At 66.7% G+C, this 55,173-nt stretch carries 58 protein-coding genes and 1 pseudogene (1 of these 59 only partly in view); 5 read left to right on the top strand and 54 right to left on the bottom strand.

Going from position 1 to position 55,173, the window contains the following annotated elements:
- The 17 genes and pseudogenes from VRZ77_RS16580 to VRZ77_RS16500 all read right to left on the bottom strand — a co-directional run.
- Nucleotides 1–175 carry the 5' portion of a hypothetical protein gene (locus VRZ77_RS16580; protein WP_414593711.1) on the bottom strand. Its footprint begins 62 nt before the window's first position, so only the first 175 of its 237 coding nucleotides appear in the window; its start codon is at nt 173–175; its stop codon lies off the left edge, out of view.
- Entirely contained in the window at nt 172–813 is a 642-nt protein-coding gene (locus tag VRZ77_RS16575; RefSeq protein WP_414593710.1) for a regulatory protein GemA, read from the bottom strand. Before VRZ77_RS16575 ends, VRZ77_RS16580 begins: the two co-directional genes overlap by 4 nt.
- A complete protein-coding gene (locus tag VRZ77_RS16570) occupies nt 810–1,034 on the bottom strand; it encodes a hypothetical protein (RefSeq protein ID WP_414593709.1) in 225 nt (74 codons plus the stop codon). Before VRZ77_RS16570 ends, VRZ77_RS16575 begins: the two co-directional genes overlap by 4 nt.
- A 163-nt stretch (nt 1,035–1,197) precedes the next feature.
- Nucleotides 1,198–1,878 (bottom strand): hypothetical protein, encoded by a 681-nt coding sequence (locus tag VRZ77_RS16565; protein ID WP_414593708.1) that lies wholly within the window; start codon nt 1,876–1,878, stop codon nt 1,198–1,200.
- Nucleotides 1,875–2,075: a hypothetical protein gene (locus tag VRZ77_RS16560; RefSeq protein WP_414593707.1), complete on the bottom strand. Its 201-nt coding sequence runs from the start codon at nt 2,073–2,075 to the stop codon at nt 1,875–1,877. The genes VRZ77_RS16565 and VRZ77_RS16560 overlap by 4 nt, the downstream gene beginning before the upstream one ends.
- Nucleotides 2,072–2,821 carry a hypothetical protein gene (locus tag VRZ77_RS16555; RefSeq protein ID WP_414593706.1) on the bottom strand — a complete coding sequence of 250 codons (750 nt, stop codon included), beginning with the start codon at nt 2,819–2,821 and terminating at the stop codon, nt 2,072–2,074. Before VRZ77_RS16555 ends, VRZ77_RS16560 begins: the two co-directional genes overlap by 4 nt.
- Nucleotides 2,818–3,303 (bottom strand): thermonuclease family protein, encoded by a 486-nt coding sequence (locus VRZ77_RS16550; protein ID WP_414593705.1) that lies wholly within the window; start codon nt 3,301–3,303, stop codon nt 2,818–2,820. Before VRZ77_RS16550 ends, VRZ77_RS16555 begins: the two co-directional genes overlap by 4 nt.
- Before the next feature lie 265 nt (nt 3,304–3,568).
- Entirely contained in the window at nt 3,569–3,883 is a 315-nt protein-coding gene (locus VRZ77_RS16545) for a hypothetical protein (RefSeq protein WP_414593704.1), read from the bottom strand.
- A 208-nt stretch (nt 3,884–4,091) separates the two neighbouring features.
- On the bottom strand, nt 4,092–4,499 hold the full coding sequence (locus VRZ77_RS16540) for a hypothetical protein (protein ID WP_414593703.1): 408 nt from the start codon (nt 4,497–4,499) through the stop codon (nt 4,092–4,094).
- 12 nt (nt 4,500–4,511) lie between these two features.
- Nucleotides 4,512–5,156, bottom strand: a complete 645-nt coding sequence (locus VRZ77_RS16535) for a DUF3164 family protein (protein ID WP_414593702.1) — start codon at nt 5,154–5,156, stop codon at nt 4,512–4,514.
- Nucleotides 5,146–5,487 (bottom strand): hypothetical protein, encoded by a 342-nt coding sequence (locus VRZ77_RS16530; RefSeq protein WP_414593701.1) that lies wholly within the window; start codon nt 5,485–5,487, stop codon nt 5,146–5,148. Before VRZ77_RS16530 ends, VRZ77_RS16535 begins: the two co-directional genes overlap by 11 nt.
- Nucleotides 5,484–5,867, bottom strand: a complete 384-nt coding sequence (locus VRZ77_RS16525) for a transcriptional regulator (protein ID WP_414593700.1) — start codon at nt 5,865–5,867, stop codon at nt 5,484–5,486. Before VRZ77_RS16525 ends, VRZ77_RS16530 begins: the two co-directional genes overlap by 4 nt.
- Nucleotides 5,864–6,493 (bottom strand): hypothetical protein, encoded by a 630-nt coding sequence (locus VRZ77_RS16520; RefSeq protein ID WP_414593699.1) that lies wholly within the window; start codon nt 6,491–6,493, stop codon nt 5,864–5,866. The genes VRZ77_RS16525 and VRZ77_RS16520 overlap by 4 nt, the downstream gene beginning before the upstream one ends.
- Nucleotides 6,493–7,251 (bottom strand): AAA family ATPase, encoded by a 759-nt coding sequence (locus VRZ77_RS16515; protein WP_414593698.1) that lies wholly within the window; start codon nt 7,249–7,251, stop codon nt 6,493–6,495. The genes VRZ77_RS16520 and VRZ77_RS16515 overlap by 1 nt, the downstream gene beginning before the upstream one ends.
- 24 nt (nt 7,252–7,275) lie before the next feature.
- Complete coding sequence (locus VRZ77_RS16510) at nt 7,276–9,402, bottom strand: DDE-type integrase/transposase/recombinase (protein ID WP_414593697.1); 2,127 nt, start codon at nt 9,400–9,402, stop codon at nt 7,276–7,278.
- Nucleotides 9,402–9,866 (bottom strand): hypothetical protein, encoded by a 465-nt coding sequence (locus tag VRZ77_RS16505; protein ID WP_414593696.1) that lies wholly within the window; start codon nt 9,864–9,866, stop codon nt 9,402–9,404. The genes VRZ77_RS16510 and VRZ77_RS16505 overlap by 1 nt, the downstream gene beginning before the upstream one ends.
- Nucleotides 9,867–9,895: 29 nt before the next feature.
- A pseudogene (locus tag VRZ77_RS16500) lies at nt 9,896–10,018 on the bottom strand.
- A 162-nt stretch (nt 10,019–10,180) separates the two neighbouring features.
- Between VRZ77_RS16500 and VRZ77_RS16495 the strand changes: the two are divergent.
- Nucleotides 10,181–10,453 (top strand): hypothetical protein, encoded by a 273-nt coding sequence (locus tag VRZ77_RS16495; RefSeq protein ID WP_414593695.1) that lies wholly within the window; start codon nt 10,181–10,183, stop codon nt 10,451–10,453.
- On the opposite strand, the gene VRZ77_RS16490 is transcribed toward VRZ77_RS16495, so the two are convergent.
- From VRZ77_RS16490 to VRZ77_RS16465, 6 genes are read right to left on the bottom strand one after another with little or no spacing between them, the layout of a single operon-like run.
- Complete coding sequence (locus VRZ77_RS16490) at nt 10,450–10,647, bottom strand: GNAT family N-acetyltransferase (protein WP_414593694.1); 198 nt, start codon at nt 10,645–10,647, stop codon at nt 10,450–10,452. The genes VRZ77_RS16495 and VRZ77_RS16490 overlap by 4 nt on opposite strands.
- Nucleotides 10,644–10,874 carry a hypothetical protein gene (locus tag VRZ77_RS16485; RefSeq protein ID WP_414593693.1) on the bottom strand — a complete coding sequence of 77 codons (231 nt, stop codon included), beginning with the start codon at nt 10,872–10,874 and terminating at the stop codon, nt 10,644–10,646. Before VRZ77_RS16485 ends, VRZ77_RS16490 begins: the two co-directional genes overlap by 4 nt.
- Complete coding sequence (locus tag VRZ77_RS16480) at nt 10,871–11,140, bottom strand: hypothetical protein (protein ID WP_414593692.1); 270 nt, start codon at nt 11,138–11,140, stop codon at nt 10,871–10,873. The genes VRZ77_RS16485 and VRZ77_RS16480 overlap by 4 nt, the downstream gene beginning before the upstream one ends.
- Nucleotides 11,140–11,511 (bottom strand): hypothetical protein, encoded by a 372-nt coding sequence (locus VRZ77_RS16475; protein WP_414593691.1) that lies wholly within the window; start codon nt 11,509–11,511, stop codon nt 11,140–11,142. The genes VRZ77_RS16480 and VRZ77_RS16475 overlap by 1 nt, the downstream gene beginning before the upstream one ends.
- Before the next feature lie 2 nt (nt 11,512–11,513).
- Nucleotides 11,514–11,648 (bottom strand): hypothetical protein, encoded by a 135-nt coding sequence (locus VRZ77_RS16470; RefSeq protein WP_414593690.1) that lies wholly within the window; start codon nt 11,646–11,648, stop codon nt 11,514–11,516.
- Between the two features lies 1 nt (nt 11,649).
- Entirely contained in the window at nt 11,650–11,922 is a 273-nt protein-coding gene (locus VRZ77_RS16465; protein WP_414593689.1) for a helix-turn-helix domain-containing protein, read from the bottom strand.
- 259 nt (nt 11,923–12,181) lie between these two features.
- Here VRZ77_RS16465 and VRZ77_RS16460 point away from each other — a divergent pair, with 259 nt between their 5' ends.
- Complete coding sequence (locus VRZ77_RS16460; RefSeq protein ID WP_414593688.1) at nt 12,182–12,844, top strand: XRE family transcriptional regulator; 663 nt, start codon at nt 12,182–12,184, stop codon at nt 12,842–12,844.
- Nucleotides 12,841–13,269 (top strand): hypothetical protein, encoded by a 429-nt coding sequence (locus tag VRZ77_RS16455; protein ID WP_414593687.1) that lies wholly within the window; start codon nt 12,841–12,843, stop codon nt 13,267–13,269. The genes VRZ77_RS16460 and VRZ77_RS16455 overlap by 4 nt, the downstream gene beginning before the upstream one ends.
- A gap of 480 nt (nt 13,270–13,749) precedes the next feature.
- Here VRZ77_RS16455 and VRZ77_RS16450 read toward each other — a convergent pair whose 3' ends face one another.
- Nucleotides 13,750–16,077, bottom strand: a complete 2,328-nt coding sequence (locus VRZ77_RS16450; protein ID WP_414593686.1) for a ComEC/Rec2 family competence protein — start codon at nt 16,075–16,077, stop codon at nt 13,750–13,752.
- Between the two features lie 145 nt (nt 16,078–16,222).
- Here VRZ77_RS16450 and gltX point away from each other — a divergent pair, with 145 nt between their 5' ends.
- Both gltX and gltA read left to right on the top strand, forming a co-directional pair.
- Nucleotides 16,223–17,656: a glutamate--tRNA ligase gene (gene gltX / locus VRZ77_RS16445; RefSeq protein ID WP_414593685.1), complete on the top strand. Its 1,434-nt coding sequence runs from the start codon at nt 16,223–16,225 to the stop codon at nt 17,654–17,656.
- 274 nt (nt 17,657–17,930) lie between these two features.
- Nucleotides 17,931–19,241, top strand: a complete 1,311-nt coding sequence (gene gltA, locus VRZ77_RS16440) for a citrate synthase (RefSeq protein ID WP_414593684.1) — start codon at nt 17,931–17,933, stop codon at nt 19,239–19,241.
- Between the two features lie 103 nt (nt 19,242–19,344).
- Here gltA and lpxB read toward each other — a convergent pair whose 3' ends face one another.
- The 30 genes from lpxB to nuoF form a co-directional block, all read right to left on the bottom strand.
- Nucleotides 19,345–20,511 carry a lipid-A-disaccharide synthase gene (gene lpxB / locus VRZ77_RS16435; RefSeq protein WP_414593683.1) on the bottom strand — a complete coding sequence of 389 codons (1,167 nt, stop codon included), beginning with the start codon at nt 20,509–20,511 and terminating at the stop codon, nt 19,345–19,347.
- The gene (locus tag VRZ77_RS16430; protein WP_414593682.1) at nt 20,508–21,413 is read right to left on the bottom strand and encodes an LpxI family protein; all 906 of its coding nucleotides are present in this window, start codon (nt 21,411–21,413) and stop codon (nt 20,508–20,510) included. Before VRZ77_RS16430 ends, lpxB begins: the two co-directional genes overlap by 4 nt.
- Nucleotides 21,388–22,218: an acyl-ACP--UDP-N-acetylglucosamine O-acyltransferase gene (gene lpxA, locus VRZ77_RS16425; RefSeq protein ID WP_414593681.1), complete on the bottom strand. Its 831-nt coding sequence runs from the start codon at nt 22,216–22,218 to the stop codon at nt 21,388–21,390. The genes VRZ77_RS16430 and lpxA overlap by 26 nt, the downstream gene beginning before the upstream one ends.
- Nucleotides 22,215–22,685, bottom strand: coding sequence for a 3-hydroxyacyl-ACP dehydratase FabZ (gene fabZ / locus VRZ77_RS16420; protein ID WP_414593680.1), 471 nt, complete (start codon nt 22,683–22,685; stop codon nt 22,215–22,217). The genes lpxA and fabZ overlap by 4 nt, the downstream gene beginning before the upstream one ends.
- Complete coding sequence (lpxD, locus tag VRZ77_RS16415) at nt 22,682–23,758, bottom strand: UDP-3-O-(3-hydroxymyristoyl)glucosamine N-acyltransferase (RefSeq protein ID WP_414593679.1); 1,077 nt, start codon at nt 23,756–23,758, stop codon at nt 22,682–22,684. The genes fabZ and lpxD overlap by 4 nt, the downstream gene beginning before the upstream one ends.
- A gap of 87 nt (nt 23,759–23,845) precedes the next feature.
- Nucleotides 23,846–26,272, bottom strand: a complete 2,427-nt coding sequence (gene bamA, locus VRZ77_RS16410; RefSeq protein ID WP_414593678.1) for an outer membrane protein assembly factor BamA — start codon at nt 26,270–26,272, stop codon at nt 23,846–23,848.
- Nucleotides 26,273–26,484: 212 nt separating this feature from the next.
- Nucleotides 26,485–27,630: an RIP metalloprotease RseP gene (gene rseP, locus VRZ77_RS16405; RefSeq protein ID WP_414593677.1), complete on the bottom strand. Its 1,146-nt coding sequence runs from the start codon at nt 27,628–27,630 to the stop codon at nt 26,485–26,487.
- A gap of 122 nt (nt 27,631–27,752) precedes the next feature.
- Nucleotides 27,753–28,577 (bottom strand): phosphatidate cytidylyltransferase, encoded by an 825-nt coding sequence (locus VRZ77_RS16400; protein ID WP_414593676.1) that lies wholly within the window; start codon nt 28,575–28,577, stop codon nt 27,753–27,755.
- A 4-nt stretch (nt 28,578–28,581) separates the two neighbouring features.
- Complete coding sequence (locus VRZ77_RS16395; RefSeq protein WP_414593717.1) at nt 28,582–29,265, bottom strand: isoprenyl transferase; 684 nt, start codon at nt 29,263–29,265, stop codon at nt 28,582–28,584.
- Between the two features lie 131 nt (nt 29,266–29,396).
- On the bottom strand, nt 29,397–29,960 hold the full coding sequence (frr, locus tag VRZ77_RS16390; RefSeq protein WP_414593675.1) for a ribosome recycling factor: 564 nt from the start codon (nt 29,958–29,960) through the stop codon (nt 29,397–29,399).
- Between the two features lie 163 nt (nt 29,961–30,123).
- Entirely contained in the window at nt 30,124–30,858 is a 735-nt protein-coding gene (gene pyrH, locus VRZ77_RS16385; RefSeq protein WP_241618853.1) for a UMP kinase, read from the bottom strand.
- Nucleotides 30,859–30,975: 117 nt separating this feature from the next.
- On the bottom strand, nt 30,976–31,899 hold the full coding sequence (gene tsf, locus VRZ77_RS16380) for a translation elongation factor Ts (RefSeq protein WP_414593674.1): 924 nt from the start codon (nt 31,897–31,899) through the stop codon (nt 30,976–30,978).
- Nucleotides 31,900–32,047: 148 nt separating this feature from the next.
- Nucleotides 32,048–33,046, bottom strand: coding sequence for a 30S ribosomal protein S2 (locus tag VRZ77_RS16375; RefSeq protein ID WP_414593673.1), 999 nt, complete (start codon nt 33,044–33,046; stop codon nt 32,048–32,050).
- 283 nt (nt 33,047–33,329) lie between these two features.
- Nucleotides 33,330–36,764, bottom strand: coding sequence for a DNA polymerase III subunit alpha (gene dnaE / locus VRZ77_RS16370; RefSeq protein WP_414593672.1), 3,435 nt, complete (start codon nt 36,762–36,764; stop codon nt 33,330–33,332).
- A 296-nt stretch (nt 36,765–37,060) separates the two neighbouring features.
- On the bottom strand, nt 37,061–37,759 hold the full coding sequence (locus VRZ77_RS16365; protein WP_414593716.1) for an ABC transporter ATP-binding protein: 699 nt from the start codon (nt 37,757–37,759) through the stop codon (nt 37,061–37,063).
- Nucleotides 37,756–38,979 carry a lipoprotein-releasing ABC transporter permease subunit gene (locus VRZ77_RS16360; RefSeq protein WP_414593715.1) on the bottom strand — a complete coding sequence of 408 codons (1,224 nt, stop codon included), beginning with the start codon at nt 38,977–38,979 and terminating at the stop codon, nt 37,756–37,758. Before VRZ77_RS16360 ends, VRZ77_RS16365 begins: the two co-directional genes overlap by 4 nt.
- A 137-nt stretch (nt 38,980–39,116) precedes the next feature.
- A complete protein-coding gene (proS, locus tag VRZ77_RS16355; RefSeq protein ID WP_414593671.1) occupies nt 39,117–40,439 on the bottom strand; it encodes a proline--tRNA ligase in 1,323 nt (440 codons plus the stop codon).
- Nucleotides 40,440–40,851: 412 nt separating this feature from the next.
- Nucleotides 40,852–41,118 (bottom strand): DUF1467 family protein, encoded by a 267-nt coding sequence (locus VRZ77_RS16350; RefSeq protein ID WP_414593670.1) that lies wholly within the window; start codon nt 41,116–41,118, stop codon nt 40,852–40,854.
- Between the two features lie 23 nt (nt 41,119–41,141).
- Nucleotides 41,142–41,546: a methylmalonyl-CoA epimerase gene (gene mce / locus VRZ77_RS16345; RefSeq protein WP_414593669.1), complete on the bottom strand. Its 405-nt coding sequence runs from the start codon at nt 41,544–41,546 to the stop codon at nt 41,142–41,144.
- 27 nt (nt 41,547–41,573) lie between these two features.
- A complete protein-coding gene (locus VRZ77_RS16340) occupies nt 41,574–43,247 on the bottom strand; it encodes a ribonuclease J (protein ID WP_414593714.1) in 1,674 nt (557 codons plus the stop codon).
- A 180-nt stretch (nt 43,248–43,427) separates the two neighbouring features.
- On the bottom strand, nt 43,428–44,171 hold the full coding sequence (locus VRZ77_RS16335) for a biotin--[acetyl-CoA-carboxylase] ligase (protein ID WP_414593668.1): 744 nt from the start codon (nt 44,169–44,171) through the stop codon (nt 43,428–43,430).
- A 2-nt stretch (nt 44,172–44,173) separates the two neighbouring features.
- Nucleotides 44,174–45,604 carry an NADH-quinone oxidoreductase subunit NuoN gene (nuoN, locus tag VRZ77_RS16330; protein WP_414593667.1) on the bottom strand — a complete coding sequence of 477 codons (1,431 nt, stop codon included), beginning with the start codon at nt 45,602–45,604 and terminating at the stop codon, nt 44,174–44,176.
- Between the two features lie 46 nt (nt 45,605–45,650).
- On the bottom strand, nt 45,651–47,165 hold the full coding sequence (locus VRZ77_RS16325) for an NADH-quinone oxidoreductase subunit M (RefSeq protein ID WP_414593666.1): 1,515 nt from the start codon (nt 47,163–47,165) through the stop codon (nt 45,651–45,653).
- Nucleotide 47,166: 1 nt separating this feature from the next.
- On the bottom strand, nt 47,167–49,095 hold the full coding sequence (gene nuoL / locus VRZ77_RS16320) for an NADH-quinone oxidoreductase subunit L (RefSeq protein ID WP_414593665.1): 1,929 nt from the start codon (nt 49,093–49,095) through the stop codon (nt 47,167–47,169).
- Nucleotides 49,096–49,108: 13 nt separating this feature from the next.
- The gene (gene nuoK / locus VRZ77_RS16315; protein WP_241618878.1) at nt 49,109–49,414 is read right to left on the bottom strand and encodes an NADH-quinone oxidoreductase subunit NuoK; all 306 of its coding nucleotides are present in this window, start codon (nt 49,412–49,414) and stop codon (nt 49,109–49,111) included.
- A gap of 2 nt (nt 49,415–49,416) precedes the next feature.
- A complete protein-coding gene (locus VRZ77_RS16310; protein ID WP_414593664.1) occupies nt 49,417–50,022 on the bottom strand; it encodes an NADH-quinone oxidoreductase subunit J in 606 nt (201 codons plus the stop codon).
- 91 nt (nt 50,023–50,113) lie between these two features.
- Nucleotides 50,114–50,602 (bottom strand): NADH-quinone oxidoreductase subunit NuoI, encoded by a 489-nt coding sequence (nuoI, locus tag VRZ77_RS16305; protein ID WP_241618882.1) that lies wholly within the window; start codon nt 50,600–50,602, stop codon nt 50,114–50,116.
- Between the two features lie 12 nt (nt 50,603–50,614).
- Nucleotides 50,615–51,652, bottom strand: a complete 1,038-nt coding sequence (gene nuoH / locus VRZ77_RS16300; protein WP_414593663.1) for an NADH-quinone oxidoreductase subunit NuoH — start codon at nt 51,650–51,652, stop codon at nt 50,615–50,617.
- Between the two features lie 13 nt (nt 51,653–51,665).
- Entirely contained in the window at nt 51,666–53,744 is a 2,079-nt protein-coding gene (gene nuoG / locus VRZ77_RS16295; protein WP_414593662.1) for an NADH-quinone oxidoreductase subunit NuoG, read from the bottom strand.
- 9 nt (nt 53,745–53,753) lie between these two features.
- Nucleotides 53,754–55,055: an NADH-quinone oxidoreductase subunit NuoF gene (gene nuoF, locus VRZ77_RS16290; RefSeq protein WP_414593661.1), complete on the bottom strand. Its 1,302-nt coding sequence runs from the start codon at nt 55,053–55,055 to the stop codon at nt 53,754–53,756.
- Nucleotides 55,056–55,173 lie beyond the last annotated feature (118 nt).

Here is a 55,173-nt window from a genome sequence, read left to right as displayed (position 1 = left end):
TCGGCGCCGACGAATATTCGGCCGCATATCCGGGGCGGGTCAGCTTGATGGTGAGATAGCGACTGCCGCGACCTTCCCAGGCTGGGAGCCAGATCTCCGCGTGAATATCCTTGTCCGCCCGGCCCTGGACCGAACAGCCGACCGGATGGTGGGTCCATGCGAAACGGGCCGTCATGCCGCCGCCCTCGCTTTGAGCGCCTTGCGGAGCTGCGCACCACAAAGCCGCATCCATTCGATGAACTGGACGCTCTGAAAACGGCTAACGTCCTCCGGCATGTGGTTTCGGACACCGAGCGCCACCAGCCGCCGGCGGAGCGCGTGATACGCCGCCCGCTGGTGGTCGAGCGTGGACCGACAATCGCGCCAGTCCACCCCGGCCTCACGTTCGATCCAAGCCTTCAGCGCCTCAATCGCGCGGTTCGCCTGGGCGGCCTCGGTCCACCAGTCGGGATGCGATATGCCGGTCTGCCGCTCGATGAAGTCGAGAAGCGCCCGGTCGGTGCGGTCATCGATGACGCCGAGATTGTAGCCGGTGAGCCAGAGCGCCCGCAGCTTGCCGGCATACGCGCCGGATATCCGCACCGCGCCGCGCACCTTCTTTGAAGGCTCTTTCAAGGGCCGATCAGAACGACCCGGCAGCGCGCGAAGATAGTCCAGCACCCGGCCGGCCTCGGCGCTGTTCAGCTGTTTCGAGCTGGCGCGGCCGGTCTCGCGGCGCAGGATGTCGCGATAGGTCTCGTCATCGAGCGCGGCGCGCGACTTCTCCGCGTGGATGGCGCCGATCTGCTGCTTCGAGATGGGGGCGTAACTCATGAGCGGACCTTTCGGCCGAGCGCCAGCTCGGCTGCGAGGATCTGGCGGGTGAGAGCGGCGAGGTCAGCCTCGGCGCGCAGCCGGCGCAGCGAACGCGGCGCCATCTGGACGAGGCGGCGCCGCAGTTCGTGGTGCTCGCGCGCCAGCACCGACAGCCGGCCGCGAACCTCAAGGGCGAGGAGCGGCGGGAGATCGGGGCGTGGGGCGGGAGCGCGGGGCATCAATTGCGCTCCTGGCTGGCATCCCGGATCGGATTGGAGACGCGGGCTTTCGGACGGCGCGATGCGGCCCAGCAATCCCATGCATCGCCATTGCAGCGGCTGCACGGACGAGGCTGACCCTCGATGTCGAGCACGGTGCGCGTGTCGCGGCAGCAGGTGCATTTCACGGCGAGACCTCCCCGAACAGCGGCAGGTCGGCCGGCTTGCACCAGCGGTGGATGTCTTCGGGGCGGGTGAGCAGCTTGCGCTGGCCGGGTGGTATCCACATGGGCGCGCGCGGATCGGCGCCGTGCACCCAGCAGACCCACAGATAATCGGTGGCGGTCGAGCCTTCCGGCTCCCACCGGCCCCGGTGCATAGGCACGCGCTCGACGTAGTACGCGAAGAGGTGCGGCGGGTGCTCGCGGAACAGCTCATAGCGCTCGATCGTGTGCAGCCACGAGGGGCGCACCAACAGCGCGCAGCCGCGCGAGGTTATGGCGATGGCCTTGCGTGCGAAGGCGGCTGCAACGTTGAAGGGCGGGTTCGTGAAGATCCAGGTGGCGGCGAGATCGTCATCCCAGCTAAGGAAATCCCAAACATGTCCATAGCCATAGGGATGGATGTCACTGGCGATAACGTAGGGATAGCTTTCGCGCAGCACCGAGGCCATGTGCCCTTCGCCACAAGCAGGCTCCCATATGACCTCGCTCGGATCGCCGATCGCGCCGAGTTCCGGCCCGGCGACATACCGAACGAAAGCCCGCGTCGCCCAAGGCGGCGTCGGGAAGAAATCGAGGCTGTCCGGCGGCTCCTGCCGGCTGGACATGATGGCGCGGGCACCGAAGGGGAGCATCGCGGTCATCGCGCGTTGTCCTTCTTGAGGGCGGCTTCAAGCGCCTGGCACCCGGCACCCGAGTGGATCGCGGCGAGCGTGAATTCATGAGCGGCCGCGCGCTGGCCCGCCTCGCGCAGATAAGCGGCAACGATGTTCAGCTCCTGCGCCCGGCGGCGCAGGCGGTCGATCGTGCCTTGCGTGACGATGGCGGGCCCCGAGGTCATGACCGATCTCCCGACGTCAGGAGACCGACAGCCGAGCGGCCACCGGCGAGCGGCGCATCGATGTCGATTGACCGGCCAGCGCCATAGCCATCGCCGCGCGCCGCGTCACGGAAAGGCCGGCCCGGCACCTTCAAGGCCGGCAGGTTCCGAAATGCGACGCCGCGCCGCGCCAGCTCGGCCTCGACCGGCGCCAGCGCGACCGTAACCACGGCTTGCCGCTCGCTGTGCGGGCGATCGACAACGCCCTGCCGACGCCAGAGCCCAAGCATGATCTTGCCGGCGAGACCGATGGCGAAGCCGTCCTGAAAGGCGCGTAGCGCATGCGCCCGCGTCTTCGAAGTCCGGCGGCGGCGATAGACTTCTCCGGCCCGGAACTGCTTCGAGGCTGTATCGGCTGCGCGTCGACAGACCTCGTGCACGTATTCTGCGACGAGGATGTTCGCCGGCGCGCCAAAATACACATAGGTGAGCCGGCGATCCCGGCGCAGCAGCCACCCTTTGCAGCCGGAGAAGGTGGCGATGGCCGAATAGACCTTGGTCATCGGCGTACGCCGACCGCCGATGCCGATTTCCAGCTCGCCCATCAGATGGGCGTCCAGCTCCGCATCCGACATGCCAAGTTCAGCCAGGAGAGCTGCGGCCTTCTCGGCCGCGTTCAGCGCCTCGGCTTCAGTGCAGCCGTTCGCCGTGGTCATGCGGCGCAGAGCGTCGAGGCGCGCTTTCAGTTTGGAGAGATCGCGCGTCATGGCCGATCCCCCGACATGCACCACGGCTTCCGCGCGGCACAGCGGCCTTTCGGGCAGATGTACGGCCGCACCAGCCCCTCGCCGATGAGACGTTCTCCAAGGTCCCGGCCGTCGACCAGGATGCGCGCCAGCGTGCGGCCGTAGCGGTCGAGCTTCGGCTGGCGCTGCATGGTGATGCACGAGGCCGACGCCGCCGGCAGCGGCCCGCAGGCGGCCGTCAGCAGCTCGATGACGCGCGCCTTGGCCTCAAGGCCCCGGCGCAGTTCGTCGTCGCATCGCGAGCCGCGCGTCTCCGGCGCGTCGATGCCAACGACGCGGATGTGCTCGCGGTCGACGATGATCGTGTCGCCGTCCGTCACATAGATCCCGGCACCGGCGGGGCCGGAAACCAGCAGGGCTGCGATGAGCAGTGTGGCGTAAGGGAGCCGGCTCATGACGCGCCTCCCGAGACACGCTTTCAGCTTGGAGAGGTCGCGCGTCATGCTTCCACTCCTGTTCCGATGGCAGCGCGTCCCTTGTCAGTAACGGCGTAGACGAAGCGCGCATCTCCATGCGGCGCGAGTAGACCTCGCAGCTTCATGGCGTACTCAGGCGTGCAATATGCAGAGACGATCGGGATCCTGAGTTCATCGTGCCCGACGACGCGCGTTCCCGCGCGATCGCCTGCCGTAAAGCGAACAAGGCCGCCTGGTGCTGCAACCGCAGTGCGAAGGATGAAGCGTTGAGTGGGTGTAAGACGTTCGCGCCTCATCCCACACCCCCGATTTTCTGAACGACGGCCGTGCGCCAGTTCTGGAGCGCGGCTGCGGCGCCGCGCGTCGAGCTGGCGCGGATGCCGCCGAGCGTGACAGACAGTTCCGAGCCCTTGTCGCGCCAGCGTGCGCCCTCGGTTCGGGCGAGGTCATCGAGCGCGGCCACCGCCGCTTTCCGATGCTCGGCATGGCTGTCGCGGCGGCTGTGGTCGACCGCCGGCAGGCTGGCGAGGATGACGTCGACCACGCCGACCAGGCGGCGCAGCTCGGCAGGAATGGCGGCGCCGGCGCCGAAGGGGTGCGCGGTCATGACCGCACCTCGCCAGTTGCCGCGAGAGCCGAGGCGCGGTCGAGGTGAACCCGGTCGGGGCTCACGACGATCGACCGCGTCGACCCTTGAAGATGCACGCGAAGGCGCGAACGGCCGGATCGCGTTTTGAACGCACCGAGCAGCGCGCCCTGGTGAGCGCGACCGGATGATGTTGCGACGTAGACTTTCGGGAGCGCGGGGCGTTTGCTCATGACCGCCCCCCACGCCTGCGGAACACGCCCTCAACGGTCCGCTCGTGCTGGACGCCGTCCTTGCCGATGTGCACCACCCCGATACTGTGACGGCCGTCCATCATCGCGATGGCGTATTTCTGGGCGGCGATCACCAGATCGCGATAGGCGCGGTGCTCGTCAGTCGACATCAGCGCAACAGCGACAAACTGATAGGCGATGCCTTGAGCGACCGCATCGACGAGTTGCTTGATCGTGACGCCTCGCCGCGCCTCGGCCTGAATGAAGGCCGCCAGCTTGTTGGCGTCGAACTGCTCCATGAAGCGGTAGAAGCAGCCGACCTCGTCGTTCAGCTCGCGATGCTCCGCGAGCGTGCGCGCGTTGTCGGCTTCGAGTTCGTCGAGAGGGGTTCCGATCTTTTCCATGGTCGCCCCCCCTCACGCCGCCGCCAGATCGATGGGGATCGCGCGCCATTGACCGTCGGGCGCGTCCCGGCGATGGAAGCGGATGTATGTCTTGGAGCCGATGATGCGGATCGAGTCCCGGACCGCGTCCATGGCGCGGACCCAACGAGGCTCCTCGATCGCCACGCGCATGAGCATGAACAGCTCGGCCCGATTGATCTGGCCTTCCTTATCGACGCTGAAGGCGCGATTGACGACGGCCCGGAGCTCATCGCCGGCCCCTTCGCTCCATTCGCCCAGGCACTCGTCGACGAGCTTCTTCGCTTCCTGGAGCTCCGGCCCGAATTCGATCTGATCGGCAACCTGCACGGTCACCTTCATGGTGCCATCAAAGGTCGTAAGCGAGATATTGCCCTTGGGGCCACCCAACACGGCGCCATACTCCTGAGCCAGAAGCGCCTGGAGCGAGCCGACATCGTCAAAGCAGTGGCCCTTGAAGCGGGCGATCTGCGCGCTGAGCTCTGCGGCATAACCGGCCATCTTGCGCACGGTCTCGTCCATGAGCAGGTCGGTGGGTTTAACCAGCGAGAGGGGAACGAGATTGCCCTTGGCATCCTGCATGTAGGGCTTGCCTGCCACCTCGACGGCGCCGGGCGGAAGCGTGGTTTCACTGGCCATCGGTGGCCTCCTGGTTTTCGGCGGTGGGGATCTGGACGTAGCCGAGCGCCAGCAGGGCGCTGGCAAGTGCGGTTTCCGCCTCGGCAACGGCGGCATCAGCTTCGGCATAGGCGGGGAACGTCGGATCAGGATCGGCCGCGAGCAGCTTGTCGCGGGCGGCGAACAAGTCGGCGGCGGCGTGCGCCACCATGTTCAGCGCCAGCAGGACGCGGGCGATGTTGTCGATCTTGTCCACACTGAGATTGGTCCGCGCATGGCGTGAATAGGCCATCAGCTGCGCGGTCTGTAGCGCGCGCTGTACGGCGGCGGCATCGACGGGTGCATCGCTCATGCGGCCTCTCCCTTTTGGCAATGTCTGGAATGGGGGCACCCGCCGCGGCAGGCCCGGAACAGCGCGGCGCGGGTGCTAGAGGTGGCGGCGAACGGGCGGGCTTGCTCTTCGAGACACCGATGGCGGGCGATCTCACCCAGTACCGGGCACTCAACCGTGGCGCCCATGAACACGCCCCGTACCAGCTCCTCGATGCGGTCGTATCGGCCGGCGTAAGTGCGGCCGATGACGTGGGAAACCTGGCTGCCGGACACGCCGAGCCGCTTCGCCGCGGCCGTCTGCGTCTCGCGCTGGCAGGCGTCTGCCAGCGCGACGATCCAGTCCGGCGGATCGCCCCAGCCCGCGCGCGCCTTCTCCTGAAAATCGACGGTCTGTTTCATCGCGCCCCGCCCTCCGAGGCCGTGGGCGTGCCCATGACCGCGCTGCGGTTCGGGTCCCACACGAGGCGCGTGTGCATGACCTTGGGCGCCGCCGGCCCGGTGTTCATGGCGGGCTTCAGCCGCCAGAGCGCCAGCGTGCGGCCCTTGCTCGGCCGAACCTCGATCAGGTAGCCGGCCGCATTGAGCCGGGCGACATAGCTCTTCGCGGCGTCGAGGTTAACCCGCACCACGTCGGTGCTCGCGGCGTAAGCGAGCTCGCGCGCGTCGAACTGCGCGAGGTTGCGCATCGCCACCCACATCTGTTCCTGTTGGGTCGGTGGGCACTGCGAGCCATCCTCGCGCAGGCGCGGGGCGGCCGAGGGGCGCGACGTCAGGCGGTACTGTGGGACAGCGGGCAGTCCGCCGCGGTCGATATGACCGACGACCTCGGCAAAGCCCCCCCGTCGCAGCCGCCGAACATAGCGGCCGACGACCTCGTGATGCGTGCGGGTCTGCTGGACGATCATCGCGATCGTCCACGGGCCGGACGTGTCGAGGTCGCGGATGATCGACCAGTAATCCTCGAAGCCGAGCGGAATCGAGAGGCGGATTTGATGAAGCTCCGGCATGGAGCGGCGCCCGGTCATCACGCCACCGCCAGGTCTTTGGCCTCGCGCACCCGAGGCGCCTTGGCCGTGTAATAATCCCGTCGCCCCCAGGCGGCTCGATCGACATGAGTGATGCCGCGATTGCGCGCGATCTCCGTCACCGCGTCCAGGTTGACCACGATACGCCGGGCGCGCCCGGCGCTTTGCCGGCGGATTTCGTCGAGCAGTGCGGGCTCGATCGTGAGCCCGGCACAGAAGGCAGCGGCCAGCGCGGCCGTATCCTCGATGTCGCATGCCTGCGCCGGCATCCAGTCGAGCACGCGGTTCGCCACGCGTTCAACGCGCTCGATCTTGGAGGCAAGCTTCTCCTCGCCGATCAGGATGACGGGCGCGCCGGAATGCTCCTGGATCTCGCGAACCAGCTCGATAAAACCCTTGTCGACCAGCTTGTCGGCTTCGTCGATGATCAAAGGCCGGTGCGGGTCGCTGCCGAGTTCGCCCTTCACCTTCTCCGCCATCGTGGCGACGGTTCCACGCGGCTCGATGCCGAGCTCAAACATGATCGCGCGCAGCAGCGTCGAGCGCGTCCAGCTCTCGCCAACCTCGACCCGCACCGCGCGCGTCCGGTTCTGGGCGAAGATGGAGGCATAGGTTTTTCCGAAGCCCGATGGCCCGTGGCAAACGCCGATGCCCGGAAGGTGCGGCTTCCGATCGATCAGCTTCGAGGTCAAAGCCATAAAGCTGGCGACATTCTTGAGTGCAATCGGCCCCTTGACCTGCCCCATGCTCGTCGTCATTCTGCCTTCTCCTTAATTTGACTTTCAAATCCCGGCTTCGGCCGGGTTTTCTTTTTCCAGAGGGTCGCCATAAGTCAGGGCGAACCCCTTGAATTCCGATCCCTCGCGATAACCGCCGAGCCACAGCACATCCGCCGGAGCCACAGGCTGGCCGGCGCCCATGCGCTCGGCGATGGCGCAAGCGCGCTTCCAGCGGTCATGCGGGTTTTCTTCGCGGCGGATCGGGGTGACGTTTTCCTCGGCCAGCAGGCGCTGCTGGAGCTCGCGGATCTCAATCGGCATCTGCGCGGGCGGCGCCGGCGGAGCCGTTGCCTCGGCGGCGGCATCAAGTGCCGGCGTGGTGTAGGCTTCCTCGCGCTTCGGGAAGGTCAGCAGCGTCGCCGCATGGCCGGACGCCTCGCGGCGGATCGCGTCGGCCACGTCGCGCGGCTTGACCTTGATCCTGCGCAGTTCCTTGGTGCGCTCGGCGAGGAGCGACTTCTGCTCGGCCTGTGCGCGGCGGACCGCCTCGGCCGGGTCAATGCCGGCGAGCTCGGGCGCGATCGCCTCGCCGAGATAGCTTTCGCCGGCGGGATCGAACAGGAAGGCGCGGCCCATATCCGCCGGGTCCATGCGAACCAGCACCTCGGTTCCAACAGGAACCGCCGCGACGACATACTTGGTGTAGTCGATCTGGACGCCTTCCTTGCCGACCACGCGAATTCCGTTGGAACCCGCGATCGGCGCCAGCAGCATGTCGAGCGCGCGGATATCCGGCCGGCGGATCGTAGTGCGGTCGGCGCTGGCGACGACAAAGGGGGTTTGACCGCCGAGGCCGCTATGCGGTCGATGCGCATAGCGATCCTCGGCCCATCGGTCGCAATAGTCCTGGAGCTCGTCCGGCGTCAGGTCGACCACGAAAGCCTTGTCGGGATCGCAGCCGAGCCGCTGGGCGAAGGCGCGGCGACCCTCGATCGCCTTGCGGTCGGATACCGAGTGGCCGATGAAGCCCGGCAGCGTGCGCATCAGGTCACGCTGCACCGTGCCGATCGCGCGCTCGATCGTACCCTTTTGCCAGGGTGAGAACGGAGCGGAGAGCTCGACCTCGATGCCGAGGCCCGCCATGACGCGCTGGGTGGCCTTCGCCACGAAGTCCGAGCCGTTGTCGGTTTTCACCCGCTCGGGGACGCCCCAAGCGATGATGGCGCGGCGCATCAGGAGGCAGACCGCCGCAGAGCGCGGCGTCTTGGTCACATGAACCATCAGGCGGCGCGAGAAAACGTCGATCGCGACATAGATGCTGTAGCGGCCATCCTTGGTGAGCACGTCGGCCGGCGACGCGTCGATGGCCCAAAGCTCGTTGCAGCGACTCACGAGGTGCGCCGACCGGCCCGACACTCGCAGCCGATCCTTGAACGCGTCGGGATTGGTCAGCGCCATCAGCTCGGCGGCATAGGTCTGCCGCCATGTTTTCAAAGCCATTTGAAAGGTGCGGACGGTAGGCAGCGGCACCACGTCGCCGCCGATATCGAGCACCTCGCCGAACCGGTCCTTCACCACTGTGCGGACATGGTCGGCGGAGAGGAACGGGTTCTGCGCCATGTGCGCGAGGATCACCGCGCGGACCTCGCCATCATTGGCGATATCGAGGGCACCACGGCCGCGCCGGGCGGCGCCCTTGTCGACGCCGAGCCGATGCGTCTCGCCGGCCTTACGGGCGGCACGCCAGCGAAACAGGGTCCGCGGGGTGATGGTGCGGACAGAGGCCCGGACCCATTCCGCGACCTCGATCGAGCCCACCTCGAAGGCTTTGCAGAACAGCGCGTCGGCGCGGGCGCGCGACAGGCCACCCTCACGGGTGAAACGGTCGAGCGCCACCATGATGGCCAGCCGTGCGTCCCGCGCCTCGGCGGCCGCGCTGGAGAGCCGTTCGGCTTCCGGCTCGGCCTCGGCGGCTTGAGCCACCGGCAGCGGGACGTCGATCGCCGCAAGCTGCGCTGACGCACAGGCGAAACGAACATCCGGGGGCAGATCAGCGAGGTCGTAGAAGCGAGGCCGGCCGGTGCCGGTGCCAACGCGATAGCGCCAGCTTTCTCGGGTTGCGCGCATTTCGGTCGCACGCTTGGTCAAACTGAGGATGTCGGCGATCTCGCCGATCGACAGCTCCCGCATCAGCGCGCTCCCCGCCACTGGCGCCGTCCGGCGCGGGCAAGACGCTCCAGGCGCTCCATCTGCTCGCGCGCCATGGCCTCCTGGATGGCGCCGACATAGCGCGTCTCGATGCTCACGCGGTCGAGCGGATCAAGCGCGAGCTGGAGCGGGCGATGGTCGCCCGTCACCGCGCACAGCGCCACGAGACGAGCGAACGAGATCGTGTGTTCGTCCTTGGCCTGAGAGGCGTAATTGTCGAGCATGGCCTTGGAGACCGCCTCGCCGCCGAGGTACTCGGTCATTTCCGCCGCGATCTGCTCGCGGGTCCTGTCTTTGCAGCCGTCGAGGACCTCGGCGACCGCCAGCGCGATCCGTTCGCGCAGGGTGCGGGCGCGGAGCACGCGCTCGTCCGGCCGGTCGGTGACCGCCGGCGGCGTCCAGTCGGCGAACAGGTCGAGGGTGCGGGTGTCGCGGCGGCGATTCATGATCAGCGCCTCCGCGCCGGAAATGAAGCGAGCACCTGCCGGATTTGAACCGGCGCGAGGTCGGCCGACCTCCCGAGATGCGGCAGGTTGCGACCCTGCAACAGTGCTCGGCTCCGCTCGTGCGGCGCGCTACCAGACTGCGCCAAGGTGCTCATATGCCCTGGTGGAAAAGGAGCCGGACGGGCGGCGTGCGGCGCGCCCGCCCGGCAGTTTTCGCTAGGGAGGTTGCGGGTAGCCCCGCCGCCCCACCACTGGCGCAGGTGGCGCGCTTCCCCGACACTGAGGTCGCCAAACAACGAGTCGGGAGAAGAGGAATGGACGTTAAAGTTATCGCCAAGAACATCGAGTTCGATGGACTGGTCGGCCCCTACATGCGAGACGCCGGCCCTATGTATCCCGCCTTCAACGTGAAGTTTTCCATTTTGAGCCAAGGCAATAACGTTGACCTGACCTTCGCTGTCGGCGAGGAGGGGCTCGGCATCAACGACGCACTTCCGAGCGCTCGCAAGCTTTTGGCCGAGTTCGCTGAGGCGCTGCGGATTGAGGCCGAGAGTGGCGATATGGGACATGCAGAACCCCAGTCCTAGTCGGCTTGCAGGCGGCTGAGATGCAGCACGGTCTCGGCGTCGAGCCCTTCGGCGCCGAGCTTCCGCAGGATCTTGCGGATCATCTTCCGGCCGATCCTTTTGGACCGATGCCGCTGCGAGAGCGCATAATTGATCAGCGCCCAAGTGAGCTCGGTTTCCGGCGAGCGAACGGCGGTTTCCTGACCGGAACTCATGACCGACCCTCCACCTTGGCCGCTTCCTTGCCGGCGGCGGTGAGCGCCACCGTTGCGAGGCCGGCGAATTTCTTGGCGACGAGGCCGCGCGCTTCCAGCGCATCGACTGTCGCCGGAGCGATGATCTGGCCGTCGCCGAGCGCCCATCCGCGACGCACTCGATGCGCGGGCGGGCTGCCCGCAAGATGCTGAAGGGCGCCGCGCATGGCGTCGCTGAGCGACTTCATGCCGCCCTCCCGAATTCGGTGGGCAGCGGCATGGCGCGCCAGAGTGATGCGCCCGGATGGCGCTTGAGGGCAGGCGAGGTGTTGAGCCAGAGCGCGAGCCCGGCCGCGACATCGGCATCGCCGAGCACGAGCACGCTGTGCTTGTTGACGGCCTCCCCGATCAGCATGGTCGCGGTATCCGCAGGACCGGGATCGACGGTGACCGAGCCCGACCAGTAGATGCAGCCGGAGCGGTGATCGGGTTCGAGGCGACCGATGACGTACATTATGCTGCCCCCCCGATGCCAAGGGTGACGCGCAGCGAGTTGAAGTACCGCTCGATCGGGCCCATGCGGCAAGCTGCCTGGAGCGCCCCCATCACCTCGACGCGGATGCCGAGATCGGCGAGCGCCTTAGCCGGCAGCGGACATCCGCTGTCGACATAGATCAGCTCCGGCGCACCGGAGCCGCGCACGGCGGTCCGCAGCGCCGTCATTACCGCAAGCTCGCGGTCGCTACCGACCTGCGAGGTGATGATGCGCCGTGTCGCGACATCCATCACGACGGCGACATGAGGCCGTCGACCGTCACGCATGGCCGCATCGAGCGTTGCGACGTCGATCAGCCAGCGGGAGCCATGGGCGGGAGACGGGCGCATGATCACCTCACCGCCTGGAGCAGGCCGACGAGCGTGCTCAACGAACCCACCATAAGGGTGAGGAACACAAGGAAGGTGGTGAGCGCATCGCCAGGGCGGCGGTAGCGGCGTGTGCGAAGGCGCGGATTGAGTGTCATGTCAGGCGACCTCGCGCGATTGGACATGGCGGACTGAGGCGGAATCGCTATGCTTCGCTCGTTGCAGCAACGGCTGACTGATCGGGATGCGGACCCCTGCGGAGGTCCAGTGTTCCGGGAACAAGTCTTCCGGGCGGACCCCGATCTTGGCGGCCAGAACGCGTTCGATAAATTGGGAGGGCTGACCTCCCGCCGCGTACTGAACCGCTTGTCGGGTGACGCCTATTTCTCGTGCGAGAGCCGTCCAGGACGACCCCGCCAGCTTGAGCTGCATCAGGATCCACACCCGCCTTTCGGCGGGTTTTTTCGGGATGTCAGAGCTTGCGTTCGCTATTGCCATGGCAAGGAGCTTTAGACGTCCAATTGGACGTGTCAACTCCATTTGGCCGCTTCGCAAAGCGCCGATTGGCCCTTAGAGCGTCTATTTGGACTAATACATTGATTGGTAATGGTATTTTCCTTCGCGAAACTGGGGCGCCAATCGGCCCTAGTTTCTTCGCGAAGAACAAGTTTTTCTGCGAAAGGCCCACACTGTGAGCATTGGCGAGCGAATCAGGACGTTTCGTGAGGCCAACGGCTGGACGCTCGCGGAAATGGCGGACCGTTTGGATGTCCAGATCTCGGCGCAGTCGCTAGGACGCTACGAACTCAGCAAGCGAGTGCCTGACGCAGACCTTCTTGCGGCGATCGTCCGTTTGGGCTGCGACCCCGTCGCGCTTCTTATGGGTCCGGGCGCTTCGCAACCACAAGCCCAGTCTCAATCTCAAAGCATGGCGCCAAAGACTGCCTCCATGATCGAGCGGCTTGCCTTCCGCGCCTCTGCCGGCAACGGTTTCGTGGCTCTCGACGAGACGGGAGAGACGGTGCCGATCCACGACGAGGTTTTGCGCCGCCTCAATCTGCGGGCCGAGCATGCGCGCTATATCGAGGCCGATGGCGACAGTATGGTGCCGACCCTTCATCATGGGGATCCTATGATCATCGACGTCTCGCCCGACGCGCGCGCGCGCATCCGGGACGGCGCGATCTATGTGTTCAGGATCGGGGATGAGGCCTACGTCAAGCGGTTGCGGCGTGAGCCAGGCACCATCATCATGATGTCGGACAATCGAGACGCCTTCCCCGAACGGGCTGTCCCTGCTGGGGAAGCCTTTAAGATCATCGGCCGCGTGCGCTGGGGGGAGAGAGAACTTTGAGAGCAGCCGCTATCGCAGTGTTGTTTTTTTGGATGTCTTCTCAGGCATTGGCCTTTGAGGAGCTTCCGATCAACTTTATGTACTGTTCCGATACATCCGAAAAGGCGGATTGTAAAAAAAACGTCCAGAGGATGGAAGATGATAATAAACGCGCATGGAAGGGCGACTATGCTGGCCAGCGCAATGTTGCGTATTGCCTCAGCTCAGGTTGTGGTGGCCTGGTGATTCAGAATAAAGCGCTCGGATGCGCGTGGCGGATCGTAATTATTGGCTCGGGAAGCCCAAAGGTCGATGCGGGCGACATATCGAACATAAAATACGAGTGCGGTCGCTTGGATGCCGCCGAAGCGTCGGCAGCAAAGGCCCAGGCTGCGACCATTTATCGAACCGTTTTCAAGAGGGAGTTGCCCGCGGTTGCGTGGTGATATCCGTATGAGCGATCACGACTTTCAGCAGCGCCGACAGCGGATGGACGATTATCGCGCCCGCTCGCTGCCAAGTTTCGGTCGTATCTTCGTTGCCGCTCTAGTCGTAAAGGGGCCCCTGCCGTGCTGCTCAGGATGCGACGCCATGGACGGGACGACTCTTGAAGCCCCTCCGACGTTCCCGTTTGCGTGGTGCTCCGAGCATCGTTCATGTACTTGTTCCTGGCGAGGGCTTACAGAATCCCAGATGGACCGTCGCTCCCGCTAGGCGATGACATCTGATCCTTCGCGCCGGCCTGGTTGCGCAGAAACGCTGACATCTGATCCTTCGCGCCCCGTTCCGTGGAAAAGCTTCCCGCCGCCGCCCGCAAATGCCGGCCAGATATAGCTTTTGACCGTTCGATCCCGGCTATTCCCGCCTGATCCCGTCAGAGCCACTACTGACATCTGATCCTTCGGGTAACATCTCCGACGAAGAATCTAGGGCTCCGACGCGTCATCGCCGGCCGTCGGCGCCTCGCGTGGCGTGGCGGTCTCGCCGGACGGCGTTGCCCCTTCCGCCTTCGCCAGAGCGCGCGCGTCAGCCTGGCCGAAGCCGGGATGCCAGAGCCGCCTCGGCTGTTCCGGTCGCGCGGTCTCGACCCGCCAGCCCCCTTCTTCGTCGGCATACAGCGCCACTCCGCCGATCTGCCGGCGCGGATCGATCCGCAGCACCTGCGCGGCGCAGTCCTTAGGCGGCGTCGCGCTCGTCACCACCAGCGCGGCCAGCCGGCAATCATCGGCCAGCGAATCCGGCCGGCGCGACAGCGCCACGCGCGCGCCGCGCATGGTCTCCAGCGTGCAGCCTTCGGCATCGCAGCGTGGCGCATAAAGATCAGGCGCGGCCCCGGCCGTCGTGGCGCGTTCGCCCTCCATGCCGCGCCATTGCTCCACGGCAAAACGTCGCTCCAGCCTGGCATCGCGGTCGCCCATGACATGGAGCCGGCCGTCCGTGCCGCGCACCGCCACCGTCCGCGCCTGCGTATCCACCAGAACATCGGGCAGCGGCGCGCGCGCGCCGAGCCACAGCGCGCCCGCAAGCATCGCCGGGGCCAGCACGATCAGCCAGCTTCGCGCGAGGCACAGCACGATCAACGCACCGCTCAGCAGAATCATGCTCGCCGCCGGCATGGCGCGGATGCCGCTATCGGCCCCCGGCAGCGCCGCGACCGCATTCGACACCGCCACCATGGCATCGATGCCCCATCCCATCGCCCACCACGCCGCCCCGTCCCAGCCGAACGGCATCAGCAGGCAGCCGATCAGCCCGGCCGGCATGATGATGAACGAGACCAGCGGCGTGGCCGCGAGATTGGCGATGAGGCTCAGCGGCGCCAGCCGGTGGAAGTGGAAGGCGGCATAGGGCGCGGTGGCGAGCCCGGCCGCCAGCGAGGTCAGTGCCAGCGCCGCGACATAGCGCGCCGGCATGCCCGCAATTCCCCCGCCCACGGCCGCCCCCGCCGGCCGGGACAATCGATCGCCAAAACGCTGATAGGCCGCCACCAGCGCCAGCGTCGCGGCGAAGGACATCTGCGCGCCGGGGTCGAGGATCGCCCACGGGGTGAGCACCAGCACGGCGAGCGCGGCCAGCGCCAGAGTGCGCAGCGTCAGCGCCGGGCGGGTCGCGATCACCCCCGCCAGCACCAGCAGCGTCATCACATAGGAGCGCTGCGTCGGCACCTCCGCGCCGGACAGCACCAGGTAATAGGTCGCCGCCAGCGCCGCCGGCACCGCTGCCCATGCCTTGATCGGGTAGCGCAGCGCCAGCGGCGGAAACAAGGCGAGCAGCGCCCGTACCAGGAAGAACACGGTGGTCGCGACCAGCGCCATGTGCAGGCCGGAGATCGACAGCACATGCGACAGGCCGGAAATGCGCATGCTCTCCTCGATCGGCTCGGGCACCGCGTCGCGCAAGCCGGTGACCAGCGCCACCGCGATGCCACCTGCCGCGCCCGGCACGCTCGCCGTGATGCGCGCCGCTATCTCGTTGCGCCGGGCGTCGAGCCAGGCGGCAAGGCGCAGCGAGAGCGGCACCGGGCCGGGCGCGGCGCTCTCCTGCGCCTTGCCCAGCGCGAAGCCCGTGGCGCCGATACCATCGAACCAGGCGGCGCGGCCGAAATCGAAGCCGCCCGGCCACGAGGCGCCCGGCGGCGGGGAGAGGGTGGCGCGCAGCGTCACATGGCTGCCGATTGCCGGGGGATCGCGCGTCGCCAGCGTCACGCGCACGCGCTCCGGCACCGTGCTCAGCCGACGCTCGATGCCCGTCACCTGTAGGGTGATGCGGCTGCCGCGCGGGCGCCGCTCGCGCGCCTCGACGAAACCGGACAGCTTGACCGCGGTCAATGTCTGCGCGAGCACCGGATGGGCGAGGCGCTGCACCTGCAGGCTCGCCACGGCGAAGCCGCAGGAGATCGCCGCCGCCAGCGCGAAGAGATGAAACGCCCCGGCCCGCGCCCGCGCCAGCCAGGCCAGCGCGACGATCAGCCCGGCCGGCAGCAGCGCGACATACGCCATTGGCTCATACTCGGCGCCGAAATACAGCGCCACGCCGAGGCCGAAGCCGATGACGGCGTAGAGAAAGCCGCGCCGGTCCTCGACCTCGTGCGCCAGCGCCGCTCCAAGCGCGGCCGGCAGACGCCCCGCGAGGCCTTCCGGCAGAAAGGGCAGGCCGGCCACGGGACCGCGCGCGACCTCGCCCGCCGCCCGCGCGCCGATGCGCGCCGGGACGACGCTCCCCTGCTCCGGCCGATGTTCGCCCCCGGCTGCCACGCCTCGCTCCGGCGCTCTTGCGCACCCGATGCGGCCGGCGGCCGCTCCGGTGCCTTTTCCCCTGTCCCGGACCTATGGTACACGCACCGTCCGCGCCCGCTATGCTTTGGCCCGCCTGATTTCCGCGGCGCGAGACGGAATTGACATGTCCGAGAAGGTCGTTACCCGCTTCGCCCCCTCGCCCACCGGCTTTTTGCACATTGGCGGCGCCCGTACCGCGCTGTTCAACTGGCTCTACGCTCGCGCCAAGGGCGGCACGATGCTGCTGCGCATCGAGGACACCGACCGCCAGCGCTCGACGCCCGAAGCCATCGAGGCGATCATCGACGGGCTTAAATGGCTCGGCATCGACTGGTCCGGCGACGTCGTCTACCAGTTCGCCCGCGCGGCGCGCCATCGCGAGGCGGTGGAGCAGATGATCGCCGCCGGCCGCGCCTATCCCTGCTACGCCACGGCGCAGGAGCTGGAGGAGATGCGCGAGCTGGCCCGCAAGGAGGGCCGCGCCCCGCGCTATGACGGGCGCTGGCGCGACCGCGACCCCTCCGAGGCTCCCGCCGGCGCCAAGCCCGCGATCCGCCTCAAGGCGCCGACGGAAGGCGAGACGGTGATCGACGATCTGGTGCAGGGCCGCGTGGTGTTCCAGAACAAGGAACTCGACGACCTAGTGTTGCTGCGCTCGGACGGCACGCCGACCTATATGCTCTCGGTGGTGGTCGACGACCACGACATGGACGTCACCCACATCATCCGCGGCGACGACCACCTCACCAATGCCGCGCGCCAGACGCAGATCTACCATGCGCTGGGCTGGCAGGCGCCGAAGATGGCGCATATCCCTCTGATCCACGGGCCGGACGGCGCCAAGCTCTCCAAGCGCCACGGCGCGCTCGGCGTCGATGCCTATCGCGCCATGGGCTATCTGCCCGCCGCGCTGCGCAACTATCTGGTGCGCCTCGGCTGGAGCCATGGCGATCAGGAAATCTTCTCCACCGAGGAAATGAGCACGCTGTTCGACCTCGACCGGGTGGGTCGCTCGGCCGCGCGCTTCGACTTCGCCAAGCTCGAGAACATCAACGGCCACTATATGCGCGCGACCCCGGATGCCGAGCTGGTGGCCGCGATCGATGCGCTCATTCCCTACCTGCCGGACGGCGCCGCGCTTGCGAGCGCCCTCACCCCGGAGAGGAAGGCCCAGCTTTTGGCGGCGATGCCCGGCCTCAAGGAGCGCGCCAAGACGCTGGTCGAGCTGATCGACAGCGCCTCCTATATCTGGCGCGCCCGTCCGCTGGCGATGGAGGACAAGGCGAGCGCCCTGCTCACCCCGGACGCGCGCCGGCTTTTGGCAGCGGCGGGCACGGAACTGAAGGCGGTTTCCGACTGGACGGCGGCCGGCACCGAGGCCGCCGTGCGCAAGGCGGCGGAGACCGCCGGCGTCAAGCTCGGCGCCATCGCGCAGCCGCTGCGGGCGGCGATGACCGGGCGCACCACCTCGCCGGGAATCTTCGACGTGCTGGCGGTTCTGGGCAAGGAAGAGGCGCTGGCGCGGCTGGCCGACCAGACCGCCTCGACTATTGGATGATCCCGCTTCAGCAGGAATATGATGCGACTGCGAAATAACGGAATCCAAGCGCTGGAAACCATCTGGCAGCCCTCGGATACCTCATTCGCTGCGCTTGCGAGCAGCAGGCGAAACCGCTACCACTTGGGAAATCGGGCCAAAGGAGGGCACCCCGCCCTCCGGCGACGCATGCCAATACAGCGCGGCGCGGCACCTTTCCGAACAGACACGCAAGGTCACGCTCCGTAACGTACCACCCCATCGACATATCGGTCCATTTCCTAGGGAGATCCGCATGGACGCCAGTAACGGCAATTCGGCGAAATCCGCCACTCTGACCATTGGCGAGAAGAGCTGGGATCTCCCGATCCTGAAGGGGACCATCGGCCCCGACGTGGTGGATATCGGCAAGCTCTATGGCCAGACCGGAATGTTCACCTACGACCCCGGCTTCACCTCGACCGCGAGCTGCGAAAGCTCGATCACCTATATCGATGGCGACGAGGGCGTCCTACTCTATCGCGGCTACCCGATCGAACAGCTCGCCGAGAACGGCGACTTCCTTGAGACCTGCTACCTGCTGCTCTATGGGGAGCTGCCCACGGCGGCGCAGAAGGCCGATTTCGACTACCGCGTCACGCGCCATACCATGGTGCACGAGCAGATGAGCCGGTTCTTCCACGGCTTCCGTCGCGACGCACATCCCATGGCGGTTCTGGTCGCCTCGGTCGGCGCGCTCTCGGCCTTCTACCACGACAGCACCGACATCGCCGATCCGCAGCAGCGGATGATCGCCTCGATCCGCATGATCGCGAAGATCCCGACCCTGGCCGCGATGGCCTACAAGTACCACATCGGCCAGCCCTTCGTTTATCCGAAGAACGACCTCGACTACCCCTCGAACTTCCTGCGCATGTGCTTCTCGGTTCCCTGCGAGGAGTACAAGGTCAACCCGATCCTCTCGCGCGCCATCGACCGCATCTTCATCCTGCACGCCGACCACGAGCAGAATGCCTCGACCTCGACCGTGCGCCTCGCCGGCTCCTCCGGCGCCAACCCCTTCGCCTGTATCGCCGCCGGCATCGCCTGCCTGTGGGGACCGGCGCATGGCGGCGCCAACGAGGCGGCGCTCAAGATGCTCGGCGAAATCGGCTCGGTGGACCGCATCCCCGAATACATCAAGCGCGCCAAGGATAAGAACGATCCGTTCCGTCTGATGGGCTTCGGCCATCGCGTGTACAAGAACTACGATCCGCGCGCCAAGATCATGCAGAAGACCTGCCATGAAGTGCTCGGCGAGCTCGGCATCAAGGACGATCCGCTGCTCGACATCGCCGTCGAGCTGGAGCGCATCGCGCTGCAGGACGAATATTTCGTCGAGCGCAAGCTTTACCCGAACATCGACTTCTATTCGGGCATCACGCTGCGCGCGCTCGGCTTCCCGACCTCGATGTTCACCGTGCTGTTCGCCCTTGCCCGCACCGTGGGCTGGATCGGCCAGTGGAAGGAAATGATCGAGGATCCCGGCCAGCGCATCGGCCGTCCGCGCCAGCTCTACACCGGCGCCACCTCGCGCGACTACGTTCCGATCGCCCGCCGCAAGTGAGCGGGCGCGCCGCCGGGCCTCAGGGTTCGGCGGTCGTTCCTGAATGAAGAGCCCCGTCTTCCCGTCAGTGGAAGGCGGTTTTTTTTTCTTTTCATATAAGTCGTTAGCGGGAGGTCAGCACGTCCAGCACCGCGCGGGCGGCATGGCGACTCGGGCTCTCACCGTCCTGCCCCATGATGGTGTCCAGCCGGGCGAAGGCCGCGAGCTGCGCCTCGCGCTCTGCCCCGCCCTCGATCAGCCGGCGCAGCTGCGCGGCCATGGCGGGCGGATCGATGTGCCATTGCAGATATTCCGGCATGGCGTTCTCGCCGAGGATCAGGTTCGGCAGGATCGCGGTCTTGACCCGGATGATGTAGGGCGCGATCCGCCCCTCCAGCCAAGGCACGCGATAGGCCGCGACGGTGGGAATGCCGGCAAGCGCCAGTTCCAGCGTCACCGTGCCCGAGGCGGCGAGCGCGGCGCGGGCCTTGCGGAACCAGCGGCGCTTCTCGTCCTCGTCGACCACGATGCGCGGCCTCACCGGCCAGCCCGCCACCATCTCCTCGACCTGCGCGAGCCGTCGCGGCAGGGTCGGCAGCACGATTTCCACCTCAGGGCCCTTCGCCTGAAGGCGTGCCAGCACCTCGCCGAATGTAGTTCCGAGCCGGCTCAGTTCCGCGCGCCGGCTGCCCGGCAGCACCAGCACCACGGGCGGCCCGGCCTCGCGGCGCGCCGCCTCCTGCGCGTTCGGGCGCAGATGATCCAGCTCGCCAAGCAGCGGGTGGCCGACATAAACGGTGGGCGGACCGCCGAGCCGGTGCATCTCCTCTGGCTCGAACGGCAGCAGCGCCAGCACGCGGTCGATATCCGGCGCCATGGCCTTCGCCCGCCCCGGCCGCCACACCCAGACCGTAGGCGCGACATATTTCACGATCCGCAGATCGGGCCGCTTTGCCCGGACGCGCCGGGCCACGCGATGGGTGAAATCGGGCGCGTCGACCAGCACCAGAATGTCCGGCGGCGCGGCGAGGATCGCGTCCACCGTGCGCCGCAGGCGATTAAGGATGCGCGGTAGGCCGCTGATCACCTGCGCGAAGCCCATGGCGGTGATGTCCTCCATGGGAAACAGGCTCGAAAGCCCCTGCGCCTGCATCCGCGCGCCACCGACGCCGCGGAAACGGACGCCGCCGGGCGCGAGAGCGGCAAGTTCCGCCATCAGCCCGGCCGCCAGCGCATCGCCGGATTCCTCGCCGGCGACGATGAAAACGTCGAGCGGCCGCTCCCCGCTCACGGTGTGGTCTCCGGCGCTTCGGCCGGAAAGGCATAGATGAACAGGCCGGCGGCATCGGCCGCGCGCAGCAGCGCCTCGACATCGCTGACGATCACCCCGCCGGCCTCGACCGCGATGCCGGCGAGCCCGGCACGGGCGGCGCCCTCCACCGTGCGCGGGCCGAGCGAGGGCATGTCAATGCGCCGGTCCTGCCCGGCCTTGGGCCGCTTGACCAGCACCCCGCACGGCGCCGGCCTCTTGATGCGGCCATTGGCGCGCAGCTCGGCAACGCGCGCGAGCATCAGGTCGGTGCCTTCCGCTGCCTCCAGCGCCACCACATGGCGGTTCATCACCACCACGCCCTGCCCGATATCCAGCGGGCCGGTGACGCCCAGCACGCGGCGCCCGGTCTCGATGTCGTCCATCTGTTCCTGCGACGGCGCGCGCGCGCCGAGCCGGCCGGCGGGAATCAGGATATCCGGCGCCAACTCATGGGCGCCGAGCAACCGGAAGCCGGATTCCTCGAAGAGGCGCGCGATACTGGTGAGCAGATGGTCGTCGCCGCCGCGCAGCATGGCGAACACGCGCGGGAACAGACGGATCGTGGTCCAGTCCAGCCTTATGTCGCGGATGCGCGGGCGCAGCACATTGCCGATCATCACCACATCGCGACAGCCATGGCGGCGCAGCTCGGCTGTCAGCGTGCCGAAGCGGCCGATGGGAATCCACACATGCGGCCATTGCTCGACGTCAGGGCCCGCGAATCCCCGGATCGGGAACAGCACCACCCGGCGCCCCGCCCGGCGCGCGGCGGCCGCGACCGCGAGCGGAAACGCGCCGCCGCCGCAGATGATGGCGAGCGGCTCTCCGCCGGGCTCGCCATCGCTCAGCGCGGCATCAGGCCGCCGCGGGCTCGGCGGCATGGTCGTCGGCATCGGCGGGAACGGTGAGGCGGCGCTTGCCGGCACTGCGCACGAAGGCGACGATCTTCATGACATTGGCGTCGTCACCGAATTCGCCCGCCACGCGGTCGGTGCGCTCGGCAAGGGTGCCCGCGCCATAGAACAGCTCGCGATAGGCGGCCTGAAGCTGACGGCGCTGCAGCAGCGTGAGGCCCCGGCGCTTCAGCCCGGTATAGTTCAGCGAACGCAGGCCGGCATGGCCTTCCATCATCAGCCCGAACGGGATGATGTCGAAATGCACGCCGCACATGCCGCCGATCATCGCGCCGTCGCCGATGCGGGTGAACTGGTGCACCGCCGACAGTCCGCCGATGAACACATTGTCGCCGACCGTGACATGGCCGGCGAGCGTCGCATTGTTGGCGAAGATCACCTGATTGCCGACGACGCAGTCGTGGGCGACATGGCAGCCGACCATGAACATGCAGTTATCGCCCACCACGGTCTCCATGTGCCCGCCGGCGGTTCCGGGGTTCATGGTGACGTGCTCGCGGATGATGCAGTTGCGGCCGATGACGAGCCGGCTCGGCTCCCCCTTGTAGTGATAGGATTGCGGGGGAAAGCCCAGCGCGGCGAAGGGATAGACCACTCCGCCCTCACCGATGCTGGTGTGGCCGGAAATCGCGACATGGGAAATGAGCTTTACCCCCGCGCCGAGCTCGACATGCGCGCCGACCGTGCAGAACGGGCCGATCTCGACGCCCTCGCCCAGCTTCGCGCCATCCTCGACGCGCGCCGTGGGGTCGATCTTCACCTTGTCGGTCATTTTGCTCCTTCGCGCGAGATCATCGCGCCGACTTCCGCCTCGGCGACGAGTTGGCCGTCCACCTTCGCCTCGCCCCGGAACCACCACATGTTCCGGCGCTTGTTCAACTGCGTCATGTGATATTCGAGCACATCGCCCGGCACTACCGGCTTGCGGAATTTTGCCTTGTCGATGGTCATGAAATAGACCCGCGTCGGGGCCGCCTCGCCGGGCTCGCCGAGCAGGCAGATCGCGCCAGCGGTCTGCGCCATGCCTTCGAGAATCAGCACACCGGGCATCACCGGGTTCTCCGGGAAATGGCCCTGGAAATGCGGCTCGTTGGCGGTGACGTTCTTGATGCCGATCGCGCGCTTGTCGCTCTCGATGCCGACGATCTTGTCGACCAGCAGGAACGGGTAGCGATGCGGCAGCACCGCGAGGATTCTCTGGATATCGGCGCTCCCCAGCGCCTCGGTCGGAGCGTTCATGTGCCCGTCTGTCCTTCCTGTACACCCTTCGGTCCGCCCGGCGCCTCCCCGCGCCCGAGCCGTTGAACCGCCATCACTTCGCGGAACCAGTCCCGCATCGGCTTGGCCGGCGAGCCGCCCCACTCCACGCCGGGGGGCACGTCGTCCTTGACGTTGCTGGTCGCGGCGATGCGCGCGCCGTCGCCGATCCGCACATGCCCGATCACGCCGACCTGCCCGCCGAGCACGACATAGTCGCCCAGCGTGGCGCTGCCGGCGATGCCGGTCTGCGAGACGATGATGCAGTGGCGACCGATCACCACGTTGTGGGCGATCTGCACCAGATTGTCGATCTTGGTGCCCTCGCCGATCACGGTGTCGCGCAGGCCGCCGCGGTCGATCGCGGTGCCCGCGCCGATCTCCACATCGTCCTGGATCACCACGCGGCCGATCTGCGGAATTTTGGCATGGCTCGCGCCGCCGAGATAGCCGAAGCCGTCCTGCCCGATGCGCGCGCCCGGATGCACGATGACCCGGTCGCCGAGCAGCGCATGAAGCAGCGAGACGCCGGGGCCGATCGAGCAGCCGCGCCCGATGCGCACGCCTGGCCCGATCACCGCGCCGGCAGCGATGCTCGTGCCTTCGCCGATTTCTGCACCCGGCCCGATCACCGCGCCCGGATCGATGGTGACGTCACCTTCGAGCCGCGCCTGGGGGTGCACCACGGCACCCGCCGCGACGCCGGACTGGGCGAAGACCGGACCCGGGCGCAGCATGTCGGCATGGAGACGGCGCGCGACAGCGACGAAGGCGGCATGGGGCTTGTCGACCACCACGGCCACGGTACCGGCCGGGACATGGGAGGCGTAGCGCGGAATGACGAGACAGACACCGGCACGGGTCGCGGCCAGTGCGGGCACGTTGCGCGCGCCCTCCATATAGGTGAGTTCACGCGGCCCGGCGCCTTCCAGCGAGGCGACGCCGGTGACGCAAATCGCCGGGTCAGCACCTTCGGCCGCCGTGCCGCCGACAAGCGTGCAGATGTCGCCGAGCGACAGCGGAACCGGGTCGGCATGGAAGACCGGATCGCTCATCCTGAAGCACGCCGCCCTTTGTCGATCAAACAAACCGGCGGCCCGGAGAACCGGACCGCCGATCAACTCTCAAGCCGGATCAGACGATCAGAAGCGGGTGCCGCCGCTGAAGCGGAAAGCCTGCGTCTCGTCGTAGTCTTCCTTGGTCAGCGCCCAGGCATAGTCGAAGCGCAGCGGACCGAAGGGAGACTTCCAGATCAGGCTCACGCCGACCGAGGAGCGGATCATGTCGCTGTCGGCGACGCAGACATTGTTCAGCCCCTGGGTGTTCGACCCGGCGATCGCCGAACAATCGGTCAGGTTGTTTTCCCAGCCGGCAATGTTGGTGAAGGTGGTGTCGCCCTGATAGTCCCAGAGCGAGCCGGCATCGGCGAACACCGCGGCCTTCAGGCCCATTTCCTTGGGCAGGAAGGTGAGCGGGAACTGCAGCTCAGCCGTGGTGCCCCAGTAGAGCGTGCCACCCAGCGCGTCCGGCTGGTCGTCAAGCTGGCCCGAGGCCAGGTCGCGCGGGCCGATGCCGTTAGGCTCGAAGCCGCGCACCAGATCAGGACCCTTGAAGAAGTTGTCCAGGATGCGAAGGTTTTCGCCACCCCACGAAGTGATGTTACCGGCCTGACCGCGCAGCATCAGCACGAAGTCGCCATAGACCGGAATGTACCAGCGCGAGTCGAAAGTCGAGCGCAGGTAGTTCACGTCGCCACCGAGCCCGGCGAAGTCCTGCTTGAGTTCGAGCAGGTAGCCGCCGGTCGGCTCAATGTTGTTGTCCAGCATATTGTAGGACAGCGTGTAGCCGATCGCCGAGGTGATGGCCGGGTCGTTATTGACCTCGCGCAGCGCCCACGACACGTCGCTGTAATTGATCGCGCACTGCAGCGCCGTGTAATAGTCCGGGCACTCGTCAATCGAGATTTCCTTGCGCGACAGCGTGTAGCGCAGGCCCAGCGTCAGCTCGTCGGTAAGCGGCAGACCGAGTCGCAGCGTGCCGGCGGCTGTCGAGGTATCGTAGGGGCTGTAATCCGTCTCGGTGGTTTCCTTCCAGGACAGATCGAAGCCGGCCGCGACGCGGTAATCGAGGAAATAGGGCTCGGTGAAGCTGAACTCGGCGCCCTGCACGTTCTCGCCGAGCGAACCGGCAAGGCGGACATACTGGCCGCGCCCGAGGAAGTTCTTCTCCGAGACCGCGACTTCGCCGATGAAGCCATCCGTCGTCGAATAGCCGCCCGAGATCGAGAACTCGCCAGTGGGCTGGTCCTCGACCTGCACGACCAGGATCACGCGGTCCGGCGCGGTGCCGGGCTCATTGGTGATCTTCACATCCTTGAAGTAGCCAAGGTTGCGCAGACGGCGCTCGGCGCGGTCGATCAGCACGCGGTTATAGGCGTCGCCCTCCGCGAGGTCGAACTCACGGCGGATAACCCAGTCGCGGGTACGGGTGTTGCCGCGGATTTCGATGCGCTCGATATAGACGCGTGGACCTTCCTCGACCGCGAACACCAGCGAGATGGTGCGGTTCTCGACATTGCGGTCGCCACGCGGACGCACCTGAGCGAACGCATAGCCCGCCTTGGAGACTTCGATGGTCGCGTTCTCGACCGACTTCTCGACCAGATCGGCGTTGTAGACCTGACCCTTCTGCACGCGCAGCGCGGAGCGGATGGTGGCCGGCTGCACATCCTTGATGCCGGAGACGACCTCGACGTCACCCACGCGGTACTGCGGGCCCTCGTCCAGCACATAGGTCAGGATGAACCCTTCCTTGGCGCGGTCGAGGTCGGCGGTCACCGACACGATCCGGAAATCGGCATAGCCGTTCTTCAGGTAGAAGCGGCGCAGCAGCTCCTGGTCGTTATTGATGCGATCGACGTCATAGACGTCGGTGTTCTTGAGCCACGAGAGCCAGTTGGTCTCGGTCGTGGTCATTTCGTCCTTGAGCTTGTAGTCCGGGAACGCCTTGTTGCCCACGAACTTGATGCCCGCGATGCCGAGCTTCTCGCCCTCGGTGATCTCGAACACGAGGTCGACACGGCCCTGCCCGCGATCGATGGTCTTGGGCTCGACGCGCACGTCGTAGCGGCCCGAGCGGCGATACAGCTCGATGATGCGCTGGGTGTCGGCCTGCACCGTGGTCTTGGAGAACGGCGCGCGCGACTTGGACTGCACCTCGCTGGCGAGCTGCTCGTCCTTGATCTTCTTGTTGCCTTCGAAGGCGACGCGGTTGATGACCTCGTTCTCGGTCACGCGCACGACCAGGCGGCCGCCGGCATGGCTGATGGTGACATCGGAGAACAGGCCGGTCGCGTAGAGCGACTTCAGCGCTTCGTCGATCTTGGCGGGGGTCAGCGACTGACCCGGCTGAGTCGCGAAATAGGAGCGGATGGTCTCGGCGTCGACGCGGCGATTACCCTCGACGACGATGGAGCTGGCGGTCTGCGCAACGGCGCTGACAGGCACGACGACGGATCCGGCGACCCCAGCCACGGCCATCAGTGCCACCACACCGACCACCGAAGCCATCTTACTCACAAACCGGACACAAACAGTCATTTGGTGCGCAACCTTACCGTTGTTCTGGGCACAGACTCATCCACTCGCGCGGACAGGCACAGCCCTTCACCCTGCGTCCCGCTTTGTACAGGCTTTTGGTATGCCTGCAAACCAAAGCGGCTCCCGACCCACGCCTTTTCCCAAGGGCGTGGCTCACAGGCCACGCCCTTGGGAAAACAGGGTCAAGATTTTGATATATTGAGTATATCGTTCCACGTAGCAAACAGCATCAACATCAGAACAAGTGCCAGACCGATGCGGAATCCGACCTCCTGCGCCCGGTCGCTGAGCGGCCGGCCGCGTAGCGCCTCGATGGCGTAGAAGAGCAGATGCCCACCATCGAGCAAGGGTACCGGGAAGAGGTTAAGAAGTCCGATCGAGACCGAAAGCACGGCGGCGAGCTGCAGTAGCGCGCCGAATCCGAAGGTCGCGACCTGCCCGGAGACCTGCGCAATGCGGATCGGGCCGCCGAGCTGGTCGGCCGATTCCCGCCCGGTCACCACACCGCCGAGATAGCTGAAGGTACGATCGACGATGAACCACACTTCATGAGTCGCCGCCGACACCGCCGCGACCGGGCCGAGCCGCTCGGTCTTCACCTGGCCGTTGCCGGTGGTGCGGGAGATGCCCAGCACGCCGAGCCGGTGGACATTGCCGAAGCTGTCGGTGATCTCGCGCCGGTCGGGCGTCGCCTCGATCACGATGTTGCGCCCATCGCGGGCAACCTCGACATCGAGCTTTACGTCGGCATTCGCGCTGACGATGCGCTGCATGTCGCTGAACGTCTCGATCTTCGTGCCGTCAATGGAGAGAATCACATCGCCCGGCAGGAAGCCCGCGCGCTCGGCGGCGCTGCCGGCCTGCACGGCGTCGACCTGCGGCGTCGTCACCTGCCGGCCGACCGTCATGAACAGGCCGGCGAAGATGACGATGGCAAGGATGAAATTGGCGATCGGCCCGGCGGCGACGATGGCCGCGCGCGCCCCCACCGGCTTGTGGAAGAAGCTGCCGCGCCGGTCCTCCTCGCTCATGGTCTGGAGCGAATCGCGGTCGGGCGTGCTGGCGGCGTTCTCGTCGCCGAGGAATTTCACATAGCCGCCGAGCGGGATCGCCGAAAGCTTCCAGCGCGTACCGTGACGATCATTGAAACCGACGATCTCCGGCCCGAAGCCGACCGAGAACGCCACCACGCGCACCCCGGCCCGGCGGGCGACCCAGAAATGGCCGAGCTCATGGAAGAACACGACGATGGTCAGCACGAAGAGAAACGGCACGACATAGCCGAGCAGCCAGCTCGCATTGCCACCCATCGAGGCGAGAAAATCCATGTGTCAGCACAGTCCCAAATGAGCACGCCGGACGACGCGCCCCTCACTCATGCGTGAGGTTTAAGGCCAAGTTGGGCAAAAGTCCGCCCGAATCCGAAATCTGCCGCGCCGGATCGCCGCATTCACCAGATCAGCAACCCGCGCGCCGGGGCCTCGGGCGCGTGAAGGAGGCCGATCGCCAGCGCCAGCGCCGCACCGACGATGAAACCGTCGAGCCGGTCCATCAGCCCGCCATGGCCGGGAATCAGGTGGCTGGAGTCCTTCACGCCGAAGCGCCGCTTCATCGACGATTCGAACAGGTCGCCGCCCTGGCTCGCCACGCTGACCACGAAGGCGACCGGCGCGGCGTAGAGGAAGGAATCGATCCCCGCGACGCGAAGCACCAGCACGCCGGCGAGCGTCGCCAGTATCGCCCCGCCGAGCGCGCCGGACCAGGTCTTGTTCGGGCTGACGCGAGGCCACAGCTTTGGCCCGCCGATCAGCCTTCCGCAGAAATAGGCGGCGATATCGGTGGTCCACACCACGGCGAGCAGCCAGCCGAGGCTGATGAGCCCAAGCGTGGGATCGGCACGCAGCAGCTGCGCGGGGAACACCACGCCGGCGGCATAGACCATGCCGCCCAGCGCCCAGAGCCGCTCCCGGCTGCCGCCGCGCGCCACCAGCGCAAGCGCCGCCGCGCCAAGCAGCGTGAGGACAAGCGTGAGCGGGAGAGTGCCGTTAAATTGCAGGTTCGCCTGCGCCGCCGCCAGCGCGCCGCCGCCCAGCGCCAGGAGCACGCCACCCGGCCGCGCGGCGATCATGCCCAGCCATTCCCACAGCACGAGAATCGCGGCGATGGCGAGCAGTGCGGCGAAGGGCCAGCCGCCGACAAAGGCGGCGAACAGTACCACCGGCGCCAGCAGCATCGCCGAGGCGACCCGCGGCAGGAGATCGGGACCGACTGCCAAACTCTCAGCGCCTGCGGTTGTCGACGCCGCCGAAGCGCCGCTCGCGCCGGCCATATTCGGTCAGCGCGCTCTCGAACCAGGAACGATCGAAATCCGGCCACAGCACGGGCAGAAACACCAGTTCGGCATAGGCTGCCTGCCACAGCAGGAAATTGGACAGGCGCTGCTCGCCGCTGGTGCGGATCACCAGATCGAGCGAGGGCAGGTCCGCCGTATCAAGCCGCGCGGCCAGCAGATCGGGCGTGATCGCCTCCGGGGAGAGCCGGCCCTCGGCGACGTCGCGCGCCAGCTGCTGCGCGGCGCGGGCGATCTCGTTGCGCGCGCCGTAATTGAAGGCGACGGAGAGCACGAGCCCGGTATTGGCACGGGTCAGGGTTTCCGCCTCGCGGAACAGGGATTCGACCTCGTCATCGGTCGGGTGGCCCTCGCCGATGATGCGTACGCGCACATTGTCGGCGTGAAGCTTCCTGAGATCGGACCGCACGAATCGCTTCAGAAGGCTCATCAATTCGCCGATCTCGGCGGCCGGGCGCGTCCAGTTCTCGCTGGAAAAGCTGTAGAGCGTCAGCGCCTCGATACCGAGTTCGGCCGCGGCACGCACCGTCCGGCGCACCGCCTCGACGCCGCGCCGATGCCCCTCGAAGCGCGGCAGGCCGTGGGCGGTCGCCCAGCGGCCATTACCGTCCATGATGATGGCGACGTGACGCGGGACGGCTCCGCCAGCCGCTCCCGGCGTCTCCGCCCGGGTCGAGGTGCTTGCAGGCAACTCGATATTCGCGATCTTCACGGAGAGCCCCCTCTGCGCGCGTCAGCGCTTGGCTATACTGCCAGAATTTCCTTTTCCTTCGACGCCACGATCTGGTCGACTTCGCCGATCGACTGATCCGTCGCCTTCTGGACCTGATCGGCGAGACGATCGAGATCGTCCTTGCTGACGTCGCCGTCCTTCTCCGCCTTCTTCAGCGTGTCCAGCCCGTCGCGACGCACATGGCGCACCGAGACGCGCGCGGCCTCGGCATATTTGTGCGCGACCTTGACCAGTTCCTGACGACGATCCTGGGTCAGCTCGGGAATGCGCACGCGGAGCACCTGGCCCTCGGTCTGCGGATTGAGCCCGAGATTGGACTCGCGGATCGCCTTCTCGACGGCGGAGACCATGCCACGATCCCACACCTGCACCGAGAGCAGGCGCGGCTCGGGCACGTTGACCGAGGCGACCTGGCTCAGCGGCATGTGGCTGCCATAGGCGTCGACCTGGATCGGCTCCAGCAGGCTCGCCGAGGCGCGCCCGGTGCGCAGGCCGCTCAGCTCCTGCTTGAGGACGCCAATGGCACCCTGCATGCGACGCTTCAGATCGGCGATATCGATGGGACCAGTGCTCATAGCGGACCTCGTTTCATTCCCCTGACCGCGGTGCCGGAAGCATACGCTCCCCGCAACGGCGCTCCAGGCTCCGTCATTCAAACGCGGCTATATCGAATGGATCGGCCGCCGAGGCAAGCAGGACGCAATGACTTAATCAAATACAGACAAAGAACGACAGCTATCACGGGGCGACAGTGGTCGACCGCCCCTCCCCGCAAATGGCGGCGGCGATGGCGCCGGGCTCGCGGATCGAGAACACCACGATCGGCAGCTTGGCCTCACGGGCCAGCGCGAAAGCGGCGGCGTCCATCACCTTCAGGTCCTTGGCGAGCGCGTCGTCATGGGTCAGGCGATCATAGCGGGTGGCGGACGGGTTGGTCTTCGGATCGGCGGTGTACACGCCGTCGACATTGGTCGCCTTCAGCACCGCGTTGCATTCCAGCTCCGCCGCGCGCAGCACCGCGCCGGTGTCGGTGGTGAAGTACGGATTGCCGGTGCCGCCGGCCAGCAGCACGATACGCCCGCGCGACAAATGGCGGGCGGCGGTCTGGCGGGCATAGGGCTCGCAGATGGTCGGCATGGGAATAGCGGACAGCGTACGTGCCGGGCTGCCGGCATGCTCGATCGCCTTTTCCAGCGCGAGGGCGTTCATCACCGTCGCCAGCATGCCCATATGGTCGGCGGTGGCGCGGTCGAGCCCCTGCCCCGCGACGCTGGCGCCGCGCAGGATGTTGCCGCCGCCCACGACGACCGCGACCTCAGCGCCGGTGCGCCGGGCCTCGACCAGATCGGCGGCGATGCCCTCGATGGTCGGCCAGTGGAGGCCGAACGCCTCGCTGCCCATGAGCGCCTCACCGGAAACTTTGACCAGCACGCGCGCATAGGCGCAGGTGCCGGGCTCAGGCAGCGTCGACATGAGGAACCTCAAATGACATCAAAGAATGAATTCGCGACTCGCAGATTGCCGACACAATAAAGCACGCCGGCGGCTTCGCAGCCCCCGGCGTGCTCTTATCAACGCATTGCTTCAGGCTCAGACGCCAGCAGCCGCGGCGACTTCGGCGGCGAAGTCGCTCTCCTGCTTCTCGACGCCCTCGCCAAGGCCGAAGCGCACGAAGCCGGCGATCTTGATCGGCGCGCCGACCTTGCCCTCGCTCTCCTTGACCGCCTGCGCGACGGTCTTGGAGGGATCGTGGATGAAGGCCTGCTCGACCAGCGTCACTTCCTTGAAGAAGGTCTTCAGGCCGCTCTCGACGATCTTCTCGACCACGTTGGCCGGCTTGCCGGAGGCCGCGGCCTTCTCGGCCAGCACGCCGCGCTCGCGGGCGATGACGTCGGCGTCGACGCCGGCGGCGTCCAGCGCCTGCGGGTTGGCGGCGGCGACATGCATGGCGATCTGGCGGCCGAGGGCGGCCAGCTCATCGGCCTTGCCGGTCGATTCCAGCGCGACCAGCACGCCGATCTTGCCGAGCCCCTCGCCCACCGAACCGTGGACATAGGAGCCGATGGCGCCGGCCGACACTTCGAGCTTGGCGGCGCGGCGCAGGTTCATGTTCTCGCCAATGGTGGCGATAGCCGAGGAGATCGCGTCGGCGACGGTGCCGCCGGCGGGATAGGCCGCGGCCTTGATCGCCTCGACATCGGTATCGGCCGTCAGCGCCACCTTGGCGACATTGCGCACCAGATCCTGGAACTGCTCGTTGCGCGCCACGAAGTCGGTCTCGGAGTTCACCTCGACGAGAACGCCCTTGGTGCCGGCGACGGCAATGCCGATCAGGCCTTCGGCGGCGACGCGGCCGGCCTTCTTGGCAGCCTTGGCGAGACCCTTCTTGCGCAGCCAATCGATGGCGGCCTCGACGTCGCCGTCAACCTCGCCGAGCGCGGCCTTGCAGTCCATCATGCCGGCGCCGGTCTTGTCGCGCAGCTCCTTCACCAGGGCAGCGGTGATGTTGGCCATGTTCTTTGTCCTCACACGATTTCATATGTCATCGACGCGTCACCGAACGACCCGTCCTTCGACGACACGGCCGGCCGGAGGGTTCCGGGCCGGCCGTGCATTCACAAATGGCGTGCGCGTCATGCGCCCGCCGGAACCGACGCCGCGATCACTCGACCTCGGCGGTCAGCTCCTTGGCCTGGGCAATCCAGCCATCCACGCGACCCGGCAGGCCGACTTCTTCGCCGATGCGGTGGGCGTCGACGGCGTCGAGCGCGGCGATCTGCGAATAGTGGAAGATGCCGAGATCGGTCAGCTTCTTCTCGATCGCCGGCGACACGCCGGTGAGCTTCTTCAGGTCGTCGGCGATGCCGCGCGGGCCCGACAGCGGCTCGAAGCTCGACCACGCGGCCTCAGCCGGCAGGTCCTCGACCATCGGCACTTCCGAAGCGCCGACATCGATGCCGAGGTCGCCCTGGGCGCGACCGATGCCGTCGATCGCGGCGCGGGCGATCAGGTCGCAATAGAGGTTGATCGCGCGGCCGGCGTCGTCATTGCCCGGAACCGGGAAGGCGATGCCGTCGGGATCGCAGTTGGTGTCGAGGATCGCGGCCACCGGAATGCCAAGGCGGCGCGCTTCGGCGACGGCGAGGTCTTCCTTGTTGGTGTCGATCACGAACAGCAGGTCGGGAATGCCGCCCATGTCGCGGATGCCGCCGAGAGCGCGATCCAGCTTCTCCTTCTCGCGCTGGAGCGTCAGGCGCTCCTTCTTGGTGTAGCCCACGCCCTCGCCGGCGCCGAGCAGCTCTTCGAGCTTCTTCAGGCGGGCGATGGAGTGCGAGATGGTCTTCCAGTTGGTGAGCATGCCGCCGAGCCAGCGGGAGTTCACGTAATACTGGGCGGAGCGCTTGGCGGCATCGGCCACGGCATCGGCCGCCTGGCGCTTGGTGCCGACGAACAGCACGCGGCCGCCACGGGCCACGGTGTCGGACACCGCCTGCAGGGCGCGGTGCAGCGCCGGCACGGTCTGGGCCAGGTCGATAATGTGGATGTTGTTGCGGGTGCCGAAGATGAAGGGGGCCATCTTCGGGTTCCAGCGGTGCGACTGGTGACCGAAGTGGACGCCGGCTTCAAGCAGCTGGCGCATGGTGTAATCGGGAAGTGCCATGTCGTTTCTCTTCCGGTTGGCCTCCGCGGATTAGCCGTGCCGAGGGATTTCGGCTTACGGCACCGGAGCGACCAGACGGCCCGCTGATCCCAAAGAACAACGAGCCCGGGCGCGAATCCGCGTGCGGGATGGCGCGGCATATACGCGAGGAGGCTGTTTGGCGCAAGTCAGGAGGGAGAAGAAGCCGCCGGAGCGCGCCGCTCACGCCACGCGCCCCCCCACGCGGGCGAGTTTGTCCATCGCGTGAGAATAAGACCGGCCGGGCGGGTATCGGCCGCCCTCCTCAATGCGCCTCGACCGCCACCACGCCGGGCACCGCCTTGATGGCGCCGGCGATCTGGGGGGAAAGGCTGAAGCGGCCGGGGAGCTTGACCTCGACCTCGGTCGCCCCGCTCTCGCCCAGGAGCAGCACGAAGGCCACCTCGCCATCACCCCGCCCGCCGGCCAGCGAACCGAGGCGGGAGGCGACGCTCTCCAGCGGATCGGGCGAGCGCAGGAAAATGCGCAGGCCCTTCTGCATCTTGGCGGCGGCCTCGTCGAGCGGCTCGCAGTTCTGAATGCGCGCGCGCACGTCCTCGCCCTGCAATTCGGCGGCGACGTGAAGCAGCAGCGCCCGGCCGGGCTCCAGGAGGTCGCGGAACTGGTTCAGGGTCTCGGAGAACAGCACCGCCTCGAACTGGCCGGACGGGTCGGACAGGCCGACAATGCCCATCTTGTTGCCAGTCTTGGTGCGCCGCTCCTGCTTGCTCACCACGGTGGCGGCAAGGCGGCCAAAGCCGTGGCCGGCGCGCACCGAGCGCTGGAAATCCATCCAGCGCTGCACGCGGAAGCGCTCCAGTGCCTTGCCGTACTCATCCAGCGGGTGGCCGGTGAGAAAGAAGCCGATGGCGTCGTATTCCTTTTGCAGCTTCTCCGCCGGCAGCCACGCCTCGACATTGGGAATCCGCAGGCTCGCCGCCGTGGAAGGGCCACCGAACATGTTGCCCTGCCCGAGCGCGGCTTCCGCGCCCGCCGCCGCGGCATGGCCGAGCACCCCCTCGATCGCCGCGACTGCGCGGGCGCGGTTCGGCTCCAGCGCGTCGAAGGCGCCGGCATTGACCAAGCTTTCCATGGTGCGCTTGTTCAGCGCCTTGGCGTTGATGCGGGAGGCGAAGTCGGCGAGATCCTTGAACGGCTTGTCGCCGCGCGCCTCGACGATGGCGTCGACCGCCTGCACGCCGACGCCCTTGATCGCGGCGAGCGCATAGAGGATGCGACCCTCCTTCACCGCAAATTCGCGGCCGGAATGGTTCACCGAGGGCGGCACCACCTCGATGCCGAGCCGCTGCGCGTCCTGACGGAATTCGGCGAGCTTGTCGGTGTTGCCCATGTCGAGCGTCATCGAGGCGGCGAGGAACTCGGTGGGGTAATTCGCCTTGAGATAGGCGGTCTGGTAGGACACCAGCGCATAGGCGGCGGCGTGGCTCTTGTTGAAGCCGTAATCGGCGAACTTCGCCAGCAGATCGAAGATTTCCGACGCCTTGGCCTTGGGCACGCCGCGCTCGATCGCGCCGTCGACGAAGCGCTCGCGCTGCTTGTCCATCTCGGCGCGGATCTTCTTGCCCATCGCGCGCCGCAGCAAGTCCGCTTCGCCGAGCGAATAGCCCGAGAGCGTCTGCGCGATCTGCATCACCTGTTCCTGATAGATGATGACGCCGTAGGTCTCCTTGAGGCTGCCCTCCAGCGCGGGATGGGCATAGGCGGCCTGCTCCTGCCCGTTCTTCACCGCGCAATAGACCGGGATATTGGCCATCGGGCCCGGCCGGTAGAGCGCGACCAGCGCGATGATGTCCTCCAGCCGATCCGGCTTCATGTCGACCAGCGCCCGGCGCATGCCCGCGCTTTCCACCTGGAACACGCCGACCGTCTCGCCGCGGGTCAGCATGGCGTAGGATTTCGCGTCGTCGAGCGGGATGGTGGAGAGATCAACCTTGATGCCGCGCTGCGCGATGAGGCGCACGGCAGTCTGCAGCACGGTGAGCGTTTTCAGGCCGAGGAAGTCGAACTTCACCAGCCCGGCCTGCTCCACCCACTTCATGTTGTACTGCGTGACCGGCATGTCGGAGCGCGGGTCTCGGTACAGCGGGACTAGCTTCGCGAGCGGCCGGTCGCCGATCACGATGCCGGCGGCATGGGTCGAGGCGTGGCGGTTCAGCCCTTCGAGGCGGGTGGCGATGTCGAAGGCCCGCTTCACCACCGGGTTCGCCTCGCTCTCGGCCTGGAGCTTCGGCTCGTCGCCAATGGCCTGTTTCAGCGAGATCGGGTTGGCCGGGTTCTGCGGCACCAGCTTGCACAGCTTGTCGACCTGGCCATAGGGCATTTCCAGCACGCGGCCGACGTCGCGCAGCACGCCGCGTGCCTGCAGCGTACCGAAAGTAATGATCTGCGCCACCTGATCGCGGCCATAACGCTGCTGCACATAGCGGATCACCTCATCGCGCCGTTCCTGGCAGAAGTCGATGTCGAAGTCGGGCATCGAGACGCGTTCGGGGTTGAGGAAGCGCTCGAACAGCAGGCCGAAGCGCAGCGGGTCGAGGTCGGTGATGGTCAGCGAATAGGCCACCAGCGAACCGGCGCCCGAGCCGCGGCCCGGGCCCACGGGGATGCCCTGAGCCTTCGCCCATTTGATGAAGTCCGACACGATGAGGAAGTAGCCGGGGAACTTCATCTTCTCGATGATCGACAGCTCGAAGGCGAGCCGGTCCTCATAGTCCTTCACGGTGAGGCCCGCCGCCGGGCCGTGGACGGCGAGGCGCGCCGCCAGCCCCTCCTCCGCCTGCACGCGCAATTCCTCGGCCTCGTCGCGGTCGAAGGTGAAGCGCGGTAGGATCGGCTTCACCGTGCGCGGACGATAGGCGCAGCGCCGGGCGATCTCGACCGTGTTTGCCAGCGCCTCCGGCAGATCGGCGAACAGCGCCGCCATCTCGGCGCGGGTGCGGAAGCGGTGCTCGGGGGTGAGCTGACGGCGATTGTCCTCCGCTACCAGCTTGCCCTCGGCGATGCAGATCAGCGCGTCATGCGCCTCATAGTCTTCCTGTGTAGCGAAGAACGGCTCGTTGGCGGCGACGATGGGAAGTTCGAGGCGATAGGCGAGGTCCAGAAGGCCGCCCTCGACGCCGCGCTCCTCGGCGGTGCCGTGGCGCTGGAGCTCGACATAGAGGCGATCGCCGAACAGACCCATCAGCACGGCGAGCCGCTGCTCGGCCACATCGGCGCTGCCGGCGGCGAGCGCGCGGTCGATCGGCCCGCCGGGGCCGCCGGTGAGCGCGATGAGACCGTCGCTGAATCCCTGCAGCCACTCTGCCTTGATGTGTGGGGCGCCGTCGGACGCGGTGTCGAGGAAGGAGCGCGAGACCAGCTCGATGAGGTTGGCCCAGCCCTTCTCGTTGGCGGCGAGGAGTACGAGGCGCGGGCGCTGGACGTTCAGCCCGCCGCGCCCCGACTGGTCGGCGAAATCGATGGCGAGCGAGCAGCCGAGAATCGGCTGGATGCCCGAGCCGGCGAGCTTCTCGGAGAATTCCAGCGCGCCGAACAGATTGCCGGTATCGGTCAGCGCCAGCGCCGGCTGATGGTCCTTCTTCGCCAGCTCCGCGAGCCTGGCGATGGAGAGCGCCCCTTCCAGCAGCGAGAACGAGGAATGGACGTGAAGATGGACATATCCGGGACCAGCTTCGGCCATTTCGTTCTCCCGCGACTCACTTGTCGTCGATGGTGGACACGGGTGCCGGCCGCGTCCATCGCGGACAGCGCTCCGTGCCCGTTATCCTCAGACCCCGGTGAACACGCCGGCCCAGGTGCCGATCATCGCGATGAACAGGCCGATGGACGCGAGCGCGGCAGCTTCTTCGAGAAAGATGCGGATCATCGTGACCTCCATGGAACATATGGAGAACACTATGCCCGCAATCCCCAGCGGTCAACGAATGTTCTTCTTTCGTTCTTGACTATGGTTGCCAACACGCTAACGCCGTCGCGCTACTCCAGCTCGATCACATGGCCGCCCTGAAGCGTCACGCGGCGGTGCATGCGGTAGGCGAGGTCGAGATTGTGGGTGGCGATCACCGCCGCCAGTCCGGTCGCCTCGACCAGTTGCGACAGCGCACCGAACACATGGTCGGCGGTGTGCGGGTCGAGATTGCCGGTCGGCTCGTCCGCCAGCAGCACGCGCGGCGCATTGGCGACGGCGCGGGCGATGGCGACGCGCTGCTGCTCGCCGCCGGAGAGCTCGCCGGGACGATGGTCCAGCCGCTTGGCGAGGCCGAGATAGCTGAGCAGCTCGGTCGCGCGCTTGGCGGCCTCACGCTTGTGCAGGCCGCGGATCATCTGCGGCAGCATCACGTTCTCCAGCGCGGAGAACTCGGGCAGCAGGTGATGGAACTGGTAGACGAAGCCGACATCGGTGCGGCGGATGCGGGTGCGCTCGGCATCGCCCAGGCCCGCCGTCGGCTTGCCGGCGATGAATACCTCGCCGGCGTCCTGATGCTCCAGCAGCCCGGCGATGTGGAGGAGCGTCGACTTGCCGGTGCCGGACGGCGCGACCAGCGCGACCGACTGGCCTTCCAGCACCTCGAAATCCGCGCCGCGCAGGATGTCGAGCGTGGCGTCGCCCTGCGGATAGCGACGCTCGACGCCTTGCAGTCGGAGTGCGGCTGAAGACACGGGCAACGATCCTATTCGTAACGGAGCGCTTCCACCGGATCGAGGCGCGCGGCGCGCCAGGACGGGTAGAGCGGGGCGAGGAAGGAGAGCACCAGCGCCATGATGACCACGGTCGCGGTCTCGCCGGCATTCATCTCGGCCGGCAGGCGCGAGAGGTAGTAGAGCTCGGGCGAGAACAGCTCGGTGGCGGTGAGCCAGGAGATGAACTGGCGGATTTCCTCGACATTCAGGCACACCACCAGCCCGAGCAGGAAGCCGGCGAAGGTGCCGACCACGCCGATGGCGGCGCCGGTGACGAGGAAGATGCGCATGATCGCCCCGCGCGTGGCGCCCATGGTGCGCAGAATGCCGATGTCGCGGCCCTTGTCCTTCACCAGCATGTTGAGGCCGGAAACGATGTTGAACGCCGCCACCAGCACGATCAGCGTGAGGATGAGAAACATCACGTTGCGCTCCACCTGGAGCGCGTTGAAGAAGGTGGCGTTGCGCTGGCGCCAGTCGACGATGTAGATCGGCCGCTCCGCCGCCGCGTGGATCAGCGGGCGGAAGCGGTCCATGGCGTCGGCATCATCGGTGTAGACCTCGATGGCGGTGACGTCGCCGTCCTTGTTGAAATAGGCCTGCGCCTCGGGCAGCGGCATGAACACGAAGGCGCTGTCATATTCCGACATGCCGATCTCGAACACCGCCGCGATCCGGTAGTTCTTGATACGCGGGGTGGTGCCCATCGGCGTCACCGCGCCGCGCGGCGCGACGAGGGTGATGTTGTCGCCGGCCTGGAGCGAAAGCTGGTCGGCGAGGCGCTTGCCGATGGCAACACCCTCCCCGCTGTCGAAATTCTCCAGCGTGCCTGACCGGATATTGCTGCCGATCGAGGGCAGTGCGCGCAGGTCCTTCTCCGAGATGCCGCGCACCAGCACGCCGCCCGCATTGAACGGCGAGGAGGCCAGCGCCTGCCCCTCGATCAGCGGCACCGCCATCTTCACGCCGGGTACGCCCGCGATCCGCTGGGCGACCGCCTCGTAATCGGTGAGCGGGCCGTCGAGCGGCTGGATCAGCATATGGCCGTTGAGGCCGAGAATCTTGGACAGGAGCTCGGTGCGGAAGCCGTTCATCACCGCCATGACGATGATCAGCGTCGCCACGCCGAGCATGATGCCGAGGAAGGAGAAGCCGGCGATGACCGAGATGAAGCCTTCCTTGCGGCGCGCCCTTAGATAGCGCAGCGAGAGCATCCACTCATAAGGGCTGAACGGCCGGGTGCCGCTGGCCTCGCGCGGGGCGGCGGCTTTCGCCGCCTTGGCGCGGGGCTTGTCCGTGCTGGCGCCGGATGCGCTCTTTGCTGCCATGCGTTCTCCGCCGCTCCGGGCGTTCATTCAAGAATCTGGGCGAGCGCCGCCGCGATCGGCAGCGTCTCGCGATGACCGTCGGCGCGGCGCTTCAATTCCACCGTCCCGTTCGCCAGCCCCTTCGGGCCGACGATGATCTGCCAGGGCAGGCCGATCAGGTCGGCGGTGGCGAATTTGGAGCCGGGCCGCTCGTCGGTATCGTCGTAAAGTACGTCGACATTGCGGGCGACCAGCTCGGCATAGATGGTCTCGCAGGCGGCGTCGGTCGCGGCGTCGCCGACCTTGAGGTTCAGCAGCCCGACACGGAACGGCGCGATCGCCTCCGGCCAGATGATGCCGTTCTCGTCATGCGAGGCCTCGATGATCGCGGCAGCGAGGCGCGAGGGGCCGATGCCGTAGGAGCCCATGTGCACGGGGCGCTCCACGCCGTCCGGCCCGGTGACCTTGGCGCCCATCGGCTCGGAGTACTTGGTACCGAAATAGAAGATGTGGCCGACCTCGATGCCACGCGCGGAAAGCTGGCTGCCCTGCGGCACCGCCTCGAACGCCTCGCGGTCGTGCTTCTCCTCGGTCGCGGCATACAGGCTGGTCCAGCCGTCGACGATGGTTTGCAACGCCTTCGGATCGTCGAAATCGACGTCGGCGCCGGGGGTGGCCATGTTGAGATAGTCGGCGTGGCAGAACACCTCGCTCTCGCCGGTGGAGGCAAGGATGATGAATTCGTGGCTGTGATTGCCGCCGATCGGCCCGGTATCCGCCACCATCGGAATCGCCTTCAGCCCGAGCCGGGCGAAGGTGCGCAGATAGGCGACGAACATGCGGTTATAGGCGGTGACCGCGCTCTCGAAATCGAGGTCGATCGAATAGGCGTCCTTCATCAGGAACTCGCGCGAACGCATCACGCCGAAGCGGGGGCGCACCTCGTCACGGAACTTCCACTGGATATGGTAGAGGTTCAGCGGCAGGTCCTTGTAGGACTTCACATAAGCGCGAACGATCTCGGTCAGCATCTCCTCATTGGTCGGCCCGAACAGCATGTCGCGTTCGTGGCGATCCTTGATGCGGAGCATTTCCTTGCCGTAGTCGTCATAGCGCCCGCTCTCGCGCCACAGATCGGCCGACTGGATGGTCGGCATCAGGATCTCGATGGCCCCCGCCCGGTTCTGCTCCTCGCGCACCACGTTGCAGATCTTGTCGAGCACGCGCTTGCCCAGCGGCAGCCAGGCATAGATGCCCGCGCTCTCCTGCCGGATCATCCCGGCGCGCAGCATCAGCCGGTGCGAGACGATTTCCGCTTCCTTCGGAACTTCGCGGAGGATGGGAAGGAAATAGCGGGAGAGGCGCATCAACGGGACTCACGATTCGGCCGGCGGGCGCGCGCGGCAGGGATGATCCGAGTGAAACCGGATCGGTCGGGAAATTACAAGCCCTCGAAGGCCCGGCAGAACGGCTGTTACGTTAAGTCAGCGGGATCGCGACAAAAATCGGGCCCAGTTGAGATATCGCAATGCACAATCGATCTATTGCGGCGCAAGGATGACAAGCGTGCGACTCTTGGCTTATGTTGCCCGCCTCTGAAAGAGGGTCCGCCAGACGCTGCTATAAGCGCGATGACAGGTCCAGGTCTCGGGAGGAATGACGACTAAGAAAGCCCCCCGGCAGATGCCGAAACGGCACGGAATCGGGTTGCGGGCGGAAATTTAAAGAAGAGCAGGCGGGACCACGGTCCCGCCTCTTTTTTTGCCGCTAGACGGTATCTCAATACATCTTGACCGGAATCGGGAACATGTCGAGCGTCAGTCGTCCGGTCTCGACCGACCAGTAGAACAGCCCGACGATCACCGCGGCGATCACGGTCGTCGCCAGAACCTTGCGCAGCAGCAGCGGCCGCTGCGGGGCGCCCGGCTCTGTGCCGTCCTCGACCGCGCCGTCCTCATGCTGGGAGCGCACACCAAACGGCAGCACGGCGAAGATCACCGTCCACCAGACGATGAAATAGATGGCGATATAGGTGGTGATGCCCATGATCCGGCCTCAGATTTCCGGCCTCACGCCTGTTCCAGCTCGACCAGCGTGCCCAGAAGGTCCTTGGGGTGCAGGAACAGCACCGGCTTGCCATGGGCGCCGATGCGCGGCTCGCCAGTGCCCAGCACCCGCGCCCCCCCCGCCGTGAGCTGGTCGCGCGCGGCGAGGATATCGGCGACCTCGTAGCAGATATGATGGATGCCGCCATCGGCGTTGCGCTCAAGGAACTTGACGATGGGAGACCCCTCCCCTAGCGCGCCCAGCAGCTCGATCTTGGTGTTGGGCAGCTCGATGAACACGGTGGTCACGCCATGCTCGGGCTGATCGACCGGCTCTGAGACCGTGGCGCCGAGCGTGTCGCGGTAGAGCGCGGTGGCGCGGGCGAGGTCCGGCACCGCGATGGCGACATGGTTGAGGCGACCGATCATGACAGGCTCCCTACTTCAAGGCGCCCTTCATACCGTGATTACCAGCACATGACAGAGCGGCTTCTTGCCCCACACGCCGTTCACCGAACCGCGCACCGCGCGGCTCAGCGATTCCGCCACCTGATCAGGATCGCGGCGACGGGGCTTCGGCAGGTTGTCCAGGCAATCCAGCACCGCGTCTTCGACCACCTCGTCGATCGGCCGTCCGCCGAGGCCGAGCTGCGGCAGGCCGGACAGGTCGATCATCGGATCACCGACCACCTCGCCCTTGGGCGTCATGGCGACGGCGATGGAGATCAGCCCGGCAAAAGACAGGCGCCGGCGCTCAGCCACGGCCGGATCGGCGGCGGGGGTGAGCACCTGCCCGTCCTTGTAGAGCTTGCCGACGCTGATGCGCTCGGCAACCTCCGCCCCGCGCGCCACATCGCCGCCGGCAAGGCGCACCACGTCGCCATCGACGATGCGGACGACTTCCTTCGCGCCCATGCGGCGGGCAAGCTCGGCATGTTCGGCCAGATGCAGCGGCTCGCCATGGACCGGAACGGCGACCTGCGGGCGCAGCCACTGGTACATCTGCTCCAGCTCGCCGCGACGGGGATGGCCGGAGACATGGACCAGCGCATCGCGGTCGGTGATCACCTTCACGCCGTCCAGCACCAGCGCGTTGATGATGCGGTTCACCGCCCGCTCATTGCCGGGAATCGTGCGCGAGGAGAAGATCACATGATCGCCGGCGGAGAGCGCGATTTCCGGGTGGTCGTCATCGGCGATGCGGGCCAGCGCCGCGCGCGGCTCGCCCTGGCTGCCGGTGAGGATCGCCACCACCTTGTCGCGCGGCAGGAAGCCATAGGCGTCCACCGAGCGGAAGGCGGGCAGCCCGGTGAGCAGCCCCTGCTCGCGGGCGACGCCGATCACCCGCTCCATGGCGCGGCCGACCAGCACCACCTCGCGCCCCGCCTTGATCGCGGCCTCGGCCACCGAGCGGATGCGCGCCACGTTGGAGGCGAACGTCGTCACCGCCACGCGATACGGCGCCTTGACGATCAGTTCGCCCAGCACCGCCTGCACGTCGAGCTCGGAGGGGGAGATGCCGTCACGAATGGCGTTGGTCGAATCGCAGATCACCGCCCGCACGCCCTCGTCGCCGAGCGCGGTGAAGCGGGCCGGATCGGTGACGTTGCCGACCACCGGAGTCGGGTCGATCTTCCAGTCGCCGGTGTGCACGAACAGACCGAGCGGGGTGCGCAGCGCAAGCGCGTGGCTGTCGGGAATCGAATGCGCAACCGGCACGAACTCGACCTCGAACGGGCCGATCTGGACCCGCCCGCCCGAGGGCACGACATGGAACGGGATCTTCGGCGCCCCCGGCTCATTCAGCCGCCGCGCTTCCGCCAGCGCTGCCGTGAAGGGCGTGGTGTAGACCGGGCAGGCAAGCAGCGGCCACAGATCGACCAGCGCGCCGACATGATCCTCATGGCCGTGGGTGAGCACCAGGCCGACCAGATTGCCGCGCTCTCGCTCCAGAAAGGCGACGTCGGGCATCACAATGTCGATGCCCGGCAGGTCCGGCCCGGCGAAGGAGATGCCGAGATCGACCGCGAGCCATTTGCGCCGGTTCTTGGGGCCGAAGCCGTACAGCCCCAGATTCATGCCTATCTCGCCCACGCCGCCCAGCGCGACGAAGACCAGTTCATCCGGCATCTTGCTCACTCAACAGCCTTTCAAACCCGAATCCCGCTCCCCGGACGTGATCGTCCGATGACCGGCGGGACCCTCTTACATTTCCTTGCGCGAGCATGATCGCCCCGTGACGGCCGATCAACTCCGCTCTCACCCTGCCCTGACGCCTTTTGCCGCTGGATGCAATCCAAACGGCACCGATCAGCCGCCCGGCGCCGGAAAAACATCGCCGGCATTGATGATTTCGCGCGCGCCGTCGCTTCGGCGCAGCAGCATGGCCCCTGAGACGTCGAGCGCCTCGAACACGCCGGAGGTCTCGCGTTCACCCAACCGCACCATCACCGGGCGCCCGATCCCCGACGCGCGGCGCAGCCACGCGTCCCGTATCTCGGCGAACCCCACGCCACGCGCCCATTGCGCCAGCCGCTCCAGCATCGCCGCGTCCAGTGCCGTCAGCAGCGCGTCCGGCGCAGTCGGGAAGCCGGCGCTGGCGAGGTTGACGGTCTTGTAGGGCGTATCGGGGGGGTTATGGGCGCAGTTGACGCCGAAGCCGATCACGGTGGCGCCGCGCCCGTCGGGCAGCAGCGTGCCCTCCAGCAGGATGCCGGCGAGCTTGCCGCCGTCGATCAGCACGTCGTTCGGCCATTTCAGCGCGATGCGCAGCGGGTCGATGCCGGTCACCGCGCGCACCGCGTCGTGGAGCGCCAGCGCCGCCACGAAACACAGCTCGGGCTGGCGGGCGAGCGGCGCGGCGTCGACCAGCAGCAGCGTGGCGTAGAGATTGCCGGGCTCCGAGGTCCACGGGCGGCCGCGCCGGCCGCGCCCGCTGGTCTGGCGCCCGGCCACGAACCAGCAAGGCGCCGGACCGCTCGCGCGGGCCAGCGCCTCGACATTGGTGGAACCGACGGCCTCGAAGCGGACGACGGGGCTCGGCGCCGCCGCCATCCTCAGAACAGGGCTTTCGCCGCGACGCCGGCCGCCGCCAGCAGCGGCGCCGGATAGGCGAAGAGCAGCACGATGAACAGGCCGGCAACCGCCAGCACCGCGCGCAGCTCGCCGGGCATCGGCACGAAGGCACCGGCCGGCTCGTCGAAATACATCACCTTGACGATGCGCAGGTAGTAGTACGCACCCACCACGCTCGCCAGCACGCCGACCACGGCCAGCGTGTAAAGTCCCGCCTCGATCGCGGCGAGGAAGACGTAGTACTTGGCGAGGAAGCCCGCGAGCGGCGGGATGCCGGCCAGCGAGAACATCAGCGCCGCCAGCATGAACGCCATCACCGGGTTGGTGCGGGCAAGGCCGGCGAGGTCCTCGTAATTCTCGACCATGCCGTCCTTGCGGCGCATGGAGAGGATCACCGCGAAGGTGCCGAGCGTCATGGCGACATAGACCGCCATATAGATCAGCACGCCGCGCACGCCCTGCTCGGTGCCGGCAGCGAGGCCGACCAGCGCATAGCCCATGTGGCCGATCGAGGAATAGGCCATGAGGCGCTTGAGGTTGCGCTGGCCGATGGCGGCGAAGGCGCCGAGCACCATGGAAGCCAGCGAGACGAAGACGACGATCTGCTGCCACTGGTGGGTGACGTTGGGCAGCGCCTCGATGGCGAAGCGCACGAACACCGCCATGGCCGCCACCTTCGGCGCCGCGCCGAAGAAGGCCGTGACCGGGGTCGGCGATCCTTCATACACGTCGGGCGTCCACATGTGGAACGGCACGGCCGACACCTTGAAGCACATGCCGGCGAACATGAAGACGATGCCGAAGATCAAGCCGAGCGAGGGCTCGCGCGCCGCGTCCGCGATCCTCTCGAAATTGATCGAGCCAGTGAAGCCATAGATCAGCGAGGCGCCGTAGAGCAGCATGCCCGAGGACAGCGCGCCGAGCACGAAATACTTCAGGCCGGCTTCGGTGGAGCGCACGGAATCGCGGTTGTTGGCCGCGATCACGTAGAGCGCCAGGCTCATCAGTTCGAGACCCATATAGAGCGCCAGCAGGTCGCCTGCCGAGATCAGCACCATCATGCCCAGGGTGGACAGCAGCACGAGGATCGCGAACTCGAAGCGGCTCTGCTTCTCCGCCTTCAGCCAGTCCACCGACATGGCCAGCGCGCCGCCGGCGCCGAGCAGCGCCAGGATCTTCATGAAGCGGCTGAACTCGTCGATCTGGAAGCTGCCGCCGAACAGCACCACCTTTTCGGCAGGGCTGAGGAACACCAGCACCAGCGCGGCGAACAGCGCCGCGAGGGCGAGGCCGTTCACCGTGTCCACCGACTTCGGCCCGACGATGGCGCCGAACAGCACGAGGAAGATCGCCGCCGCTGCAAGCAGCAGTTCCGGCAGCGCGGGGCCGAGCGCGGCAAAAGTGAGGGTCATCGGGCGGGCTCCGCGAAATGCATGTGTCGGCGGGTCAGGTATACGATCACGGCAGCACCAGGCTCGCGGCCTTGATGGCGCCGGCCGCGACATCGGCGCGGGCGACGATCGCCTGCACGGCGACGTTGCACGCATCGAGGATGGGCTGCGGCCACACGCCGAACAGGATGGTGAAGAACAGCAGCGGGACGAAGGACGCCATCTCGCGGCGGTTGACGTCGAGAATGCCCTTCAGGCTGTCCTTCTCCAGCGCACCGAACACGACGCGGCGGTACAGCCACAGCGCATAGGCCGCCGAGAGGATGACGCCGGTGGTGGCGAAGAACGCCACCCAGCTATTGCGGCCGAACACCGCGATCAGCGTCAGGAACTCGCCGATGAAGCCCGACGTACCCGGCAGGCCGACATTGGCCATGGTGAACACCATGAACACGGTGGCGTAGATCGGCATGCGGTTGACGAGGCCGCCATAGGCCGCGATCTCGCGGGTATGCATCCGGTCATAGACCACACCCACGCACAAGAACAGCGCACCCGAAACGAAGCCGTGGCTGACCATCTGGAACACCGCGCCCTGGATGCCTTCCTGGGTCAGGGTGAAGATGCCCATGGTCACGTAGCCCATGTGGGCCACCGACGAATAGGCGATCAGCTTCTTCATGTCCTCCTGCACCAGCGCGACCAGGGAGGTGTAGATGATCGCGATGATCGAGAGCGTGAAGACAAAGGGCGCGAAATAGGCGGAGGCTTCCGGGAACATCGGCAGGCTGAAGCGCAGCAGGCCGTAACCGCCCATCTTCAGCATGATGCCCGCCAGGATGACCGAGCCGGCGGTCGGCGCCTCGACATGGGCGTCCGGCAGCCAGGTGTGCACCGGCCACATCGGCATCTTCACCGCGAAGGAGGCGAAGAACGCTATCCATAGCCAGTACTGCATGCCGGACGGGAAGCCGTGCTTGAGCAGCACCTCGATATCGGTCGTGCCCGCCTGCCAGTACATCGCCATGATGGCGAGCATCATCAGCACCGAACCGGCCAGCGTGTAGAGGAAGAACTTGAAGGTCGCGTAGATGCGCCGCTTGCCGCCCCAGATGCCGATGATCAGGAACATCGGGATCAGGCCGCCTTCGAAGAAGATGTAGAACAGCAGCAGGTCCAGCGACGAGAAGGTGCCGATCATCAGCGTTTCGAGCACCAGGAAGCAGATCATGTACTCCTTGACGCGCACATGGATCGCCTCCCAGCTCGCCAAGATGCACATCGGCATCAGCAGCGTAGTGAGCAGCACGAAGGGCAGCGAAATGCCGTCGACGCCCATGCGGTAGGCGGCGAAGTCACCGAGCCAGGGCGTGTGCTCGACGAACTGGAAGCCCGACGCCGAGGGCTCGAAGCCGAACAGCAGCAGCAGCGAGATCAGGAAGGTGACCAGCGTCGCCCAGAGCGCGACCCAGCGCGTGTTGCGCTGAGCCACCTCGTCATCGCCGCGGATCATCACGACGATCAGCAGCGCGCCAACCAGGGGCAGGAAGGTGACGACGGAAAGAATGGGCCAGTCGTACATTTCAGTGCGAGCCCCCGAACATGAACCAGGTGATGAGGGCCGCGACGCCGACCAGCATCACGAACGCGTAGTGGTAGAGATAGCCGGTCTGGATGCGCACCACGCGGTTGGTAGCGTCGATCACCCGGGCCGAGACCCCGTTGGGGCCGTAGCCGTCGATCACCCGGATATCGCCCTGCTTCCAGAGGAACTTGCCCAGCCAAAGCGTCGGCCGCACGAACAGGAAGTCGTAGATTTCGTCGAAATACCACTTGTTCAGCAGGAAGCGGTACAGAACGTCGTTCTGCTTGGCGAGCGCCTTCGGCACCGCCGGATTGACGATGTACATCCAATAGGCGACCAGGAAGCCGCCCGCCATCATCACCGTCGGCGCCCATTTCGCCCAGCCGGGGATGTGGTGGATTTCCTCAAGGATCTTGTTCTCCGGACCCATGAAGATCGCCTCGCGGAAGAAGTGATCCACGTCATGCCCGACGAAATACGGGTAGAGGATCATGCCCGCGAACAGGGCGCCGATGGACAGCACGCCGAGCGGCACCAGCATGGTGAGCGGCGATTCATGCGCGTGCTCGTAGTGATGGTGGTCGTGCGGGTGACCGTGGAAGGTCATGAACATCTGGCGCCAGGTGTAGAACGCAGTCAGCGCCGCCGCCGCAACGGTCATGATCCAGGCATAGGTTGCCACCGGCGAATGGCTCACGAAGGCGGTCTCGATGATCGCGTCCTTCGAGTAGTAGCCGGCGGTGAAGGGGAAGCCGGTCAGCGCGAGGCCGCCGATCATCATGGTGCCGTAGGTGAACGGAATCCTCCGCCACAGCCCGCCCATGTGCCGCATGTCCTGCTCATGGTGCATGGCATGGATCACAGAGCCGGCGGCAAGGAACAGCAGCGCCTTGAAGAAGCCGTGGGTCAGCAGGTGGAACACGCCGACCGAATAGGCGCCGGTGCCGAGCGCGGTGAACATGTAGCCGAGCTGCGAGCAGGTCGAGTAGGCGATGACGCGCTTGATGTCGTTCTGCACGCAGCCGATCGTCGCCGCGAACATCGCGGTCGAGGCGCCGAAGAACATCACCACGTTGAGCGCCGTCTCGGACAGCTCGAACAGCGGCGAGAGGCGCGCCACCATGAACACGCCAGCGGTGACCATGGTCGCGGCGTGAATGAGCGCCGAAACCGGGGTCGGGCCTTCCATCGCGTCCGGGAGCCAGGTGTGCAGGCCGAGCTGGGCCGACTTGCCCATGGCGCCGACGAACAGCAGCAGGCAGATGATGGTCGGGGCGTGCCACTCATGGCCGAGGAAGGACAGCGACTTGTCCGCCAGCGACGGCGCGGCGGCGAAGACCTGCTCGAACGAGACCGAGCCGGTCATCAGGTAGACCGCGAAAATGCCGAGCGCGAAGCCGAAATCGCCGACGCGGTTGACGATGAACGCCTTCATCGCCGCAGCGCAGGCGGACGGCTTCTCATACCAGAAGCCGATCAGCAGGTAGGAGGCGAGGCCCACGCCTTCCCAGCCGAAGAACAGCTGGACGAGGTTGTCGCTCGTCACCAGCATCAACATGGCGAAGGTGAACAGCGACAGATAGGCGAAGAAGCGCGGACGGCTCGGGTCTTCGTGCATGTACCCCATGGAATAGAGGTGCACGAGGGTCGAGACCGTGGTGACGAGGATGAGCATCACCGCGGTCAGCGTGTCGACGCGCAGCGCCCATTTCACGTCGAGTCCGCCGGATGCCATCCAGGTGAACAGCTCAACGGTGCCGCCGCCATGGCCGAACGCCACGCTGAAGAAGGTGATCCAGGCCAGCACGGCCGAGACGCCGAGCAGGCTGGTGGTCACCAGCTCGGAGGCGCGCGCGCCGATCACCCGGCCGAAGAAGCCGGCGACCAGAAAGCCGATAAGGGGAAGGAAGACGATCGCCTGAAACATGGAATGACGTTCCTCAGCCCTTCATCGTGTTGATGTCTTCGACGGCGATCGACCCGCGATTGCGGTAGAACACCACGAGGATCGCGAGGCCGATGGCCGCCTCGGCGGCGGCCACCGTCAGCACGAACAGGGCGAAGATCTGCCCGGTGATGTTGCCGAGGAAGACCGAGAACGCCACGAAGTTGATGTTCACGGCGAGCAGGATCAGTTCGACCGACATGAGGATGACGATCACGTTCTTCCGGTTCAGGAAGATGCCCAGCGTGCCCAGCGTGAACAGGATCGCCGCGACGGTGAGGTAATGGGGAAGCCCGATCATGGTCACAGCCCCTTGCCCGACGGCACCTTGACGATGTCGATCGCCGCGGCCTTGTTGCGCGCGTTCTGCACCGGGATGCTCTGGCGCTTCACGTTCTCGCGGTGGCGCAGCGTCAGCACGATGGCGCCGATCATCGCCACCAGCAGCACCAGGCCCGCCATCTGGAAGAACAGCACATACTCGGTATAGAGCACGCGGCCGATCTGGACGGTGTTCGAGACGTCGGAGGTTGCGGTCATCACCGCGCCGGTCACGCCCTCGCCGAAGGTCCAGGAGCCGAGCACCAGCACCAATTCGGCGAGGAAGACGAGGCCGATCAGCATGCCGACCGGCAGGTACTGCAGGAAGCCCTGCCGCAGCTCCACGAAGTCGACGTCGAGCATCATCACGACGAACAGGAATAGCACCGCGACCGCGCCGACATAGACGACGATCAGGATCATCGCCAGGAACTCGGCGCCGATCAGGATGAACAGGCCCGACGCGTTCACGAAGGTGAGGATCAGGAACAGCACCGAATGCACGGGATTGCGCGAGGCGATGACCATGAAGGCCGACGCGACCGCGATGCCCGCGAACAGGTAGAAGAACAGCGCGGCGAGGGTCATGCCCGGTTCTCCCCGATATGTCCCGTGCCTTCGCCGGGTGCCTTTGCGGCTTTCCGCGTCACGTCGTTCACCTTGAAATTCCCCCCGGCACTCAGCGATAGGGCGCGTCGAGCGCCATATTGCGGGCGATCTCGCGTTCCCAGCGGTCGCCATTCGCGAGCAGCTTGGCCTTGTCGTAATAGAGCTCCTCACGGGTTTCCGTGGCGAACTCGAAGTTCGGACCCTCGACGATGGCGTCCACCGGGCAGGCTTCCTGACAGAAGCCGCAATAGATGCACTTCACCATGTCGATGTCGTAACGCGTGGTGCGGCGGGTGCCGTCGTTGCGGCGCGGGCCAGCCTCGATGGTGATGGCCTGCGCCGGGCAGATCGCCTCGCACAGCTTGCAGGCGATGCAGCGTTCCTCGCCGTTCGGGTAGCGGCGCAGCGCATGCTCGCCGCGGAAGCGCGGGCTGACCGGCCCCTTTTCGAAGGGATAGTTCAGTGTCGCCTTCGGCTTGAAGAAGTAGCGCATCGCCAGGAAGAAGGCGGAGACGAACTCCGTCAGCAGCAGTGAGCGCGCAGCAAGGTCAAGTCTCATGACATCCTCCGCTCAGCTTCCGGCGCCCGGCGCCATGCCGGAAAAATGCAGCACCGCAGCCACCAGCACCACCATGAACAGCGAGATCGGCAGGAACACCTTCCAGCCAAGGCGCATGAGCTGGTCGTAGCGGTAGCGCGGGACCATGGCCTTGACCATGGCGAACATGAAGAACACCAAGAGGACCTTGATCAGGAACCAGATGATGCCCGGCACCCAGGTGAAGGGCGCGATCGGGAACGGCGGCAGCCAGCCGCCCATGAACAGGATGGCGGTCAGCGCGCACATGGTCATGATCGCCACGTATTCGCCGAGCATGAACATCATGTACGGGGTGGAGCCGTACTCCACCATGAAGCCCGCCACCAGCTCCGACTCCGCTTCGCCGAGATCGAAGGGCGGCCGGTTGGTCTCGGCCAGCGCCGAGATGAAGAAGATGACGAACATCGGGAACAGCGGCAGCCAGTACCACTGGAACATGCCGTAGGGGCCGTTCTGCGCCTCGACGATCGCGGAGAGGTTCAGCGAGCCCGCGCACATCAGCACGGTGACGATCACAAAGCCGATCGAGACCTCGTAGGACACCATCTGCGCCGCCGCGCGCAACGCCGACAGGAACGGGTACTTCGAGTTGGACGCCCAGCCACCCATGATGACGCCATAGATGCTGAGCGAGGAAATGGCGAAGATGTACAGCACGCCGACATTGATGTCGGCGACCACCCAGCCATCGGCCAGCGGCACCACGGCCCAGGCGGAGAGCGCCAGAAGGCAGGTGATGAACGGGGCGAGCAGGAACACGCCCTTGTTGGAGCCGTCCGGAATCACCGGCTCCTTGAGCACGAACTTGATCAGGTCCGCGAAGGACTGGAACAGGCCGAACGGGCCGACCACGTTCGGGCCGCGGCGCAGCTGCACCGCCGCCCAGATCTTGCGATCGGCCAGCAGCACATAGGCGACCACGATCAGCAGACCGACCAGCAGCCCGAGGCTCTGGGCGAGGATGATCGCGACGTGGATGAGAGTGTCGAGCCAGGTGGTTTCGGTCATGCTCCCCCTCCCCTCACTCGGCCGCCGCCGCGAGGCGGCTGGACGCGAGCGCGGAGCATTCGGCCATCACGGCAGATGCGCGTGCAATCGGATTGGTCAGGTAGAACTGGCTCACCGCCACGCGGAACGGCGCGCGATCGGCCACGTCGCCCCTGGCCGCCAGCGCCACGAGAGCGCTCGCATCCGCCGGCGCCACATGGTCGATGCGAGCGAGGTGCGGATGGGCGGCGTAGAGCGCGGCGCGGAGCTGGCCGAGATTATCGAACGGCAGGCGCTGGCCGAGCACGTCGGACAGCGCGCGCAGCACCGCCCAGTCTTCGCGCGCCTCGCCGGGCGGGAAGGCGGCGCGGTTGGCAATCTGCGCCCGGCCTTCCGTGTTCACATAGGTGCCCGACTTCTCAGTATAGGCCGCGCCCGGCAGGATGACGTCGGCGCGGTGGGCGCCGCGATCGCCGTGGGTGCCGAGATAGACCACGAAGGCGCCCGGCGCGATGTCGATCTCGTCCGCGCCCAGCGCGAACAGCACGTCGACACCGCCCGAATTGGTCATCGCGACCGCATCGATCCCGCCCTCGCCCGGCACCGCGCCGATATCGAGCGCGCCGACGCGCGAGGCCGCGGTGTGCAGCACCGAGAAACCGTTCCAGCCTTCCTTCACCGCGCCGACCGAGACCGCGAGACGGGCGGCCAGCGCCAGCACCGCCGCGCCGTCGGGACGCGACAAGGCGCCCTGCCCGATCAGGATCAGCGGGCGCTCGGCCTTCTTCAGCGTTTCCGCGAAGGTGCCGTTGCCGGCAAGGTCGGTCAGCGTGTCGGGACCGGCGCCGAGATAATCGTAAGCATAGGTCAGGTCGACCGGCTCGCCGACAAGGCCGATCGGGAAGTTGCCCTGAAGCCAGCGCTTGCGGATGCGGGCATTGAGCACGCTCGCCTCAAGGCGCGGGTTGGAGCCGACGATCAGCAGCGCGTCGGCCTGCTCGATGCCGGCAATGCTGGCATTGAACAAATAGGAGGCGCGGCCGAGCGCGGAGTCGAGCTTGGCCCCGTCCTGCCGGCAGTCAATATTGGCCGAGCCGAGCGCGGTCAGCAGCTGCTTGAGCGCGAACGCCTCCTCCACCGAAGCGACGTCGCCGACCAGACCGCCGATGCGATTGCCGGGAACGCCCTTCACCTTGGCGGCGATGGCCGCGAAGGCCTCCGGCCAGGACGCGGCCTTCAGCCGGCCACCGACGCGCACATAGGGGCGGTCGAGGCGCTGGGTCTTCAGCCCGTCCCAGATGTAGCGGGTCTTGTCGGAAATCCACTCCTCGTTCACGTCCTCATTGAGACGCGGGAGGATGCGCATCACCTCGCGGCCGCGCGTGTCGACGCGGATGTTGGAGCCAACCGCGTCCATCACGTCGATGGATTCGGTCTTCACCAGCTCCCACGGACGGGCGTGATAGGCATAGGGGCGCTGGGTGAGCGCGCCAACCGGGCACAGGTCGACCACATTGCCCTGCAATTCGGAGGACAGCGCCGCCTCAAGATAGGTGGTGATCTCCATGTCCTCGCCGCGGCCGATGGCGCCGAGCTCGGAAACGCCAGCCACCTCGGTGGTGAAGCGGACGCAGCGCGTGCACTGGATGCAGCGCGTCATCGAGGTCTTCACCAGCGGGCCGATATACTTGTCCTCGACCGCGCGCTTGTTCTCCGCATAGCGCGAGGTATCGACGCCATAGGCCATGGCCTGGTCCTGCAGGTCGCACTCGCCGCCCTGGTCGCAGATCGGGCAGTCCAGCGGGTGGTTGATGAGCAGGAACTCCATCACCCCTTCGCGGGCCTTCTTCACCATCGGGCTCTTGGTGAGCACGACCGGCGGCTCGCCATTCGGGCCGGGGCGCAGGTCGCGCACACTCATGGCGCAACTGGCCTGCGGCTTGGGCGGGCCGCCCTTCACCTCGACCAGACACATGCGGCAATTGCCGGCGATGGACAGCCGCTCATGGAAGCAGAAACGCGGGATTTCCGCGCCCGCCGCCTCGCACGCCTGAAGCAGCGTGTACTCGGCGGGAACCTCGACCTCGATGTCGTCGACGATGAGCTTGGCCATGATGTTCTCTCACTCCGCCGCGACGGGGACGGGATCGGAATGCGGGTTCGCCGAATACTGGTCGATCCGCTTTTCGATCTCGGGACGGAAATGCCGGATCAGCCCCTGCACGGGCCATGCCGCCGCGTCGCCGAGCGCGCAGATGGTGTGGCCCTCGATCTGGGTGGTCACCTGCAGCAGAAGGTCGATCTCGCGCTTCTGCGCGCGCCCTTCCGCCATGCGGTCCATCACGCGCCACATCCAGCCCGTGCCCTCGCGGCACGGCGTGCACTGGCCGCAGCTCTCATGCCGGAAGAAATAGGAGATGCGGGCGATGGCGCGGATGATGTCGGTGGACTTGTCCATCACCAGCACGCCGGCGGTGCCGAAGCTGGACTTCACCGCGCGGCAGCCGTCGAAATCCATGATCAGGTCGGCACACTGGTCGGCCGGGATCACCGGGCAGGACGCGCCGCCGGGGATGATCGCCAAGAGATTGTCCCAGCCGCCGCGAATGCCGCCGCCATGCTTCTCGATCAGCTCCTTGAACGGGATGCTCATCGCCTCTTCGACGACGCAGGGCGTGTTCACATGGCCCGAGATGCCATAGAGCTTGGTGCCCACATTGTTCGCGCGGCCGATGCCGGAGAACCACGCCGGGCCGCGGCGCAGAATGGTCGGCGCAACCGCGATCGACTCGACGTTGTTCACGGTGGTCGGGCAGCCATAAAGGCCGACATTGGCCGGGAACGGGGGCTTGAGGCGCGGCTGGCCCTTCTTGCCTTCGAGGCTCTCGATCAGCGCGGTCTCTTCGCCGCAGATATAGGCGCCGGCGCCATGGTGGACGATGATGTCGAAGTCCCAGCCATGGATATTGTTCTTGCCGATCAGCCGGGCCTCATAGGCCTGGTCGACCGCCGCCTGCAGGTGCTCGCGCTCCAGGATGAACTCGCCGCGCACATAGATGTAGGCGGCATGCGCGCCCATGGCGAAGCCGGCGATCAGGCAGCCCTCGACCAGATGGTGCGGGTCGTGGCGCAGGATTTCGCGGTCCTTGCAGGTGCCGGGCTCAGATTCGTCGGCGTTGACGACCAGATAGTGCGGACGGCCGTCATTGTTCTTGGGCATGAACGACCATTTCAGGCCGGTGGGGAAGCCCGCCCCGCCGCGCCCGCGAAGGCCGGACGCCTTCATCTGGTCGATGATCCAGTCGCGGCCGGCTTCCAGAATGGTCTTGGTGCCGTCCCACGAGCCGCGCTTCAGCGCGCCCTGAAGACCGAAGTCTTCATAGCCGTAGATGTTGGTGAAGATGCGATCCTTGTCGGCAAGCATGGTTCGCTCCTCAGTTCGGCTTGGCCGGGCCGTTGGAATCGGCTTCGCCTGCGGCTTTCACGGCCTCGGCAACCGGCGGCTTGGCCGGCGCCGGATCGCTCTTGGGCGGGGCCGGGGG

Source organism: Ancylobacter sp. G4_0304 (genome assembly GCF_047501495.1).
GTDB lineage: Bacteria > Pseudomonadota > Alphaproteobacteria > Rhizobiales > Xanthobacteraceae > Ancylobacter.
Note: the sequence above shows the minus strand (reverse complement) of the source record. Positions and strands in the feature narration are given on the sequence as shown.

What these genes read in the sequence shown, in the direction of transcription:
- VRZ77_RS16545 (WP_414593704.1), bottom strand. Translation starts at nt 3,883, where the DNA reads ATGACCGCGCACCCCTTCGGCGCCGGCGCCGCCATTCCTGCCGAGCTG.
- VRZ77_RS16565 (WP_414593708.1), bottom strand. Translation starts at nt 1,878, where the DNA reads ATGACCGCGATGCTCCCCTTCGGTGCCCGCGCCATCATGTCCAGCCGG.
- proS (WP_414593671.1), bottom strand. Translation starts at nt 40,439, where the DNA reads ATGCGCCTCTCCCGCTATTTCCTTCCCATCCTCCGCGAAGTTCCGAAG.
- nuoL (WP_414593665.1), bottom strand. Translation starts at nt 49,095, where the DNA reads ATGTTTCAGGCGATCGTCTTCCTTCCCCTTATCGGCTTTCTGGTCGCC.
- VRZ77_RS16510 (WP_414593697.1), bottom strand. Translation starts at nt 9,402, where the DNA reads ATGCGGGAGCTGTCGATCGGCGAGATCGCCGACATCCTCAGTTTGACC.
- VRZ77_RS16485 (WP_414593693.1), bottom strand. Translation starts at nt 10,874, where the DNA reads ATGAAGTCGCTCAGCGACGCCATGCGCGGCGCCCTTCAGCATCTTGCG.
- VRZ77_RS16505 (WP_414593696.1), bottom strand. Translation starts at nt 9,866, where the DNA reads ATGAATCGCCGCCGCGACACCCGCACCCTCGACCTGTTCGCCGACTGG.
- fabZ (WP_414593680.1), bottom strand. Translation starts at nt 22,685, where the DNA reads ATGAACGCTCCGACCGAGGCGCTGGGGAGCGCCGATATCCAGAGAATC.
- VRZ77_RS16340 (WP_414593714.1), bottom strand. Translation starts at nt 43,247, where the DNA reads ATGCCGGATGAACTGGTCTTCGTCGCGCTGGGCGGCGTGGGCGAGATA.
- gltX (WP_414593685.1), top strand. Translation starts at nt 16,223, where the DNA reads ATGTCCGAGAAGGTCGTTACCCGCTTCGCCCCCTCGCCCACCGGCTTT.
- VRZ77_RS16470 (WP_414593690.1), bottom strand. Translation starts at nt 11,648, where the DNA reads ATGACACTCAATCCGCGCCTTCGCACACGCCGCTACCGCCGCCCTGGC.
- VRZ77_RS16465 (WP_414593689.1), bottom strand. Translation starts at nt 11,922, where the DNA reads ATGCAGCTCAAGCTGGCGGGGTCGTCCTGGACGGCTCTCGCACGAGAA.
- dnaE (WP_414593672.1), bottom strand. Translation starts at nt 36,764, where the DNA reads ATGGCCGAAGCTGGTCCCGGATATGTCCATCTTCACGTCCATTCCTCG.
- nuoN (WP_414593667.1), bottom strand. Translation starts at nt 45,604, where the DNA reads ATGACCCTCACTTTTGCCGCGCTCGGCCCCGCGCTGCCGGAACTGCTG.
- VRZ77_RS16475 (WP_414593691.1), bottom strand. Translation starts at nt 11,511, where the DNA reads ATGCGCCCGTCTCCCGCCCATGGCTCCCGCTGGCTGATCGACGTCGCA.
- nuoG (WP_414593662.1), bottom strand. Translation starts at nt 53,744, where the DNA reads ATGGCCAAGCTCATCGTCGACGACATCGAGGTCGAGGTTCCCGCCGAG.
- nuoK (WP_241618878.1), bottom strand. Translation starts at nt 49,414, where the DNA reads ATGATCGGGCTTCCCCATTACCTCACCGTCGCGGCGATCCTGTTCACG.
- VRZ77_RS16535 (WP_414593702.1), bottom strand. Translation starts at nt 5,156, where the DNA reads ATGGCCAGTGAAACCACGCTTCCGCCCGGCGCCGTCGAGGTGGCAGGC.
- VRZ77_RS16350 (WP_414593670.1), bottom strand. Translation starts at nt 41,118, where the DNA reads ATGGGCATCACCACCTATATCGCCATCTATTTCATCGTCTGGTGGACG.
- gltA (WP_414593684.1), top strand. Translation starts at nt 17,931, where the DNA reads ATGGACGCCAGTAACGGCAATTCGGCGAAATCCGCCACTCTGACCATT.
- mce (WP_414593669.1), bottom strand. Translation starts at nt 41,546, where the DNA reads ATGATCGGTCGCCTCAACCATGTCGCCATCGCGGTGCCGGACCTCGCC.
- VRZ77_RS16335 (WP_414593668.1), bottom strand. Translation starts at nt 44,171, where the DNA reads ATGGCGGCGGCGCCGAGCCCCGTCGTCCGCTTCGAGGCCGTCGGTTCC.
- nuoH (WP_414593663.1), bottom strand. Translation starts at nt 51,652, where the DNA reads ATGACCGAAACCACCTGGCTCGACACTCTCATCCACGTCGCGATCATC.
- VRZ77_RS16480 (WP_414593692.1), bottom strand. Translation starts at nt 11,140, where the DNA reads ATGTACGTCATCGGTCGCCTCGAACCCGATCACCGCTCCGGCTGCATC.
- VRZ77_RS16555 (WP_414593706.1), bottom strand. Translation starts at nt 2,821, where the DNA reads ATGACGCGCGATCTCTCCAAACTGAAAGCGCGCCTCGACGCTCTGCGC.
- lpxA (WP_414593681.1), bottom strand. Translation starts at nt 22,218, where the DNA reads ATGACCGACAAGGTGAAGATCGACCCCACGGCGCGCGTCGAGGATGGC.
- VRZ77_RS16430 (WP_414593682.1), bottom strand. Translation starts at nt 21,413, where the DNA reads ATGCCGCCGAGCCCGCGGCGGCCTGATGCCGCGCTGAGCGATGGCGAG.
- VRZ77_RS16325 (WP_414593666.1), bottom strand. Translation starts at nt 47,165, where the DNA reads ATGTACGACTGGCCCATTCTTTCCGTCGTCACCTTCCTGCCCCTGGTT.
- VRZ77_RS16375 (WP_414593673.1), bottom strand. Translation starts at nt 33,046, where the DNA reads ATGGCACTTCCCGATTACACCATGCGCCAGCTGCTTGAAGCCGGCGTC.
- VRZ77_RS16560 (WP_414593707.1), bottom strand. Translation starts at nt 2,075, where the DNA reads ATGACCTCGGGGCCCGCCATCGTCACGCAAGGCACGATCGACCGCCTG.
- VRZ77_RS16525 (WP_414593700.1), bottom strand. Translation starts at nt 5,867, where the DNA reads ATGAAACAGACCGTCGATTTTCAGGAGAAGGCGCGCGCGGGCTGGGGC.
- VRZ77_RS16360 (WP_414593715.1), bottom strand. Translation starts at nt 38,979, where the DNA reads ATGCTCTCGCTGCGCTATCTAAGGGCGCGCCGCAAGGAAGGCTTCATC.
- VRZ77_RS16550 (WP_414593705.1), bottom strand. Translation starts at nt 3,303, where the DNA reads ATGACGCGCGACCTCTCCAAGCTGAAAGCGTGTCTCGGGAGGCGCGTC.
- VRZ77_RS16495 (WP_414593695.1), top strand. Translation starts at nt 10,181, where the DNA reads ATGGACGTTAAAGTTATCGCCAAGAACATCGAGTTCGATGGACTGGTC.
- VRZ77_RS16540 (WP_414593703.1), bottom strand. Translation starts at nt 4,499, where the DNA reads ATGGAAAAGATCGGAACCCCTCTCGACGAACTCGAAGCCGACAACGCG.
- bamA (WP_414593678.1), bottom strand. Translation starts at nt 26,272, where the DNA reads ATGGCTTCGGTGGTCGGTGTGGTGGCACTGATGGCCGTGGCTGGGGTC.
- VRZ77_RS16515 (WP_414593698.1), bottom strand. Translation starts at nt 7,251, where the DNA reads ATGACGACGAGCATGGGGCAGGTCAAGGGGCCGATTGCACTCAAGAAT.
- VRZ77_RS16520 (WP_414593699.1), bottom strand. Translation starts at nt 6,493, where the DNA reads ATGACCGGGCGCCGCTCCATGCCGGAGCTTCATCAAATCCGCCTCTCG.
- VRZ77_RS16530 (WP_414593701.1), bottom strand. Translation starts at nt 5,487, where the DNA reads ATGAGCGATGCACCCGTCGATGCCGCCGCCGTACAGCGCGCGCTACAG.
- VRZ77_RS16575 (WP_414593710.1), bottom strand. Translation starts at nt 813, where the DNA reads ATGAGTTACGCCCCCATCTCGAAGCAGCAGATCGGCGCCATCCACGCG.
- nuoI (WP_241618882.1), bottom strand. Translation starts at nt 50,602, where the DNA reads ATGAGACTTGACCTTGCTGCGCGCTCACTGCTGCTGACGGAGTTCGTC.
- pyrH (WP_241618853.1), bottom strand. Translation starts at nt 30,858, where the DNA reads ATGTCGACGCTGCCTGAGCCCGGCACCTGCGCCTATGCGCGCGTGCTG.
- VRZ77_RS16310 (WP_414593664.1), bottom strand. Translation starts at nt 50,022, where the DNA reads ATGACCCTCGCCGCGCTGTTCTTCTACCTGTTCGCGGGCATCGCGGTC.
- nuoF (WP_414593661.1), bottom strand. Translation starts at nt 55,055, where the DNA reads ATGCTTGCCGACAAGGATCGCATCTTCACCAACATCTACGGCTATGAA.
- lpxD (WP_414593679.1), bottom strand. Translation starts at nt 23,758, where the DNA reads ATGAGCGATCCGGTCTTCCATGCCGACCCGGTTCCGCTGTCGCTCGGC.
- VRZ77_RS16490 (WP_414593694.1), bottom strand. Translation starts at nt 10,647, where the DNA reads ATGAGTTCCGGTCAGGAAACCGCCGTTCGCTCGCCGGAAACCGAGCTC.
- frr (WP_414593675.1), bottom strand. Translation starts at nt 29,960, where the DNA reads ATGAGCACTGGTCCCATCGATATCGCCGATCTGAAGCGTCGCATGCAG.
- rseP (WP_414593677.1), bottom strand. Translation starts at nt 27,630, where the DNA reads ATGGATTTTCTCGCCTCGATGGGTGGCAATGCGAGCTGGCTGCTCGGC.
- VRZ77_RS16395 (WP_414593717.1), bottom strand. Translation starts at nt 29,265, where the DNA reads ATGGACGGTAATGGCCGCTGGGCGACCGCCCACGGCCTGCCGCGCTTC.
- VRZ77_RS16570 (WP_414593709.1), bottom strand. Translation starts at nt 1,034, where the DNA reads ATGCCCCGCGCTCCCGCCCCACGCCCCGATCTCCCGCCGCTCCTCGCC.
- tsf (WP_414593674.1), bottom strand. Translation starts at nt 31,899, where the DNA reads ATGGCCAACATCACCGCTGCCCTGGTGAAGGAGCTGCGCGACAAGACC.